Origin of the sequence: Saccharopolyspora soli, assembly GCF_022678645.1 — a bacterium.
GTDB lineage: Bacteria > Actinomycetota > Actinomycetes > Mycobacteriales > Pseudonocardiaceae > Saccharopolyspora > Saccharopolyspora soli.
This window is the reverse complement of record NZ_JALBWV010000028.1, coordinates 57,672-113,156: the sequence shown is the minus strand read 5'-3', so window position 1 is coordinate 113,156 and position 55,485 is coordinate 57,672. Positions and strand designations below refer to the sequence as shown.

At 66.0% G+C, this 55,485-nt stretch carries 53 protein-coding genes (1 of these 53 cut by a window edge); 36 read left to right on the top strand and 17 right to left on the bottom strand.

The window, feature by feature from the left end:
- Nucleotides 1-274 precede the first annotated feature (274 nt).
- Together MOQ72_RS22000 and MOQ72_RS21995 are read left to right on the top strand one after the other, a co-directional pair.
- Entirely contained in the window at nt 275-1,441 is a 1,167-nt protein-coding gene (locus MOQ72_RS22000) for a PucR family transcriptional regulator (RefSeq protein ID WP_504980782.1), read from the top strand.
- Nucleotides 1,442-1,735: 294 nt separating this feature from the next.
- Nucleotides 1,736-2,086: a hypothetical protein gene (locus MOQ72_RS21995; RefSeq protein WP_242186243.1), complete on the top strand. Its 351-nt coding sequence runs from the start codon at nt 1,736-1,738 to the stop codon at nt 2,084-2,086.
- Nucleotides 2,087-2,217: 131 nt separating this feature from the next.
- Here the strand turns inward: MOQ72_RS21995 and MOQ72_RS21990 are convergent, their stop codons facing one another.
- From MOQ72_RS21990 to MOQ72_RS21975, 4 genes are all read right to left on the bottom strand, one after another.
- Complete coding sequence (locus tag MOQ72_RS21990; RefSeq protein WP_242186241.1) at nt 2,218-2,919, bottom strand: nuclear transport factor 2 family protein; 702 nt, start codon at nt 2,917-2,919, stop codon at nt 2,218-2,220.
- A gap of 174 nt (nt 2,920-3,093) precedes the next feature.
- Nucleotides 3,094-4,137 carry a Glu/Leu/Phe/Val dehydrogenase family protein gene (locus MOQ72_RS21985; protein ID WP_242186237.1) on the bottom strand — a complete coding sequence of 348 codons (1,044 nt, stop codon included), beginning with the start codon at nt 4,135-4,137 and terminating at the stop codon, nt 3,094-3,096.
- A gap of 149 nt (nt 4,138-4,286) precedes the next feature.
- Nucleotides 4,287-5,966, bottom strand: coding sequence for an alpha-keto acid decarboxylase family protein (locus MOQ72_RS21980; RefSeq protein WP_242186234.1), 1,680 nt, complete (start codon nt 5,964-5,966; stop codon nt 4,287-4,289).
- Nucleotides 5,967-6,780: 814 nt separating this feature from the next.
- On the bottom strand, nt 6,781-7,101 hold the full coding sequence (locus MOQ72_RS21975) for a hypothetical protein (protein WP_242186232.1): 321 nt from the start codon (nt 7,099-7,101) through the stop codon (nt 6,781-6,783).
- Between the two features lie 166 nt (nt 7,102-7,267).
- Here MOQ72_RS21975 and MOQ72_RS21970 point away from each other — a divergent pair, with 166 nt between their 5' ends.
- The 4 genes from MOQ72_RS21970 (at nt 7,268) to MOQ72_RS21955 (ending at nt 12,672) form a co-directional block, all read left to right on the top strand.
- Nucleotides 7,268-9,433, top strand: a complete 2,166-nt coding sequence (locus MOQ72_RS21970; RefSeq protein WP_242186222.1) for an ATP-binding protein — start codon at nt 7,268-7,270, stop codon at nt 9,431-9,433.
- 116 nt (nt 9,434-9,549) lie between these two features.
- Entirely contained in the window at nt 9,550-10,422 is an 873-nt protein-coding gene (locus tag MOQ72_RS21965) for an effector-associated domain 2-containing protein (RefSeq protein WP_242186206.1), read from the top strand.
- 159 nt (nt 10,423-10,581) lie between these two features.
- Nucleotides 10,582-10,770, top strand: a complete 189-nt coding sequence (locus MOQ72_RS21960; RefSeq protein ID WP_242186200.1) for a hypothetical protein — start codon at nt 10,582-10,584, stop codon at nt 10,768-10,770.
- Between the two features lie 33 nt (nt 10,771-10,803).
- Nucleotides 10,804-12,672, top strand: coding sequence for an HEXXH motif domain-containing protein (locus MOQ72_RS21955; protein WP_242186198.1), 1,869 nt, complete (start codon nt 10,804-10,806; stop codon nt 12,670-12,672).
- Between the two features lie 14 nt (nt 12,673-12,686).
- On the opposite strand, the gene fxsT is transcribed toward MOQ72_RS21955, so the two are convergent.
- From fxsT to MOQ72_RS21925, 6 genes are all read right to left on the bottom strand, one after another.
- A complete protein-coding gene (gene fxsT, locus MOQ72_RS21950) occupies nt 12,687-17,090 on the bottom strand; it encodes an FxSxx-COOH system tetratricopeptide repeat protein (protein ID WP_242186196.1) in 4,404 nt (1,467 codons plus the stop codon).
- Complete coding sequence (locus MOQ72_RS21945; RefSeq protein ID WP_308197927.1) at nt 17,087-17,905, bottom strand: AAA family ATPase; 819 nt, start codon at nt 17,903-17,905, stop codon at nt 17,087-17,089. Before MOQ72_RS21945 ends, fxsT begins: the two co-directional genes overlap by 4 nt.
- A 237-nt stretch (nt 17,906-18,142) precedes the next feature.
- Entirely contained in the window at nt 18,143-19,606 is a 1,464-nt protein-coding gene (locus MOQ72_RS21940; RefSeq protein ID WP_277954454.1) for a VMAP-C domain-containing protein, read from the bottom strand.
- 1,001 nt (nt 19,607-20,607) lie between these two features.
- Nucleotides 20,608-21,036, bottom strand: a complete 429-nt coding sequence (locus tag MOQ72_RS21935) for a hypothetical protein (RefSeq protein WP_242186183.1) — start codon at nt 21,034-21,036, stop codon at nt 20,608-20,610.
- Nucleotides 21,023-21,673 carry a bifunctional DNA primase/polymerase gene (locus MOQ72_RS21930; RefSeq protein ID WP_242186180.1) on the bottom strand — a complete coding sequence of 217 codons (651 nt, stop codon included), beginning with the start codon at nt 21,671-21,673 and terminating at the stop codon, nt 21,023-21,025. Before MOQ72_RS21930 ends, MOQ72_RS21935 begins: the two co-directional genes overlap by 14 nt.
- A gap of 913 nt (nt 21,674-22,586) precedes the next feature.
- Nucleotides 22,587-23,009: a hypothetical protein gene (locus MOQ72_RS21925; RefSeq protein WP_242186169.1), complete on the bottom strand. Its 423-nt coding sequence runs from the start codon at nt 23,007-23,009 to the stop codon at nt 22,587-22,589.
- 965 nt (nt 23,010-23,974) lie between these two features.
- Here MOQ72_RS21925 and MOQ72_RS21920 point away from each other — a divergent pair.
- The 3 genes from MOQ72_RS21920 to MOQ72_RS21910 all read left to right on the top strand — a co-directional run bounded on the left by MOQ72_RS21920 (nt 23,975) and on the right by MOQ72_RS21910 (nt 25,757).
- Nucleotides 23,975-24,838, top strand: a complete 864-nt coding sequence (locus MOQ72_RS21920) for a helix-turn-helix domain-containing protein (RefSeq protein WP_242186167.1) — start codon at nt 23,975-23,977, stop codon at nt 24,836-24,838.
- 23 nt (nt 24,839-24,861) lie between these two features.
- A complete protein-coding gene (locus tag MOQ72_RS21915; RefSeq protein WP_242186164.1) occupies nt 24,862-25,077 on the top strand; it encodes a DUF397 domain-containing protein in 216 nt (71 codons plus the stop codon).
- 149 nt (nt 25,078-25,226) lie between these two features.
- The gene (locus tag MOQ72_RS21910) at nt 25,227-25,757 is read left to right on the top strand and encodes a hypothetical protein (RefSeq protein WP_242186155.1); all 531 of its coding nucleotides are present in this window, start codon (nt 25,227-25,229) and stop codon (nt 25,755-25,757) included.
- Between the two features lie 120 nt (nt 25,758-25,877).
- Here MOQ72_RS21910 and MOQ72_RS21905 read toward each other — a convergent pair whose 3' ends face one another.
- Genes MOQ72_RS21905 through MOQ72_RS21885 form a run of 5 tightly spaced genes read right to left on the bottom strand, consistent with a single transcriptional unit; the run spans nt 25,878 to nt 29,693 of the window.
- Nucleotides 25,878-27,062, bottom strand: a complete 1,185-nt coding sequence (locus MOQ72_RS21905) for an amidohydrolase family protein (RefSeq protein ID WP_242186150.1) — start codon at nt 27,060-27,062, stop codon at nt 25,878-25,880.
- Nucleotides 27,059-28,183 carry a DUF6545 domain-containing protein gene (locus tag MOQ72_RS21900; protein WP_242186148.1) on the bottom strand — a complete coding sequence of 375 codons (1,125 nt, stop codon included), beginning with the start codon at nt 28,181-28,183 and terminating at the stop codon, nt 27,059-27,061. The genes MOQ72_RS21905 and MOQ72_RS21900 overlap by 4 nt, the downstream gene beginning before the upstream one ends.
- Complete coding sequence (locus MOQ72_RS21895; protein ID WP_242186146.1) at nt 28,183-28,818, bottom strand: hypothetical protein; 636 nt, start codon at nt 28,816-28,818, stop codon at nt 28,183-28,185. The genes MOQ72_RS21900 and MOQ72_RS21895 overlap by 1 nt, the downstream gene beginning before the upstream one ends.
- Nucleotides 28,819-28,828: 10 nt before the next feature.
- On the bottom strand, nt 28,829-29,206 hold the full coding sequence (locus MOQ72_RS21890; RefSeq protein ID WP_242186144.1) for a hypothetical protein: 378 nt from the start codon (nt 29,204-29,206) through the stop codon (nt 28,829-28,831).
- 16 nt (nt 29,207-29,222) lie between these two features.
- Nucleotides 29,223-29,693, bottom strand: a complete 471-nt coding sequence (locus tag MOQ72_RS21885; RefSeq protein WP_242186142.1) for an XRE family transcriptional regulator — start codon at nt 29,691-29,693, stop codon at nt 29,223-29,225.
- A gap of 1,373 nt (nt 29,694-31,066) precedes the next feature.
- Here MOQ72_RS21885 and MOQ72_RS21880 point away from each other — a divergent pair.
- Nucleotides 31,067-31,894: a CpaE/TadZ family protein gene (locus tag MOQ72_RS21880; protein ID WP_242186140.1), complete on the top strand. Its 828-nt coding sequence runs from the start codon at nt 31,067-31,069 to the stop codon at nt 31,892-31,894.
- A complete protein-coding gene (locus tag MOQ72_RS21875; RefSeq protein ID WP_242186138.1) occupies nt 31,891-32,955 on the top strand; it encodes a diguanylate cyclase in 1,065 nt (354 codons plus the stop codon). Before MOQ72_RS21880 ends, MOQ72_RS21875 begins: the two co-directional genes overlap by 4 nt.
- A gap of 94 nt (nt 32,956-33,049) precedes the next feature.
- On the opposite strand, the gene MOQ72_RS21870 is transcribed toward MOQ72_RS21875, so the two are convergent.
- Nucleotides 33,050-33,718, bottom strand: coding sequence for a prepilin peptidase (locus tag MOQ72_RS21870; RefSeq protein WP_242186136.1), 669 nt, complete (start codon nt 33,716-33,718; stop codon nt 33,050-33,052).
- Between the two features lie 220 nt (nt 33,719-33,938).
- Here MOQ72_RS21870 and MOQ72_RS21865 point away from each other — a divergent pair, with 220 nt between their 5' ends.
- The 12 genes from MOQ72_RS21865 to MOQ72_RS21810 all read left to right on the top strand — a co-directional run bounded on the left by MOQ72_RS21865 (nt 33,939) and on the right by MOQ72_RS21810 (nt 44,623).
- A complete protein-coding gene (locus tag MOQ72_RS21865) occupies nt 33,939-34,538 on the top strand; it encodes a hypothetical protein (RefSeq protein ID WP_242186134.1) in 600 nt (199 codons plus the stop codon).
- A gap of 278 nt (nt 34,539-34,816) precedes the next feature.
- Nucleotides 34,817-35,554, top strand: coding sequence for a hypothetical protein (locus tag MOQ72_RS21860; RefSeq protein ID WP_242186132.1), 738 nt, complete (start codon nt 34,817-34,819; stop codon nt 35,552-35,554).
- Between the two features lie 229 nt (nt 35,555-35,783).
- Complete coding sequence (locus MOQ72_RS21855; protein ID WP_242186130.1) at nt 35,784-36,371, top strand: hypothetical protein; 588 nt, start codon at nt 35,784-35,786, stop codon at nt 36,369-36,371.
- A gap of 20 nt (nt 36,372-36,391) precedes the next feature.
- The gene (locus tag MOQ72_RS21850; RefSeq protein ID WP_242186128.1) at nt 36,392-37,150 is read left to right on the top strand and encodes a CpaE/TadZ family protein; all 759 of its coding nucleotides are present in this window, start codon (nt 36,392-36,394) and stop codon (nt 37,148-37,150) included.
- The gene (locus tag MOQ72_RS21845; protein WP_242186126.1) at nt 37,150-38,568 is read left to right on the top strand and encodes a TadA family conjugal transfer-associated ATPase; all 1,419 of its coding nucleotides are present in this window, start codon (nt 37,150-37,152) and stop codon (nt 38,566-38,568) included. Before MOQ72_RS21850 ends, MOQ72_RS21845 begins: the two co-directional genes overlap by 1 nt.
- Nucleotides 38,565-39,455 (top strand): type II secretion system F family protein, encoded by an 891-nt coding sequence (locus MOQ72_RS21840; protein WP_242186124.1) that lies wholly within the window; start codon nt 38,565-38,567, stop codon nt 39,453-39,455. Before MOQ72_RS21845 ends, MOQ72_RS21840 begins: the two co-directional genes overlap by 4 nt.
- Nucleotides 39,455-40,351: a type II secretion system F family protein gene (locus MOQ72_RS21835; protein ID WP_242186274.1), complete on the top strand. Its 897-nt coding sequence runs from the start codon at nt 39,455-39,457 to the stop codon at nt 40,349-40,351. The genes MOQ72_RS21840 and MOQ72_RS21835 overlap by 1 nt, the downstream gene beginning before the upstream one ends.
- 16 nt (nt 40,352-40,367) lie before the next feature.
- A complete protein-coding gene (locus MOQ72_RS21830; RefSeq protein ID WP_242186123.1) occupies nt 40,368-40,559 on the top strand; it encodes a hypothetical protein in 192 nt (63 codons plus the stop codon).
- A complete protein-coding gene (locus MOQ72_RS21825; RefSeq protein WP_242186121.1) occupies nt 40,559-40,993 on the top strand; it encodes a TadE/TadG family type IV pilus assembly protein in 435 nt (144 codons plus the stop codon). Before MOQ72_RS21830 ends, MOQ72_RS21825 begins: the two co-directional genes overlap by 1 nt.
- 41 nt (nt 40,994-41,034) lie before the next feature.
- Nucleotides 41,035-41,433, top strand: coding sequence for a TadE/TadG family type IV pilus assembly protein (locus tag MOQ72_RS21820; protein ID WP_242186120.1), 399 nt, complete (start codon nt 41,035-41,037; stop codon nt 41,431-41,433).
- Nucleotides 41,433-41,867 carry a pilus assembly protein TadG-related protein gene (locus MOQ72_RS21815; protein ID WP_242186119.1) on the top strand — a complete coding sequence of 145 codons (435 nt, stop codon included), beginning with the start codon at nt 41,433-41,435 and terminating at the stop codon, nt 41,865-41,867. The genes MOQ72_RS21820 and MOQ72_RS21815 overlap by 1 nt, the downstream gene beginning before the upstream one ends.
- Nucleotides 41,864-44,623 carry an AfsR/SARP family transcriptional regulator gene (locus MOQ72_RS21810; protein ID WP_242186117.1) on the top strand — a complete coding sequence of 920 codons (2,760 nt, stop codon included), beginning with the start codon at nt 41,864-41,866 and terminating at the stop codon, nt 44,621-44,623. Before MOQ72_RS21815 ends, MOQ72_RS21810 begins: the two co-directional genes overlap by 4 nt.
- 534 nt (nt 44,624-45,157) lie before the next feature.
- Here MOQ72_RS21810 and MOQ72_RS21805 read toward each other — a convergent pair.
- On the bottom strand, nt 45,158-46,012 hold the full coding sequence (locus MOQ72_RS21805) for a TIGR03564 family F420-dependent LLM class oxidoreductase (protein WP_242186115.1): 855 nt from the start codon (nt 46,010-46,012) through the stop codon (nt 45,158-45,160).
- Nucleotides 46,013-46,096: 84 nt separating this feature from the next.
- On the opposite strand from MOQ72_RS21805, the gene MOQ72_RS21800 reads away from it, so the two are divergent.
- The 13 genes from MOQ72_RS21800 to MOQ72_RS21740 form a co-directional block, all read left to right on the top strand.
- Nucleotides 46,097-46,624 carry a TetR/AcrR family transcriptional regulator gene (locus tag MOQ72_RS21800; RefSeq protein ID WP_242186113.1) on the top strand — a complete coding sequence of 176 codons (528 nt, stop codon included), beginning with the start codon at nt 46,097-46,099 and terminating at the stop codon, nt 46,622-46,624.
- 1,625 nt (nt 46,625-48,249) lie between these two features.
- A complete protein-coding gene (locus MOQ72_RS21795; protein ID WP_242186111.1) occupies nt 48,250-48,645 on the top strand; it encodes a hypothetical protein in 396 nt (131 codons plus the stop codon).
- A gap of 17 nt (nt 48,646-48,662) precedes the next feature.
- Entirely contained in the window at nt 48,663-48,950 is a 288-nt protein-coding gene (locus MOQ72_RS21790; RefSeq protein ID WP_242186109.1) for a hypothetical protein, read from the top strand.
- A 57-nt stretch (nt 48,951-49,007) separates the two neighbouring features.
- Nucleotides 49,008-49,781 carry a DUF7178 family protein gene (locus MOQ72_RS21785; RefSeq protein WP_242186107.1) on the top strand — a complete coding sequence of 258 codons (774 nt, stop codon included), beginning with the start codon at nt 49,008-49,010 and terminating at the stop codon, nt 49,779-49,781.
- Between the two features lie 371 nt (nt 49,782-50,152).
- A complete protein-coding gene (locus MOQ72_RS21780) occupies nt 50,153-50,461 on the top strand; it encodes a hypothetical protein (protein ID WP_242186104.1) in 309 nt (102 codons plus the stop codon).
- A gap of 188 nt (nt 50,462-50,649) precedes the next feature.
- Complete coding sequence (locus tag MOQ72_RS21775) at nt 50,650-51,210, top strand: hypothetical protein (RefSeq protein WP_242186102.1); 561 nt, start codon at nt 50,650-50,652, stop codon at nt 51,208-51,210.
- 60 nt (nt 51,211-51,270) lie between these two features.
- Entirely contained in the window at nt 51,271-52,146 is an 876-nt protein-coding gene (locus tag MOQ72_RS21770; protein WP_242186100.1) for a hypothetical protein, read from the top strand.
- A gap of 184 nt (nt 52,147-52,330) precedes the next feature.
- Nucleotides 52,331-52,864 carry a hypothetical protein gene (locus MOQ72_RS21765; RefSeq protein ID WP_242186098.1) on the top strand — a complete coding sequence of 178 codons (534 nt, stop codon included), beginning with the start codon at nt 52,331-52,333 and terminating at the stop codon, nt 52,862-52,864.
- Nucleotides 52,865-52,962: 98 nt separating this feature from the next.
- Nucleotides 52,963-53,553, top strand: a complete 591-nt coding sequence (locus tag MOQ72_RS21760) for a hypothetical protein (RefSeq protein ID WP_242186096.1) — start codon at nt 52,963-52,965, stop codon at nt 53,551-53,553.
- Between the two features lie 31 nt (nt 53,554-53,584).
- Nucleotides 53,585-54,142, top strand: coding sequence for a hypothetical protein (locus MOQ72_RS21755; protein ID WP_242186094.1), 558 nt, complete (start codon nt 53,585-53,587; stop codon nt 54,140-54,142).
- A 5-nt stretch (nt 54,143-54,147) separates the two neighbouring features.
- Nucleotides 54,148-54,963 carry a hypothetical protein gene (locus tag MOQ72_RS21750; RefSeq protein WP_242186092.1) on the top strand — a complete coding sequence of 272 codons (816 nt, stop codon included), beginning with the start codon at nt 54,148-54,150 and terminating at the stop codon, nt 54,961-54,963.
- Nucleotides 54,964-55,007: 44 nt separating this feature from the next.
- Nucleotides 55,008-55,376, top strand: a complete 369-nt coding sequence (locus MOQ72_RS21745; protein WP_242186090.1) for a hypothetical protein — start codon at nt 55,008-55,010, stop codon at nt 55,374-55,376.
- Nucleotides 55,377-55,419: 43 nt separating this feature from the next.
- A protein-coding gene (locus MOQ72_RS21740; RefSeq protein ID WP_242186087.1) for a hypothetical protein crosses the window boundary here: on the top strand, nt 55,420-55,485 show its 5' portion. 690 nt of this gene lie beyond the right edge of the window; 66 of the gene's 756 nt are visible here — the first part of the coding sequence; its start codon is at nt 55,420-55,422; the stop codon falls past the right edge of the window.

Genomic DNA, 55,485 nt, shown 5'->3' with positions numbered 1-55,485 from the left:
CGACGCCCCCATCCGGCGTCGCAAAGTCCTCACCGGACTGATCAACGAATACACCCGAGCCGCATGACACCAATCAACAAAATCGCAGGTCGACCACATACATCGAGTTTTGGCACCCTACAGGTGCCCACGTGTCCATACTGCCGCGCGCGAGCACCGGTCTCCAGCGGGAGAACAGAGGACGCCACTCGTATCCGTTTGTGGATTCCACAGAACGGCGCAGCTAGCCTCGTATCACGGGAACGTCGTGACCGTCGCGAAAGGGACGCAGCGCATGCAGTACTCATCAACAGCGCAAGAGCGAACCTCGGTGGCCGAACTCTGCCGGTCGGTGACCGAGGACCTGCCTGAGCTCGTCTCGGAAATCGTCGACCGCATCCGCCAGGAGGTCCCTGGCTACCACGTCGTCGAGCGCGCTGACCAGGAAAGCCGCGTCACCCGGCAGTTCGAGGGACTGCTGACCGGCCTCGTCACCCGACGCCCGCCGTCGCGCACCGAGAACAAGCACGCGCGCGATTTGGGCCGCCAGCGTGCCCGGGAGGGTCTTCCCCTGGAGTCGATGATCAGCGCGTACCACGTCGGCTATCGGGAGATGTGGAACGAGTTGCTCGTGCGAGCTGGCGCGCACGACCTCGGCCTGCGTGCGGAACTGGCCGGCCTGATCGGTACGGCCTGGACCTGGGTCCAGCAGGCGAGCAGCGCGGCGGCCGACGCATACGGTGAGACAGCGCGTGCCGAGGAGGCCGCGCAGTTGGGACTCGCCCACCGGTTCTTTGACGCGCTTGTGGCTGGTGGTTCGCCGACGGGCGACCAAGGGCGCTTCGCGCAGGCGCTCGGCTTCGATTCCCACGGGGTCTTTCAGGCCGTCTGCTCACCGACGGACGTGTGGTCCGACGAAGCCCTGACGTCCCTGCGGGACCGGCTCCGCAGACGGCGCGGGACGATGCGGTGTGTGCCCCGCGGAGCCGTAGTGATCGCCCTGATCCAGGCAATCCCCGCAGAGGCGCTCATCGGGGTCATGCACCAGCTCGTGCCGTGTGCGCCGCTGGGGGTCGGGCTGGCCAGGCCCGGCTTGCCCGGTGCCAGCGCCAGCATCGCCGACGCCCAGGAGGTGCTGACCGCGGCCGAAGATGGCGCAGTCAGCACCTTCGAGCACGACTGGCTGCTGGCCACGATCCGTCCGCAGGAGTCGCGGCTCGCAGCTCTGCTGGGGCAATGCGGAGAAACAGCAGCCGAGAATCCGGAAATCGCGGAGACGGTCCGCGGCTTCGCGGAAAACGACCTCTCACTGACGGCCACCGGCAGAGCCCTGCACGTGCACGCCAACACCGTGAAGTACAGGCTGGACCGGTGGGAACAACTGACCGGCTGGGACGTGCGGTCATGGGACGGCCTCTCCGCCAGCATGGTCGGTCTCGGCCTGTTCTCCCCAGGGAGGTAGTCACCGCACGAGCCGGTGAAGCCGGAACGACGCCGAACAGCTCGCGTTCCGGCAACGGGAAACGCGCGACCTGGCCCGCCGCCGCGATGTCCACAATGGAGGCTGTCCCCTCCTCCGCTGACATGGGGCGACCGCAGCGTTGTCAGACTTCGGTCGCGAGGATGACAGCGTTACGAGTATCCCGGCACTCGTGCTCCCGGAACGACGGGGCGGCGCAGATGAACAGCGTGCCGCCACCGCTGCGCGGTGGCCCGACTCCACACCGAACCACGGATGGGCAGAGTGGAAGCGAATATGGATCCGAAGACCGTCGTTCGGCAGTTCTGGGCGAGCTACAAGAAAGGTGACCTCGACACCACCTGTGACGTGCTGGTCCTCGATCCCGACGATCCGTTCGGACAGGGCTTCGCGCACGAAACGGTAGGCGTCGCTCTGCCCAGCACCACTGCTCTGGAAACCATTCCCGTCCATCTCCAGTGCAGATCCTCGAAGTCGGCCGGGGCCATCAGGTGCGCCGAGGACGCGACCTGGACGATGCGGCTGGAACCGGCCGAGGCGAGCGCCTGGTGCAGCCCCAGGGTGAGAGCCGCGTGGCCCAGGTGGTTGGTGGCGAGCTGGCTCTCCCAGCCCTCGGGGTTCGGGTGAGTTCGGAGAGGGCCATGATCCCGGCGTTGTCACCAGCACGTGCAGCGGGCCGCGCCAGGAGGAGGCGAACGAGGCGACGCTCGCCCGGTCCGCCAGGTCGAGCCGCGCGACGCGCACCGCGTCCTCCCGGCTCACAGCGCGGACCGAGTCCGCGGCCTCCTGAAATGTCTGGGGGTTGCGGACGGCGAGGGTGACCTCCGCGTCCGCCCGGACAAGGGGCGTGCGGTTACCAGGCCGATGCCGGACGCGCCTCCGGTCACGACGGCGCGCTGGCCGCTGAGGTCGACTCCCTCGATCACGTCGTCAGCGGTGGATTCCGCGGTGAAGGGAAGGACCAAGACATTGTTCACCATCGAGATCCTTCTGTCTGGATTGGACGGTTTCGCCACGAGCCTCAGGCGGTGTCGCGCAAGAAGTGGGGTTGAAAACGCGGGAGACGATCTACCAGCCTTCCGACGTGCGGCAGTAGCGGTCGGTGCAAACGCCCATGGCACAGGGAGAGTCGCTCGTCCGCTCCGGGCGCCGGGCAGGAACGCGGTGACGTACACGGTGCCGACCGCGGCATCGAGGCCATCACCGAGGAAACGGAAGTTGGACAGCACGTGCCGAACACCCGCAAGGGGCTTTTCGGTGTCCATCATCCGGCCCCAGGCGCGCAGTGCGTCGTGGCCGACGGCGGGTTCGCCGAAGGTGGCCAGCGCGCCGTCCTCGGTGAACAACTCGGGGATCGTTTCGGCGATGCCGTCGTCGACGCAGTAGTTGACTTCGAGAGCGAGACGTTCGAGCTGAACGTGGTCGCTGTCGTCGACAAGCGCGCTGCGGGTGGCGGTCATGATCTTCCTCTGTCTAAAACCAACTAAATGGTTCAAATCCAGCGCAACCCTCATCCGTAAATCAGCCGGATGGTTTATTTTCCCCCGCGGTTGCCTGTTACCGCTGGTGCGGTAACTACAGGATCGGTGCGCTCGGGTTGCGGCTTGGGCGGTCTGGGACCGGAGCCGCCCGAGCTACTCCGGATCCTCGCTCCCCCGCACCCGTCGCCGCGCGAGGTCGTCCGCGGCGGCGGACGGCGTTGTCCCGGTCTCCTGTGCTGTGGCGAAGATGTCCTGCAGCGTCTGTTCGATCGATTCGACTCGCGCGGTCGCCTTCGCGAGATCTTCGCCGAGCAGCTCACGCGCGATCGCGTGGATGACTCCGCCCGCGTTCACCACGTAGTCCGGCGCCCACAGGATGCTCCGTTCCTGCAGGAGCTCCGCGACCTCTCGCTCCGCGAGCTGGTTGTTGGCCGGACCGGCGATCGCGGCGCAACGCAACCGCGGCACCAGTTCCCGGTTGAGCACACCACCCAGCGCTGCCGGCACGAGAACATCCACTTCGGACACCAAGGCTTCGCGTGGTGGGAGGAACCGCGCGCCGAGCTCGTCAGCGAGCGACGCTTTCGCCGCGGCGATATCGCTGACGACGAGTTCGCCCCCTTGCTCGGCGATCATGCGCGCGACTCGCTCCCCGACGTGCCCGGCACCGACCACCGCGAACCGACGACCGGCCAGATCCGGGGAGCCGTTGAGGACGCGGCAGGTCGCGCGGAGCGACGCGAGGACTCCGAGCGCCGTGAACGGCGAGGGATCACCGCTGCCACCAGCCTCTTCCGGTCGGCAGAAGACGTGCTCGGTCCGCTCGCCGATCACGGCCATGTCCTCCGGCCCGGTTCCCGCGTCGGGGCCGGTCGCGTACCGGCCGTCCAGTGAAGCGATCACGTCACCCGCATCGAGGAGGGCGGCGCGGCGGCCAGCCGGGTCGAGGACTTGACCTTCGGGCACCGCGATGACCGTTTTCCCGCCGCCGACCGACAGCCCAGCGGCAGCGCACTTCCACGTCATTCCCTCCGAGAGCTTCAGCGCGTCTGAGAGTCCGTGCGTCCAGTCCGAATAGGACCAAAGCCGACAGCCTCCCGCGGCTGCGCCGAGTCGGGTGGAGTGCACCGCGACGATGATCGGCAACCCCGTCCGCTGTCCTCGCCGGAGCTGAACCTCCTCGTGCGCGAATGGCATGTGCTAGTCCTCCTCGGGTTCGTACTTCGTGATCGTGACCGGTGGATTGCGGCTACTGATGGTCTGTCCAGGATCCGAAAGCCGTTCCTCTGTCCCGCTATCGACCTCCCGCGAAACCACGGGCCGTTCGGCCGAAACTGGCCGCTGCGTCATGCCGGTCCACCGTTGCGAAGCCGGACCCCTTCCGCGAGCTGCCGGAGCAGGTCGGGGACGTCGTCGATGTCCGTGAACGCCTGGATGAAGACCAGTCGGTCGGGGTTTTCCTCGGCCAGTTCCAGTGCCGCGGCGAGTTCGGCCGGTGTGCGCGCTTCAAGCACGAGGGATTCCGGTGCGCCCAGTGCCGCCGGTACCGCCGACCAGTCCCACATGGCGATGTCGTTGTACTCGGCGCGCGGGCCGTGGATCGCCCGCTCCACTGTGTAGCCGTCGTTGTTGACCAGCAAGATCACCGGTGTGAGACCTTGCCGGGCGATGGTGCCCAGTTCCTGCACTGTCATTTGCGCCGAGCCGTCCCCGATGAGCAGGAGCCCCCGGCGCGCGGGATCCGCGAGTTGCGCGCCCAGCAGAGCGGGCAGGGTGTAGCCGACCGAGCCCCACAGCGGTTGAGCGAGGAACCGCACGCCGGTCGGCAACCGCCGGGTGCTCAGGCCGAAGAATGACGTGCCCTGTTCGGCGAGCACGGTGGTCGCTGTCGGCATCCACTCGGCGACGGCGTCCCAGAGGTGGTCCTGGGTGAGCGGACCGTCGCCGTGCGGGACGCGACCAGAGCGCAGGGGTATCGCATCGACAACAGCAGGGGCCGGGAGGTCTTCGACCAACCCGGTCAGCCCCGCCAGTGCCGCGGCAAGGGGCACACCCTCGAACCGCTTGCCGTCCACCATCGCAGAGTGCGGTTCGAGCTCGATACCGGTGTTCCGGTCGAAACCCTGGGTGAAGCCACCGCTGGTCGTATCAGCTAGCAGGACTCCGGCCCGAATCAGCAAGTCCGCCTCGTCCACGGCCGTCCTCGTGCGCTCGTCGCTGAACGCACCCGAGTACACGCCGAGGAACTGCGGGTTTCCCTCGCCGACCACCGTCTTGCCCATCGACAACGTGGCCCACGGAAACCTCCCGGCCTCCAGCAAGCGGATGAGTTCCGCGCGAGCGTGGAACCGGTCCACGAGGAAGTCCGCCAGAACCGTGACAGTCCGGGCCTCAGCCAGGCGTTCCCCCGCGACATCGAGGAATGCCGCGAAGCTGTCCTCGTCAACCCCTGCGGACAGCGCCAGCCGCTCGGTCGGTGGCTCGACGAGAGCTGAGGCCACATCCGAGGGCAGCCGCAGATAGCCTGGTCGACTCTCCCGGATTGCCGTCGTCAGGACCCGGTCGATCTCCGTGGCGGCAGTGGTCGGCCGCAGCACGGCCTGTGCACAGGTCACCGGCCCGTGGGCGCGGGCGAAGCGCTCGTAGTCACCGTCGCCTGCGGTGTGGTGCATCACCGCACCCGCACGCTCCGCAGCCTCGGCGGGCCCGACAGCGAGGTGCACCAACGGAACCCTTTCGGCGTAACTTCCCGCCACCCCGTTGATCGCGCTCAACTCACCGACACCGAAGGTGGTCAGCAGCGCTCCGAATCCCGCGGTGCGGGCGTATCCGTCCGCCGCGTACGCAGCGCCCAACTCGCCAGCAGTCCCCACCCAGTCGATGTCGGGATGGGCGAGAACGATGTCCAGGAGCGCGAGGTTGTAATCGCCGGGCACCCCGAACACGTGCCGCACACCGAGAAAGACCAAACGCTGCAACAAATATTCCGCGACGGTGGTGGAAGCGGACAACGGTGGGGTGCTCACGTGTCCAGACTGCCGCGCGCGAGCACCGGTCTCCAGCGGGAGAACAGAGAACTCCACTCGTATCCGTTTGTGGATTCCACAGAACGCGCGGCTAGCCTGATCGTGGCCGTCGTCATCCCCGCGACCCCGCGGCTACGCGAATCCGGCGCGATGCGGCGCCCGACCCGAAGACATCGCCGTGTTCGCCCGCATGATCGACGCCACCGGGGTCTGGGGCCAGCGAGCAAGCCACCGAGATCTTCCTTAACGGCATCCGGGCCTGATCGGGCGCCCGCAGCCAGGCGACACCGACGATCGCAACGACCCTGGCTGGCCAGTCGACGGATGCGTGTTCTGCGTGCGCTGCGGATCGCACCCGCGCACGGAGGTCGAGTTTGAATGGAGCCGCTTTCGGTGCAGGCGTCGCACGATGTAGCAGGACACGACGATTCGAGAACCAAATTCCGGCGCCCGAAAGGCGACAGGAAATCGGAAAACCCGAGCTGAGCTTTCCGGCCGGGCTGTGACTGCCACGACGCGATCAAGGCCATCGACAAAGTGGGCAAGGAAGAACAGCGGCTCTCCCCGCCGGGTCACCACCGGGTGCTGTTCGCCACGACGCCGTCTACTCTCCCGAGGACAATCTCGCCAGAAATGACGTTCCGACTCGTAGTGCGGGCCGCCATCCGGCAGCCGCTGCCACCGAACCCAACCTGGAGGACCTGATGGGCTGCCCCGGGGTCCGCCGGTGTGACGAGCGGAACTACGCGACGTCGAGTCTTCCACCACCAGGACTTAGTCGGGAGGCCGAGGCATCATCGGTGGAGGCTGCGGGTCAATGCGGCCGCCGGGCCCACACGCCCACCATGGCCATCCCGGGGAGCACCTGATCCGGCTGCCCGTACACGTCGTTCCACTCCTGCAGGACCTCGCGGGGCACCACGCTGTCCCCGGTCGGCCCCGCCATCTGCGCGAATGTCAGCCGCATCCACTCGAAGTGCGGAGAGTCACCGCTGATGATCGGGATCTCGCACGCCGCCCTGATGTCGACCAGGCCCCGCAGCCGCAGATCCGCCGGCAGGTACCGCCCCACCCGGACCTCGAACCCGGCCGCTGTGATCGCCTTGCTGTGCGCGGCCAGCACCCTCAGGTCCACCGGAACACCCGCCCCAGCATGGTCAAGATCACCCACCACCCCCAAGATCACGGACAATCCCGGACAGTCCCGGTAACGACAGGTGATGCGCGTTGGGCGGTATACCGCAGCCACGGGCGGTGATGTGATGGTCACGCATTCATGGTGCGGTGACCGGGGAAGACCAATGCTGGATGATGGCAAAGTTGATTTGATGCGATCTCGTTGCGTACTCAACGATCTGTCGGGTACAGCGGAGGTCGTGGTGCAGGCGGGTGCCATAGCTGGTGGTGTTCATGTTCACGCCGAGCGCCCGAGCCTTCCTGTGCCTCGCCAGTTGCCACTGGGAACGCGGGGCTTCACTGACCGTGTGGATCAGCTGGCGGTCCTTGATTCCCTCCTCTCGACCGGTTCTGACAGGGAGTTGGCGATAGCGGCGATCACTGGCACTGCAGGTGTCGGGAAGACCGCGTTGGCAGTGCATTGGGCGCATCGTGTGGGCGGGGAGTTCCCTGATGGCCAGCTTTATGTCGACCTGCGTGGCTACGGGCCGGAGCGACTGATCGACCCGAGTGAGGCGTTGGCTGGGTTCCTGCGCGCGCTCGGAGTTGGTGGGGTGGACATACCGGAGGAGGTATCGGAGCGTTCCGCGATGTACCGGTCGTTGCTCAGCGACAGGCGGGTCTTGGTCGTATTGGACAATGCGCGAACTGAAGACCAGGTGCGTCCGCTGTTGCCTGGTTCGTCGTCGTGTTTAGTGGTGGTAACTAGCCGTCGGATCTTGTCCGGGTTGGTTGTCCATCACGGTGCGGAAGTGGTGCCGGTCGACCTGTTGTCTGCGGCTGACGCGGTGAGCATGCTGCACAGATTGCTCGGTAGTCGTGTCGTGGAGGGGGAACCGGATGCTGCAGTCCAACTGGTCCATCAGTGTGCTCGGTTGCCGTTGGCGTTGCGAATCGCTGCCGAGTTGGCACGGTCGCGGCGGGGGCAACCGTTGGAGGTGCTGGCGAGCAAGATTGTCGATGAGCAGACTCGACTCGATGTGCTGGAAATTGGCGACGACCCACGCACTGCTGTGCGCACGGTTTTCTCCTGGTCTTACCGTCAACTTCCCGGTGAGGTTGCCCGCGCGTTCCGATTGCTGGCCGCACATCCATGCCGAGACCTGGATATCTACGCCGTAGGTGCGCTCATTGACGAGATGCCGCGCACTGCAACTCGAGTGATGGCGCACCTGGTGCGTGCTCACCTGGTCATTGAGTCGAGCGCCGGGCGGTTCGGGATGCACGACCTACTTCGTGCATACGCAACGGAACTGAGCGAGCGCGAAGACAGCGCCGCAGTCCGGACCGATGCGGTGACCCGCCTTTTCGATTACTACCTGCACACCGCGGAGCAAGCTGATCGAATCATCACGCCGTACCGATACCGCGTTCCGCTGGATGGCGTCGCTCGGCCAGCACCGGATCTCGCGGACTACGACAAAGCACTGACGTGGATGACCATCGAAATGCCTAATGCCGTAGCGATGTGCCGAAGAACGGACGGCGTACTGGACACCCGCTGTTGGCAACTCGCCTACACATTGCGCGGGTACTTCTTCGTAGCCAAGCAGTGGGACGCGTGGATCGAGACCCATGAACGCGCACTCGCCGCGGCGAGGAGGGTTGCGGATCGACGCGCCGAAGCCCTTACGTTGAACAACTTAGGGTTGGCCTTCCTGGAACGCGGTCGTTTGGACCTTGCGGCGCGGCACTATATGGCCGCGTGGCGCCTTTTCGAGAAAGTAGGCGACAAGCATGGCGTGTGCAACGCGCTGGCCAACTACGCGACTGTGCTCCATTACCGCGGTGACCTCGAAGAGGCATTGCAGGCCAACCAGCAGGCCCTGGGCTCGTATCAGCAGGTGGGTTCCCGGCGCAACGCCGCGATCACCTTGCGCAGCATCGCGCTGATCGAGATCGACCTGCGCCGTTTCACCGACGCAGTCCGGCACTTGGATGAAGCTCTGGTGATCTTCACCGAATTGGCGCTGCAGGTGGACGCGGCCATGGCGATGAATTGCCTCGGTGAGGCGCACTACAGCGCTGGGGATGCGGTGCAGGCCAGGCGCGCGCACCGAGGAGCGGCTCGGCTTGCGCAGGGTTGCGGCAGTCGTTACGAGAGAGCACGAGCGCATCACGGTCTTGGCCGCGTCGCGAAGCGGGTTGGTGACCACCGTGAGGCAGTCGAACAATGGCAGCGAGCACTGGCTCTCTACACCGAACTGGGCGCCCCTGCAGCACGACAGTTGCAAGCTGATCTGGCGAGGTTGATCTCGGCCCAGGAAGTTGCCACGGCAGCGCAAGGTTGATCTCCGATGGAATGCCCGGAACGGGCGCGTGACAACAGGCCGGGTTTCCAGTGAGATGGGGCCAGCATCGGCTGCGGCAAGAGCAGGAGCGCGGAGCACTGCAGCGGAGGAGCAGGATGTCCTCGAACGACAACCAGCACCCACGAGTCTTCGTTTCCTACACACACGATTCTGAGCACCACAAGAAGCAGGTCCTGGAATTCGGCACCTTCCTGCGCAACACGGGAATCGACGCCCGAATGGACCGTTGGGACACCGATCGACGACGTGACTGGTACTCATGGGCGATCCGGGAAATGACCGGTGCCGACTATGTGATCGTAGTGGCCTCGCCGAAGTACCGGTACCTCGGCGACGGCAACGCTGCGTCGCCGCAGCACCGCGGCATCCAGTCCGAGGCGGCGCTCTTGCGGGAACTGCTGCACAGCGATCGGGAAACATGGTTACCCAGGCTCCTGCCGGTTGTGCTTCCTGGACGTGGAGTGAACGAGATACCGTTGTTCCTCCAGCCTTACACGGCGGATCATTACTGGGTCACTGAGTTCAGCGAGTCCGGTGCCGACGACTTGTTACGCGCGATTACCGCACGGCCTGGTCATCCGCGGCCCCCGTTGCACTTGGCTACGGCGGTACTCCCAGCAGGCGGGGTTGTCGAGGCGGACCAGGCCGGGACCGTCGACGCCGGAGATCCAGAATCGCCTACCTCGGGACTTTTCGAGATGGTCGATGCGCTGCTCGCGGTGCCAAGTATGGCCGAGGACGACACACGGCGAATCCTGGTCGGCCAGTTGAGATCCGACATCGCTGGTGCGATCGCTCATCATTCGAAGGCTAGACTGCACGTCATCAACATCGTGAACACGTGCCGCAACTACGAAGGCGGTCTGGCGATGCTGTTGTCCGTGATTGAGGATGTGGAGGGTGACTCTGTTCCTGTGCGCCGGTTGAGGCAAACCATGGCCAATGTCCGGGGCCAGCTAGAACGCTGATAGTTGCACTTCCTGTTCGGTCACATGGTCGGACCACTGTACGCGCACCGGACACGCCGGTAACGACCACTCGGCCCATATCGCGAGGTCTTTGACTCAGGCATCATGGTCAGGGGGTGTGCGGACCAGCCGGTTTGAGGTGAGCGGGGGAGGCTGTTAATGACCTCGAAAGCGGACTTGACTTCAGAATTGCTGGATTTGACCACCATTTCGTTGCGCGAGCTGAGATGCGCGCGATCGCCCGCGTTGCTCGAAGCGGCACGTCGCGCCATGCGTGAGGTCACCACCGCAGACGTCGACGAGGTGCAGGGTCAGGCAGGGTCGGGCGGCAACAAGACTAGCGTGTAGCGGCGCCATGACCAACCGCAGAAGAGGCTGATCATGCGGCCGGAGGATAACGGATCACCCTGCGAAAGCACACTGCTGGAAACATATCGAGAACCGCGCCGGCACAGGCTTCCCCGGCTCGTCTTCGACGAGATCTGTTCCGGTGCAGTCCGGGCGAATTCGATCGTGTTGTTGATCGACGGCCAGTACAGCCGACGACTCCTCTTGCTGCGGTCGCTGATGGAGTTCGCCGCCACCACTGATCCTCGATTTGCGCACACCGAGCACGCCTGGCGACTCCTCTCCGAATGCGAGGAACGAGATCCGGAGGTCGTCAAGGAAATCCTGATGTACCCCACGGTAGGGGTCTGGGTGAGGCGCGCGCTGCGCAACGCTCTGCGCCAATCCACAGAGTCCGCGCACAACTCGGCGGAACTCGGTTACCTTCAACTAGTCGCGGCTGCAGCCGCCATCAGATCCCAGTTGCCGTGCCGCATCCGGGTACCTGTTTCCCATGGCAGGATCCTCCTGCCGACTCTCGGTCAGATCCGATTGACAACCAGCTTTCCACTGGCAGCGGCGGACCTGCACAACTCCCCGCACGGTATCGAGGTACATGCGATGAGCGAACGGTCGTCGGTGACATCCCCAGGGCCGACGAGGGATTCGAGCTTCTCGCCGATCAAGAACCACGTTGCCTCGGCACGAGGGATCGATCTTGCAGTCTGGATCGACGACATCGACCCGTACCGGGAATTCTCCGACCCACGACCACCGCGCGAACTCGACCAAATCTCCTTCACGGAATGGTGCAAGGCACTCGACGAAGCGTGGGAAATCCTCACCTTCCGGCACCCGGACAAGGCGCGGGAACTGTCAGCCTGTCTCACCACGGTCGCACCGATCGATTCCGCGAGCGGGTTAGTGGGCGCATCCTCGACTGCTGCCTTCGGTGGCGTCGCGCTACCGATCAAGCACGACGCGATCGAGCTCGCTGAGGTGCTGGTCCACGAAGTGCAGCATTCCAAGCTCAACGCCCTGTTCAACCTGGTCACCCTGGTCCGTGACAACGCCTCCGGGGCCTTCTATGCTCCATGGCGCGACGATCCGCGGCCGATCAGCGGGATGCTGCACGGCATCTACGCTTTCATGAGCGTGATCGAATTCTGGTGCATCCAGCGTAGATACCTGCGCGACGCGGAAGCGCGCCGGGCACATTTCTGGTTCGCCTACCGCCGCGACCAAGTGCGACGTGCGCTAACCGACCTGGAATCGACGAGGGAACTCACCGCGCTCGGGCATGAGCTCGTGCAAGCGGTCTCGCGCCGAGTGACGGCATGCGAGCAAGAGTCCGTTCCGGACGATCTGTCCGCCCTCGTCGCGGACCTGACCGCCGACCACTACGCTACTTGGCGGCTACGCCACATGCGCTCAGACGCGCCGACGGTCGAGGCGGTGGCAACGTCCTGGCTGGAGGGCCGCGAGGCTCCTGACGTGTCGGCTAGGCAGGCGTCGGTGCGCCCCAATCGGAGGCATCGAGGTTCCGACACACGTCTACACCTGCTCACGACCAAAGCGCTGGACGAGGATCGGTTCGCCAGCCTTGTGCGTCGCTCCGCTGAATTGTCTGGTAGCACCCCGAAATCGGACGTGGCCTACTGCACTGGTGACTATCGACTAGCGATGTCCGGCTATTTGAAGAGGGTGCTGGATCGGCCGGATGACGGCCACGCTTGGGTAGGGCTGGGTCTGTCGCTACGTGCACGTGGCGAGCACCTATCAGCGATCCCGCTGTTGCGAGCACCGGAGATTGTCATGGCGGCGCACCGCCAAATCAGGGCATTTGGCGGTGCTTCTCCGTCCGTGCTGCAGTTCGTGGAGTGGATGGGTACTGGCATGGCCGCACAAGGCGGCGTCCCGTGAGAAGGGTGGACGAGCTAGAGCTGCATGGTGTCTGTATCGACATCTACCCTGACGGGTTCGGTCGCAGCCACGGAAATGGGGTGGTCGTCGCCAAGGACGGCGCGCAAGCTCCGCAACGTCTTGGTGTGCAAGATAGCCGCATCATCGACGCGACCCAGCTGACTCAAGTCAAGCGAGAGATTGAGCGCGACAATCAGTGTCGTCGGATGTTCGGGTCCGAGCACGCGGGTTGAGCGTTCGTGCGTGTCCGCGTCGAGTTCGCGCGCCTTGGTCGACTCGCCCAGCGCCGCGAGATCACTGGCGAGATTGGTCGCCGTAGTCAAGGCGAACGGGTGATCGCGGGTGAATGTGGTGTGGAAGGCGGACAACACTCGTTCATTGAGTTCACGCGCACTGTCGGCGTGGCCTCGAAGCCGGTGCACGACCGCGACGTTCGTCGCCGCTATCAGCGTGAAGGGGTGTTCACTGCCGTGTGTCTGTGTCAAGTGCTCCATGCTGCGTTGACCGAGTTCAAGTGCCTTGGTCAGATTCCCCAGCATTCGGTGGCTGGTTGACAGGTTCAGCAGGACAGTCGCGGTATCTTCGTGTACTTCACCAACACGGCGCCGGGTCCGTTCGTACCACTCCTCCAAGAGGTCCCTGGCTGCTTCTGCTTCTCCCATCCGGAGTTTGGCCACCGCAAGGCTCCGACCCGCTCCGTAGGTGACGGCGCGGTCGTCACCAAACAGGGCCCGCTGCCTGGCCAATGCCTCTTCTTGGATCCGGCTCGCCTCGGCGTATTGCCCGCATTCCCGCAGGTCGATCGCAAAGGCGTTCAATGACGCTGCGGTCACCGCATGTTCGGCGCCCAGCACGACCGTCTTGCGCTGCCAGATGTCCTCGTCGAGCTCCTTCGCCTTGAAAAACTCGCCGAGAAGCCGCAGAGCCCCTGAGAGGTTGTGCGCATACCGCAAGGTATCCGGATCGTCCTCCCCAAAGATCTCTCGCGCCCTCTGGTAGACCTTCTGCCGCATGTCGCGTTCCTTGCCGAACTGACCCTGCGCCCGCAGATCAGTGGCGATCACATCGGACATCGTCAGCATCCGCTCACTGTCCTCGCTGACCGACTGTGCGAGCATCCGGTACGTCCGCTCATTCAGCTCGAACGCCTGCTGCAGATGCCCGGATCGACGAAGCGCGACGCCGTGCTGCCGAGCGGTCTCCAAAGTGTCCAAATGGGACTCCCCGAGTTTCTCCCGCAACGCTTGCCATCGTTGTCCGGAGAGCTCTCTCGCGCCATCGTAGTCACCGATATTCAAGAGGTACCGAAGCAAATTCGTGATCAGGCGCTGGACCCATTCGTCGTCGCAGCGGATGGCCAAGGAGGCGGTCACATGCGAGAGCAAGTCGTCGTAGCGGCCCCAATTCGCTGGTATCGCGGGATCGCCCGGATCACCTCCAGCCAGCAACAGGTGCACGACGTGGCGCATGCCTTCCTGCTCCGCTTCGTCCACCTGGTTCCGCAACACCGCCTGCACCAGGCGATGCAGTTGCAGGGTGTTGGACCTGTGATCGATCTTGGCGAGACTGTAGCGACTGATCTCCCGGATGGCGCGGTTGAACTTGATCGGATCGGCGAGGGCCTCACGCAAAGAGTCCGGAACGGGCACCGACCGCGCCCTGGTGAACACCTCCCGGTTGATGGCTGTCGGACCGAAGAACGAACAAACTCGCAGCAACTCCAGCGCGGCCGGATGTTCGGAACGTAGCCGGGAAAGCGCCACGTTCCAGGCCGCGGCGACCGGCAGATCGTAGTCGCCAGAAGCACCAGCCTCCAGGAGTTCGGTGCGGTTCTCGTCAAGTAGCTGAAGGTACTCCGTGACCGGCATGCCGGTTTGCGAACGCCAGGCCGCCGCCTGCTCGATCGCCAACGGCAGGTCCCCCAGCGCTTCGGCCAGCTTCTGGGCATCGGAAATCTCAATCGAACCATCTCGCCGCCGGAGGAGCTCTTCGCTCTCCTCACGGGTGAACAAGTCGACCTCGATCGTTCGAGCCACCCCGGACCACTGGGAGTTCCGAGACGTCACGATGACATGCCCAGGCCCAGTCGGAAGGAACGGTCGCACCACGTCAGGCCGGTCAGCATTATCGAACACCAGCAACCAGCGTCTAAAGGGCTCGCCCATGCGCAATGCCTCCAGCACACTCGGAACGGCCGTCTCCGCATTTTCCGTCGCCGCCACACCCAATTTCGCCGCCAATTCGACGAAGCTGGCCCGGATTTGTGCAGGATACTCTGCTGACACCCACCAGATCACATCGTATTCGCGGGCGTGGCGATAGATGTACTCCGTGACGGTCTGAGTCTTGCCCACCCCGCCCATCCCATGCAACGTCTCCGGCAGCACAGCGGCCGCAGCGCCCGGCTTGTCGAGTTGGGATCGCAATTGCTCGAGTAGGGTCTCCCGCCCGACGAAATCGGGATTCCGCAGCGGAATTTGCCCCCACACGCGTGGCTGTGCCCCCCGTTCACTACCGTCCACGGTATGGGAGAACCCCGGTGCAGTCACGTTCCCTCCTGCGGTCTGGAACTGCGGCTCTTGCATTTGCGGCAACGGTTCGGTCGTGGTCACGGCGTGGTCCTGTTCGGAAGCTTGATCGGTGGATGATCCGGAACTGTGGATCGTTTCGGAATCTAGAGGCACTTCAGTGGTCGTGCCATCAACACGCCTCGACGTTCCCTCAGACACCTCGATCAGGCGATGGAGCTCACGGTTGATCCGCTTCGCCCGAGCCGCGTGGCGGCCGGACAACGCACGGAAAAGCGCCTCTTGCACCCGCAGATATGGAAGATTTTCAGCAGTCGCCTCCGGATATTCCGCGCTCTCGGGATTGTCGACGGCCTCCCGGAAGTTACGCAATACGGCTACGTTCCGTCCGTAATCACCCATCAGGCGCGCAACGCGCACGGTGTCCGACCGACGCCCTCCCGCGAGCAATTCCTCGCGCACGCCGTCATGGAACTCAAAGGCCGGTGTAGTGGCGGCAGACGGGAACGCCGAGACCGGAAGGCGCCGGAGCAGTCCACCGAGGAGAACTTCAGCAAGAGCGGAAATGTCCGAATTAGGCAGCAATACACGCTGCACCTCGCGCATCGCCGGCAGAGTTAGCGGTGCGGCGGCCAGTAAGCCCGCCAGTTGGAACGCCTCTGCTGACGCGACCGTCCGGAAACGCAGAACTTGATCGCGGGCGGTTCCGTCGTCTTCCGGCAGGTCTGATGGTTCAGCGAATTCTGCCGAGACGCTGTCCAACGGATGAGTGATGACCGCCGTTGTTTCCACCCAAGCGTTCGCGGGTTGCGCGACCAGCTTCGCCCAGCCGGCGAACCATTCCGGAGTGAGCGCGAGTACCGGAACCACTGTTCCTCGACTCTGTCCCGCACCTCCGAACCATTGCGCTCCGGCGGCCCTGACACGCAGCTGCCGGTTCGGCGCCCCAGGAACCGGAGCCGACAGCTCGACGCGTCGGGGCGACAAGGCACTCCAATGCCACAACCTCTGCGCCAGTGTCTGCACCACAGCCAGTGGCATCGAATGCGCCCACCTCGCCAGCAGTTGACTTGCAGCCCCGCTGTGCCAGCCCGCGCCGATAGCGTCGGTCACGACGAGCACGAGACGACGTCCAGTAGGATCGACGAGCTCTCGCCAGTGTCGTAGTACGTCAGCGCGCCCCTCGGGCTTCAGCATGAGTTGATCGACGAGCGGGCGGGAGAAATCCATGAAGTAGGTGCGGACATCTCGGAACGCCCCGAGCGTTGAGAGTAATTCGCGGAGTTCGCCAACAACGCTGCGCCACACTTCCATGGATGGCCCGGTGTCAACGACCAATGCGACATCGAATCGGTGCCAGGGGGCCGGTTGCCACTGCGGCAGCCACAACCCGTCTTCCGCCGCACGCATCGCCGTGGCCTCCTCGTCGAGCAGCGTCCGCCATGGCGATGGCGAGGTCATGGTGAACGGTCGTAGTGCCTGTGCAAGGCGACGAGCGTTGGACAGGGCTGGGAGGGTTGGCGAGGCTAGTGCGGCGGTCGTCTCGTGCGCGTCCTGGTCGACGTTCATCGAATACACGTGTCTCTTCCCGCCGGTAACCCAGTTCTCTCCCGTCTGCGGGCTGGACTTCTCCGCGCTTTTCGAGGCTGTGTCGCCTGACGGTTCGGCGCCGGCATCTCCGGTACCCGCAGGACCCGCATCAACCGGAACGTCCTGCTCCTCCCGATCGGCTCGCTGACTGGTCCCTATGCACCGCGCGAGCCACAGCACATCGCGAACCTCCAGCAGGGTGAGGTCCTCCATGCCCAACCGGTCACGGTCAGCGTCGAGCCGTGTCTTGTCCGCCGACTCTGCACGGTCGGCCGCCGACCCCGCGGTGAAATCGTTCATCCCGACTCCGGAGACAAAGAATGCCAAATTGCCGTCAGCAGATCGGTCCACTCCTCGTCGGTCGTATAGGCACCCGACGTTGCTATCTCCGTAGCGAGGTGCACAGCGTTGAGCAATTGATCCGAGGCCAGGCCACCCACTTCCTCGCTGCGCTCCATGAATTCACCGATCAGTCGCGCGACATCCACCCGATCGGTATCTCCGAACTGTGCCGCCACCAAAGCACCGAGTTGGTCGACAGTCGGCGGCTCGATATGCAGTCGCAGACAGCGGCGCAGGAAGGCCGGAGGGAACTCCCGCTCACCGTTGCTCGTGATGATCACGATCGGAAAGGCATGGCAGCGCACTACACCGCCCACGATGACTGCGGACCCGCCCTTGTCGCTGGTCAGCACTTTGACCTCAGACTGACGCTTGGCCAGCCGCACCAGCTCAGGTATTTCGTACTCGCCGTCCTCGAAGACGTTCAGCAGATCATTAGGCAGGTCGAGATCGCTCTTGTCCAACTCGTCGATAAGCAGAACCCTAGGCAATCGGTAGGGCAAGAGTGCGGTACCCAGAGGCCCGAGGTGGATGAATTCCCCAATGTCCGGTAGTTCGTCGGCGCCACGATGCGTCCCGGCATCTTGCACCCGACCAATCGCATCGTAGTGATAGAGGCCAGCCTTCAACTCTGTCCGACTCGTGATCGGCCAACGCAACACCCGTCCGAGCCCCAACTCCCTGGCAATCAAGTACGCGAGGCTGGACTTCCCAATGCCCGGCCGCCCTGTGACCAGCAGCGGCCGTCTCAGGTAAAGGGCAGCGTTGACCATTTCGACTTCACGCGGATGTGGCCGCCGCGGTCGCTGATCTATGCGCCCAATCCGACGTGTCGTCTCAGCCTCGTCGTCATCTGGCCTGCTGGCAAACCCCACTCCATCAAACCTTCTCCACGGCGGCGGTGCAGGAAACGACTCCACCGGAGAGCCTGACGGACGTCCCGTACCTCGATAGATGCGCCAATCCTGAGCGTCTAGAGCAGCGAGCTCACCACTGGTCAACGTCATGGCTCACCCCTCCGGCGGCCCGACGTGCAGAGGGGAAACAATCCGCTCCGGATCGTCCCACAGAACGCTGAGACTCCTCCCGACATGATTCGAGCGAGGGCCCGCAGCGACAGCGTTCGCCCGAATCAACCTCGCCCGTTCTAACACGCTGTTCCCATCCGCTCCATGCAGCAACTCCTGTGCGGCAACGGCGAAATCATCGGCATCACAGTCCAGGCGATGCCACACGATTACCGGAACTCCCCATTTCAACCCGATCTCCGCTTCCCGTGCGCCGACGCTTCCTGGACTCGGTGGCTCACTCAGTACCATGGAGAGAAGACTCGGATCACGCGCGAGCAGCGGAACCAGGTCGTCAGGCTGTCCATTCTGGACGTTCCAACGATTAGCTTTCGTCGGGATCGCTCCACTGTTGTCCAACTGCGCACCGAGCTCTTTCCACCGGCTCAGCCACCAGCGATGCCATTTCCACGCCCTCATGCGGTCCAGTGACCGGACAGAGACTGGGAAGCGACACCCCAGCGGTTCTGGCACCGTCGTCTCCGTCTCCCACTGCCACTGGTCCACATCCAAGTTGAGAAGCTCACCAGTCAGCACGAACTCGAGCCGAAAATCGGGTTCGTAGCGTGCCCATTCGCTTTCCGTCTCCTCAATCAACGCCGCAACCGTACGCCGAACTTTTTCGACACCGCCGACAACGTCACGGCCGCGTTCGGGGTGCCAGCCGTCGGTGAGGTCCAACTGCTTCCAGTGAGACAGCCGATACCGTCCCCCCGACGGTCCCTCCAACTGCATCTGCATGATCAAGTACGCCAGCGCGCGAGACTCAGGCGTCAACTGGACCGAGCTCCTCCCGAACTCGCGTGCGGCATGCAGTTCCGACGCCAGCTCCATTCGGTCTGCCTGTCGGTCCGCCCATCGGCGCAATTCCACGGCGAGATCCGCGCGAACCCGATCGGCCAAGCGCTCCACAAACACCAGCGCCTTCGGCAACCCATCGGTGCCCGCGTTCAGCGTCTCCAACGCCCGAAAATAGACGTAGTTAGCCGCATCGAACGGGACAGGGGGAGCGGATGACCCGCCAACCGAACGGTAAATGTCCGCAATGTCCGGGATTACTACGCCAGCGAGAAGAGCGAAGAGTCGATCACGTTCTTCGTGAGGCCACATCTCCAGCGCCGTCATCTGATTGATGAGCTCACGAACGTCGTCCATCTGTCGGCAGCCCGGCTCAACAGAGTCGAGCACATGCAGCAGGCTGCCCAGCCCGTTCGGGCGTCGCTGGCAAACCTCCACGATGCTCCACAAATGCTGGAGCGTCTTAGGATCCTCGGCGACGGGAAGCGTGTCTCCGAGTACATCGGACAACATCTCGACCACGATATTTCGGTCGCCCAATTCTCGCAGGGCAGGAACACGCGTCAGAGCGCGTACCAATGGCAGCGAAGTGCCATGGACAGGGCCCATCGGGCTCGCCATAGTCACCCCCGGGGCTCGTCGCCGGGCACCACCGCGTGGTTCGCATCGTAGCGACCTAGGATTCCCCGGGATAGCACGTTCCCCCTATTGCCAACAGATAAATTGCACTGGCAAGCACTTCCGCGTGCTCGGGCCGCAAAACGGCAATGCAACGCCGGGCATCTTGTACCCCCGCCAGGAACCGACTGGGGGAGTTGCGCTGGACGGCTCTCGGGTCTTGCTTCAGCACGCGTCGAGTGGCTGAGGCCGGGTGATGGCTCGCTGCTCCAATATCGGGATGCCGACACCAGGAGTGTGTCGTGGATCACAATTTAGTTTGGCTGAGCGAATCGAAGCTAAGGGCGGCAGCGGCGTCGACCCTTGGCGGCGACATGGTTCATGATGTGCGGTGGTCTTGCCGACGACCTGGTGAACGAATCGCCCCGGAGCTTCGTGGTGCCACCAGCGGTGCGGGCGGCCGATCGCGTCGCGCGATGCGTGGACGCAATCCGCTAGTGCTGCACCACGTTCTCACGGGTGTGCGGCACCTGTAGAACCTGCCCGGTGTCGTCGTCTCGACCGTTGGCACCAAGCGGCACGGCCGCTTGGGTGTGTGACCTGAATGCTCCGCCCTGCCAATCCTCCGACACCGTTTTGATCGCCGGGTCCAACGGGCGCCATCATGCAGTCGATGACACTGTTCAATGTGGACCGCTAGATAACTGCTAACTGCCTGACCGTAAACGAACCGTGTCGACCACCTCACGGCGTACGAAACCCGCATTAAACGTCTTCGCGATCACGACCTCTCGGGCTTGATCCCCGAGGTGACGCGGCCCGGCCCCAGCCGTGCCTTTGGTGGGGTCGGGCGCGTCGTGTTGGCTGTGTTCGGTTCGGTGCGCACGGCGGCACATCGCGTGACTGGGAGGGGATGATTGTGCCGTGTGCACCTGTGCTGTCACATAACATTCCCCCTTTCCTTGTTCGGGATGTCTGGGCGCCGGAAGCGGTCAGAATCTCAGCTGCGGAAGGCGGATGCGGACGTGTTCGGTTTCGTGGTGCGTGATCCACAGCGCCGCACCGGGTTCCGGGTCGGGAAGGTCGCGGGGCGGTTGGTAGGGGCGGGTGGGGGCGTTGGGGTGGCCTGGGTCGGGAAGATTCCGCAACGCTTCCAGGGCATCCACGATGCCGCCCCAGTAGTGCCACACCACCCAGCGAGGCTGGTACACGGTCCCTACCGTGTTGTTCACGACTCGTGCGACCTCGGTGCGGACTTCTCCTCGGACGTGGGCGACGTCGATGTAGTCGTGGTCGGCCCAGCAGTGGAACAACACGATGACACGTGGGTCGCCGGGCGGGCCGATGACGTGGCGGGCGAAGTCGCGTTCCACGAACCACAGCAACAACTCCTCCGCAGCGAACGGATCAAGCCTGGGCATCCGCCCCCACCGCTTTCCACAGACCACGCAACGCCGCATCGGTGTCCCGATCCCGACAGGCCACGGTCAGCGCCGCTCCCAGTACAGACGCATTCACCGGGCACCACTCCACGGTTTCCGGTGCGACCCACCACACGACATCGCCGCCGAAGGTCCGCGACGGCGGCGCCGCCACCCACTCACCCCGCGCCAGCTCCACCACCTCGCCAGGCTGGTGGCCGGACACCGACAACTCGTGCGAGTCCACCAGGAAATGGGCTCGTACCAGATCTTCCCGGTAGAGCACCGGGCCCGGCTCGGACTGCCACACCTCGGTCCGCAACACGAGCTTGGCCAAGTTCGCCGCCACGGACACGAACCCGAACGATGGTCCCGAGCGCAGCAGCACGGTCGGCACCAAGCGATCGTCCGCCACCTGCCACCACCGGGCGGCCTGCTCGGGGTCGGTGGTGGCGAGGTTGCGGGCCACGATCGGCCGCACCCCGTCGGTGACTTTCACGGTTCCCGGCACCACGTACCGCCGACCGTTGAACGCCGAACCCGGCAACACCGACCACCCCTGCTCCGCATACCGCACCGCAGCTATTTCCGGTTCACTGGGCTCCCGTTTCGGCGGAATCTCATCAGAGCGTGACACTGAGTCAGTTTTAGTCATCAGTCCTCCCCAAAATTCAGTGTTTAAACCACAGCGGTCAACTCGCCCAACGCTCGCGAAGGGCATGTCTGCCCGACGCATGGAGCGCGTGCCTGCCTGTTCGCGGTGCGGGCATGGCTGGGATCCATCGGGCTTGCCGGGCGTCGGGGACCGGCGGCAAGCCCGATGGAAGTACGGGACCTGTCAATTCGACGCCAGTTTCACCAGGAACAGACGCCACCCCCAAGTCGAAACAAAAGACAGCCGGATCATCATTCGTAAAACTCGCGGGGGAACTCACGGAGTGAATTGGGTATATCCGTTGCGTTTTAGGATCATCCAGCATGTAGTCCAAATCCGGCCAGTCCGGCTCTTCCTCCGCGTCGTCAGTCCTGCGGACACGATCAATGACGGCAAACGCGGAGAACGCAGGAAGATAAGCGGAGTGCTGCCCGCGCGGGTCCCGAAACGACCACGCCAACCCGACAAAAACACCGCCGACGAGCGCCGCAGCAGCGATCACGAATACCCAGAACACCGGCACCACCGCAATCGCTCCCTGCGCGATCTTTTAGAACGCCATGACCACCACAACTCGTACGCCGCGTACAGAAGCTCGACGGTGATGATCAACACGAACACCAGCAGTCCAACGACCTCGCTTGCTTTCATGGCAAACACCCCGAAACGAAGACGCGGCCACGCCTAGGCTGGCCAGCCGCAGCGACCACGTCCATGAGTTCGGCCAGCCAAAGCCGCGCCTCCGCGCGTGCCTCAGACGTGGCGTCGTCTTTAAGGCCCTCCGCAATCACGATCTCGGCAACCCACGTCCGCAGCTCCGGTAGCAAGTCCCAGTCACGAAGAGCGGCAGTCATGCTCACCGAAACCGCACCTGATATGTGCCCGTCCGGGGCGGTCACAGCACACCGTCCACACGTCCAGTGCGCGGTAACGCGTTGCCATCACTTGCTGCTCGGCCCCCGCAGAAGTCAGCGTCCGTGCCTGAAGTCCATGGCTCCCTGGCCATCTGGAACCATAGAAGCAATGGGTGCCGAGGCTGCGGAGACTCGATCCACGCTTCGTTGTCGGTTCGGAGCAGGAGAGCTCTGCGGGGAACTGGGTGAACCTTTAGCCGGTCCAGTGTGGACGAGAGCACAGGCATTGCAGCGTTGGGTTGGGTAAGGAAGGTCCATGCGCGGCCGGCCAGTTCCTGTTCAACCTTCATGGCGACCGGCCAGCCGAACTGTTCCTCGTAGTGAGTCCGAGCGTCGGCAAGGTCGCGCAGCGACGGACGTTCCACCACTGAGTTGGTGGTGTGACTTGTCATCGTGATGGTCACGCTTGACCTCCAGTTCAGGCGACTGCGTTTGGGCAACACGGGAAGCGATCTCGTCAACCGGTGGCAGGTTGACCAGTCCGAACTCGACTCGCTGGCGTAGAAGCGGAACGCCTAATGGCTGTGGCGATGGAAATTCCGTGGACCTGGAATCAATCTCGAATCCACCATTCTCAGAACCGGCGAGTCGATCGAAGCTGAACAGGGCGTCGCGCAGTGCCGAACGAAGGCGCCCGACTTCCAACGGCGTCAACACCCAGGGGCCCGGCGAGGAGGAAGTAAGCCCGATCCCCTCAGTGGCCATATGGATGGTGAGGTGCGCTCGTCGCCCGCGCTGATCGTGACAACGCACTGTCCAGAGGTCAGGGTTGCGCTGCCAACCCAAGCGAGCCAGGAGATTCAGCAGCGGGTTGGTGCGCGCATGGTTGGCCATTGTCGGTTTACCTCGATCTCGGTATGTGGGCCGGCCCGCACGACCTCAGCGGCTGGACACCTTGGTCGTGCGGACCGGCGGGTGCGGGCAGGCGGGCTCATCGCGGGGGTACGCGATGCGGACACAGCCCACCTAGCGCTCGCCTCACACCGGGCTGGTCACGCGGCGGTCGAGAGCGCCGTCGATGCGACATCCGTTGCCGCACGTTCGCCGCGTGGGCCGGAACCTGGTCTGAGTGCCGTCGTGTGGGGTGCCCGGTGGGCAAGTCGAGGTCGGGGGGTTTCTGATCCTGCCCATTAGGCGGTCTGTGGGCGGCGCGGTACGGCACTCCGCCCGGCCCGGTAGGCGGTCGATCGAGCCTTGGCAACCGCGGTAGCATGGACTCAACATAGGATTCCTGTTCATTCGAATGACAGTGATGGAAACTGTAAATGTAGGAATCCTATATTCAAATACCCCGACTAGGTGATCTCGTGTGAGGGGTCGGTGATCGATACTGATCGGCGATCCGCCCGACCCTCGGAGGCAGCGTCAGATGGCAACGACCCCAACCGTGCGCCGGTTGCTCCTATCCAACGAGCTCAAGCGCCTGCGAGAAGAAGCGGGAGTGGAGACGGACCAGGCGGCGAAGCACCTCGGCTGCAGGGTCAGCAAGATCAGTCGAATCGAACTGGCCCAGAACAACATCCAGGCCGGTGACGTCAAGCTGCTCACCGAGCTCTACGGCGCGACGCCGGAGCACACCGAGATCCTGCTCAACCTCGCACGCGGGCAGAACCAACGTGGCCGGTGGGCCGGCTACCGCGCCGTCTACCCCGAATGGTTCCGGATGTTCGTGGATCTGGAACGCGACGCCGCGACCATGCGGTCGGCAGAAGTCGAGATCATTCCAGGGTTGCTCCAGACGGAGAGCTACATCCGCGCGCTACACGATGATGGGCAGCCAATCGGACCGGACGACGACGTCGAAAGCAGCGTCAAAGCTCGCAAGGAGCGGCAAGCGATCTTCACCAGGGACGATCCGCCCGAGGTGTCGTTCATCCTGTCCGAGTCCTGCCTGCGTCGCCTCGTCGGCGACACCGACGTGATGCGCGAGCAACTGCGCTACCTCGCGGACGTTGCACGCTTGCACAACGTGCAAATCCAAGTCCTGCCCTTCAACGCCAAGACCTACGCCGGAAGGATCGTCTACCGCTTCACCATGTTGAACATCCCGGCACCTGGCATCACCGCCCCGCTGGAGTTCGTCTACGTCGAGGCGCACGATGACGCTCGTTACCTCGACGACAAGGCCGCCGTGTCCTCCTACGCTAGCTTGTGGGGTCGGCTGCAGGCCGCCGCGCTGGGTCCGGTGGAGTCTCGCGACTTCATTTCGGAAGCGGCGGAGCAGCTGGGGTAGCAACATGGGAAAGGACAATCCCGATGGGAAACAAGGTGCCCGATCACTCGGGCGCACAGTGGTTCAAGAGCAGCTACAGCGCAGGTAACGCGCAGTGCGTCGAGGCGGCCTTTCTGCCCGGCCACAGGCTGGTGCGCGACAGCAAGCTGGGTGAGAGTAGCCCCGTGCTGGCCTTCAACATCCACGACTGGCAGGCGTTCACCTTAACGATCAAGTCCGGGAAGCTCGACTTGGGCTAGGACGCTCAACCGGCGAGGGGCGGGTCGCTTATGCGCAGGAGCGACCCACCTCTCGTCAGCAATCCCAACGGCACCCGAACTACGCATGGTCTGTGCTCTCCTCGGCGCGCCGCTGGTAGAAGAAGCGGCCGAGTGCGAAGCGCGGCGCGATGCCACCGGCACTGAAAATGGCCAAGACTGCCCTGGAGGCTGGGCAGTGGACCCTCATCGTCCAGCGTGATCGCCCTCGGCACTGGCGTCGGCTGACGCCCGAACATCAGCAATGGTCTAGAGGCCCGCCGTCCTTCACCCTGGCCGGACCAGTGCCCGATGCCCTCACCGGTGACGACTTCTGTGACGCCTTTCTGCGCTGCCTACCCGACTTCCTGTTCCGGTCCTTCGGGTCGAAGATCCACCCTCGACGGCAGTCCCTCGACCTCGGGTCGTTCTTCAACCAGGCGACCGAGGGAAGCTCCGAGCCTGCCGAAGCAGCGGTCGAGCAGCACGTCTACAGCCGCGCCGCACTGGAAGAGGCGTGCAGCACTTTGGCGGCCTTGCTGTTAGAAGTCGATTTACACATCGCCAGCTGGCATCCCTACAGGGCTGACGAGGAACTTGACACGCCGAGGAGCGGGAGTTTTGGAAGTGGCGTCATGAAGAGACCGAGGAGTTGTTCGAAGATTACGTCGAGTGTCCAGTAAGGACAGAGCAAGTGCGCTAGGTGAGGAGTCCAGCACGGCGGCGGCGCGGCTGAGCCCAGACCGACATACCTGCTGGACCAGCCGACGGCTGCGGGCCGATTTTCTCAGTCGGAGGTGACGCTACCGCCACTGGCCGTTCTGCATGACGGCTTGTACTCGGCGTAGTGCGCCGAGATCGTCGCGTGGGTCGCCGTCGACGATGAGTATGTCGGCGGCCAGGTCTGGGGTGAGTGTTCCTGTTGTGGTGGCGAGGCTGAGGGCGTGGGCGGCGCCGGTGGTGGCGTAGTCGAGGACGACTTCGCGGGGTACTCCTGCCCATTCGTAGGCTTCGAGTGCGGAGACGAGGTCGTTGCTTTGGGAATTGGCGGTTCCCGCGCGGCTTCCGGGGACCTGTGGGACTCCTGCTTCGTGGAGCCAGCTGAGTTTGCCGTAGAAGAGAGCATGTGCGCGGTCGGCGCCTATCTGGGCGACGATGCGTCGCCAGTTGAGGCTGGCGGTGGTGCAGACGGCGATGCCGCGCTCGGCCATCTCCCGGGCGCACTTGTCGTCGTAGTTGATTTCGTGGGGGCCGGTGGTGAAGGTGGCGTGTTCGATCATGTCGACGCCGGCGGCGACGGCGTCCAGGATGGCGTGTGCTGCGTGGGCGTGGGCGGTCACCGGTAGGCCCGCGTCGTGGGCTGCGGTGACGACGGTCTCGATCTCCTCGCGGTTGAACTGTGATTCGTAGGGGGCGGGGGCGTCGTGTGGGCTGAGGTGGCCTCCGGAGGCCATCAGGCTGATGAAGTCGACGCCGGCCTCGGCGCGCTCGCTGACTGCGTTTCTCAGGTCGCCGGTGTCGAGGGCGCCGCCGAAGAAGCTCGCGTCGCCGCCGGGGATGGTCAGCGGCGTACCGGCTGTCAGCAGCCGCGGTAGGCGGCGGGTTGTGGTGTCGGCGTCGCGGAGTCGGGCGACGAGGCCGCGGCTGTCGCCGACGTCGCGCAGGGTGGTGATCCCGGCTCGTTGGGCGGCGGCGGCGCGGGTGTGCATGTCCTCCAGCAGCAGCTCGTCGTCACGCTCGCCGAATCGGCGGATGATGTCTTGCTGATCGGCTCCGGCGTCGAGGACCAGGTGGACGTGGCTGTCGATGAGTCCGGGCAGGATCGTTGCGCCGGGGAACCGTCGAATCTCGGCATCGGCGTGCTGCAGTTCGTCGGCGGGCCCGACCGCGGTGATGGCGCCGTCGTGTACGAGGACACCTCCGTCAGCGATGGCCTGGCCAGCGGGGCCTGGCAGGACTTGGTCGGCGGTGAGAAGGGTGTCGGTCATCCTTGGTCTCCTTTCTGCGGGTCGGTGGGCACGTCGAGTTGGCGAGCCACGGCTCGGGAGAGTCGGACGAGTTGGCGTGCGTCGTCGGTCATCACGGTGGTGAGGGTTTCGGTGTCGTCTGGGCGCTGGTCAGCGACCATCGCCGGGTAGTACTCGCGGCTGAGGGCGGCGAGTTCGGTGGCGAGTTCGGTGTGTGGTGGTGCGCCTGCCAGGCGGGCGAGTCCGTCGGCGCATTCGGTCTGCCGACGGCGCGCCTGGAAACGCCGCATGTCCGCGGACCCGACGCCGCGCTGGGCTGGAAGGTTGAGCACTAGTTCGGGGTACAACGCTCGCACGGCGTTCCACAAGGGCGCCAGTTGCCGGTGCAGCCACCAGGCGCGCACCCACACCACGCCTGCTTGGATACGGCCGAGCAGGACGGGCAGCAGGATGCCTGCCACCAGGCCGATGGCGCCGAGCGTGTCGGAGGCCGCGACGTAATCGTGCGTGTCGGGCACGCGGTAACCGAGCAGGGAAACCACGGCCGCGGCGGAGTCGATGGCGGTGCTGAGCGCGAGGATCAGCGATCCCGCGGCGACGAGGACCAGCCCGATCTTGGTGATCAGCATGGTGTGGCGCAGCCAGCGGATCGCCCAGATCCCGGTCTCACCGAAGACCCAGGTCATGTACAGCCGGCCTGTCACGGCGAAAATTCCGGCGGGTGCGCTGATGTCGGGCGTGTTGTACATCTCCATCGGGTCGCCGATGGCATATGCCCATGCCGTGCAGGCGCAGAACACCGCCGTGGCCACCGCTGCGACGGCGAGGGGACGCCGCAGGCGGCGCCGGATGGCGGCCGGTTCGGTGTAGCCCTCGATGTAGAGGCGGAACAGGACCAGCCCGATGAGGCTGGCCACGATCAGGATGTTGGTGACCAGCACGATCAGCCGCGGATCAACGGTCTCCCACGGGCCGCCGGGATCGGCGCCGCGGCGGATGATGCTGGAGGCGAGGTTCGCCCCGACCACCAAGACCAGCGCCCACGTTCCGGCGGTCACCGAGCGTCGGTACCAGCGGTAGAGCAGCCACGCAGCGAGCAGGGCCACGATCAGCCCGACCCGCAGGAGTCCGCCTGGTTCCATCAGATGTCCCCCAGGGTGTGTCGCAGCCGAGCGTCCGTGGGCGAGACCGGGTAGACCGACTTGTCGGTCAGCCAGGACAGCATGATCGTGCCCATCGTTTCGGCCTCCCACTCGGCGATGTCGTCGTACAGCGACCTGGTTACCTGCTGCGGGCGAACCGACAGGGCCTCGCTGCTCGTCGAGGCTTCGGCGGAGGCGCGAAGCTCATCGAGCAGGCCGGTGCGGGCGTGCTGGAGTTCGTCGCTGACGGGTGTGGTTCCGGCTGGGCCGGTTCCGAGCACGAGGTGCAGCATCGATTCGGGCAGCATGTTCAGGTCCTCACGCACGTCGGTGACCGAGGGCTGGATCGTTTTCCTGGGGTGCCGGGCGAGGATGTGCGCGAGTTCGTGCAACACGATGACCAACTGGTGGCTGGCGGTGGTGTTGCGTTGGTACACCACGACGTCGCCGACCTCGTCGGTGCCGGTCGCGCCGAACGGTGCGTCCACCGGAAGATCCGCTGGGACCAAGGTGATCGGTCGCCCGTGTGCTCGGGCGACCGCGTCCACGAGCGTCCGCAGCGGGACAGGCGGATGGACATCCAACTGCGCGAGGATCTCGCGGCAGCGTTGGTGCATCGCGTCGTAGTCAGTCATGTCCCCCCAGTCACTGTGAGTTGACAGACGTTCCCAACAGTAACGTAGAGTACAAGGCGAGGTAGTTCTGAACAGATGCCGACATGGACCGGCAGGGCCCGACGAGCTGCAGATTCCGTTCCCGCAGTGCTGCGGCCAACACCAGGACTGCGTCCACGAGCGCGGTGGTCCGTGGGTCAGCGAAGTACTCCGTGGGCACCCGCAATGCCCGTGTCAACGCACGCTGTTCCGCCTCGGACGGGAACGCCGCACCGGCGGCGACCTCGTCCACCCACTCAGCCGTGGCACCGAGCAGGCCGAGGTGCCGCAAGCGCGCGGCGAGGTCCTCAACGTTGTCTGCGTGGTAGTGCAGCACGAAGGACAACGTCTCGGCGAACGTCCGTGGCATCCCGGCCGCCCTTCGATCACTGCTCGTCGGCGCCGCTGTTGTCCTCGGCGCGAGCCCCGGCATCGCGGGAGGGCATCGTGTCCACCATCTGCAACAGCCACTCCTGGGTCGCGGGATCCAGGGACGCCGCCCTGGTGGCGATCCCGTGCACCGTGGCGTTGCGCAGCAACGCCAGTTTGTGCAACTGCTCATGCGTCTGCTGGGTCTTCTCGTCCTCGGTCAACAAATAACCGGGATCCACATCGAAAAAACGAGCGATGGCGCGCAACTGCTGGGCGCCGGGGTTCGTTCGCTCCGCGCGTCGGAGATAGCGCAGGTAGTTCGCCGAGATTGTAGGCCCCTGGTCCTTGGTCTTCAGGAGGAAGTCCTCAACCTCGTTGTTGCTGTAGGGGCCACGGTCCGGCGGATGTACCGCCTCGAACAATTTATTGATCTTCTCGGCGAGCCGTTGCGCGGCGTGCCGCTCGTAGTCGTAGTCCTCACTCATCTCCACCCCCGCCACTGGTGTGCGTTTGATCAGCATGACCTGCGCATATCCGTGTTGACAACGGCCAAACGGACGAGCATCATTCACTAGTGTGCGGCAATCGTAACGTGAGGACGCACACCAGTTAACCCCAAAATCGTGCTGGTCTCGTGGACGCAGCGACTCTCGGGGAGTCGGTCGTAGCCCGCGAGGAGGGCATGTCAGACGGGGGCTGTGCGGCCGCCATCTGGCGTCGCGACCGGCGAAAACCGGTCGCTGGGCACATGGTCTGGGACCTGGCCCACCACACGGGGGAGCCCTTCGGGGCAGGCCAGAAAACAACGCAGAAGCCGATCCAGCGTCACACCGGAGGTGCCGATGAACCATCCCCGCACCGCATTACCGCACTGACCGGAGTGCACTGCGGCCCCGCCGCAACGACAAATCTCATATGGGCACGCTGGCGGAAGCGGCACCCCCTCTCCGTCTCGCTCCGCACACACGGATCCACGCCCGCGAACTGGGCATCCCACACCGAGTCGGCCTCCCTGAAGTTGCGCACCGAGCCCTCCGGGCACCGCGGTGAGGAACCCCATGTCCTTCAACGTCGGGCCTGGCCACCGCTCATCGCGCGCCGTCATCCGCCTTCAGGCCAGTGCACGCCGAAAACCGTAGAGCAACGCACTTGTGAAGAACGGACCCACCGACAAGGTCGGGGAAGGAGCCGCATCGTGACTGCGTCAAGGACAAACCCAGGGCAGCGCAACGGATTTCGCGATGCTGCCGTCGTACGTACCCAGGCGACCAACCGCGAGGGCGGACAGCGCCGTCATCAATGTCGGGAGAGGACTACGGCAGGACCGTTCGAGCGCGAGGAGTCGTCTGATCCACCGGCGGTGGACACCGCGCCGCCGCCGCTACTGGAGCCGGAGCGCACGGCTGCCACTGCCCCCCAGCGGCCGTGCGCTCCCTCCACCACCAGCAGCGAACCTGGACTCGACGACCAACTCACCACAGCCTTCGCCGAGACCTTCGGGACCACAGAAAGCGACGGACAACTCGCCTACGCGCTTGCATGCCCGTGCGCCGCCGCAGGGAGATCCCGTGCCCGGAATCGCAGCTGCCGTGATGTGAATGCGCGCTTTTCAGGTCGATGTCCCCGGTCGCGGCACTGCTCGTCGGCCTCGGCAACTCCGGCTCAATTCCCAGCGCTGAGGCGCGAGCCCCGGTGTACTTCGTCCCACCGCCTGGTCCTAGCCAGCCCACGACGATGTCAACACAGTCAGACCTGGAATACCGCGCTACGAGCCCCGACCCTGATCCGACCACATCGGACTGAAGCAACCGTTCGAACGATCTTCTCCTTCCTCGACACCACAACCCCGGAGACAACGATGCCCGTACTCACAATGCTTTCCGCGAAGGACTCGCCCGGCGTGACCACCACGATCGCCGCACTGGCCACGACCTGGCCAGGGCCCGTGTTGGTGGTCGATGCCGACCCTTCCGGTGGCGACCTCGTGCCAGGGTGGCTCGGCCCGTGGTCCGCAGGCGGCCAGATCCAGACCGATCGCGGTGTGGTCAGCTTCTGCCACGCCACCCGCCAGTTGGTTTCCGTGCCCGCAGAAGGATTCTTTGGTCACGTGCACACCGTTCCCCACACCAGGCATGTTCGTCTACTCGCCGGAGTCGCCGATCCGGCACAGGCCACTGCCGTCGGCGACGACGGGTGGCGGCGCATCGCCACCGCCGCACGGGACCTCTCCCGCGACAGCGGACCCGACGTGCTCATCGACGCGGGCCGATACACTCCCGGCACACCGTGGCCGCTGATCGCCGGATCCGATCTGGTGCTGTTGACCGTGCGCACCAGCCTCCGCCACATCCACGCCGCCCTCCCGATAGCGCGAACACTGCGCGACGCTGTGGCCCCAGACCGATTGGGCATCGCCGCGTGCGCCGCAACCGACCGTTCAGCTCACTTCGTCGCCGGGCTTCTGGGCATGCCGCTGGCGCTGGTACTTCCCGACGAGCCCGACGGCGCACGCGTACTCAGCGACGGCGCCCGACGACACCACGATCCCCGAACCTGCGACCTTCACCAAGCCGCCCGCCACGCCGCCGTTCGACTCCACACCTGGCCCGGCCCCCAGGAACGACCTCGCCTTCCGCACCACGGACCGATCGCGGCGATCCGCACCGTGGAAGGTGGTGTGCAATGAACCGCCCACTGGCTACCTCGGACATGGTCGACAAGCTCACCGGGCTCCCCGACCGATGGAGTTGGGACGCCCATGCCTGCCACCTGCTGGATCAGTCTCGCAGCATCGGCGAGCCAGTGGCGCTGCTGCTGGCCGACCTGGACCGCTTCAAAGCAGTCAACGACACCTGGGGACACCTCACCGGCGACGCTGTCCTCGCCGGCGTCGCCGACACGCTTCGCAGAATCCTCGCACCCGATCGGGCGCTCATGGGTCGCTACGGCGGCCATGGTGGCGACGAATTCCTTGTGCTGCTGTCCCGCACTGACATCGAGCGCGCGATCCAGATAGCGGAGGACATCCGGCGTCAGATCCGCGAGCTGGCCATCACCGCCACCGCGACCACCGGTAGCCAAGTCCTCCTTACCGGGATGTCCGTCTCCATTGGAGTGACCTCGGCTCCGCCTGACAAGGACGTTGGTCTCGCAGCGCTGGTCTTGGCCGCAGACGCCGCGCTGCAAACCGCCAAACGAAACGGCCGGGATCAAACCCGAACCCGCGCCAGCCGCCTCGGAACCCCACCACCAACCGCCCCACACGCACGCGTAGTGCACGACCCTGCCTCAGAGAATCCTCTGCGCGCGCTCAGCAGCGATGACTGCCTCCAGCATCTGCTGAACTTCTCCCACATGGTCGCCAGCGGACACTGGAACCCCGATGTCCTCCACGCGCTCTCCAGCGGCCCTCGCCGGTACACCGAACTACGCGAGGCCATCCGCACCTCCACCGCAGTCGACGGCTGGTCGGGCCGGACGAGGCACATCCACAGCAGCATCCTGCATCACACCTTGCAACGACTCGAACGCGACGGACTCGTTCACCGAACCGAAGAACTGGGCGTGTGGCCCCGCTCCGTCACCTACGAACTCACCGACGCGGGCCACGCGTTGCTGCGGGCGGCGATGGCTGGCGTGCTCTGGAGCCATCACCATCAAGACCTCATCGCACGGGCACAACAACGCGCGCTCGCCACGTCGACGGCGTCACTGTCCGACCAGAACTACGATCTGGCGCCGACCTAGCGCCGCCGCGACGGCATTACATTCGGCCCTCGGCGCCGTTTCGTGCGAAGACACACCCCGACCGTTGCACAGTGCGGCTGCTGACGGGGCGTCGTCATCCCGCGAGCAGGACAGCGACCGTGCCGAGGACCAGAGACGGTCCATGCGGCAGGCTCGGCAGGTTATGCCGTACACCGAATTTCGAAACGCGGAGGACAGCGAAGGCGAGCGCATTCGCCAGCCAGATCACGAGTAAACCGGCGAACACCGCGGACCAACTGTGCCAGCCGAGCACGGCACCTGCTGCCGCAGCGAGCTTCACGTCGCCGCCACCCAACTGCCCAGGCACACCGAGATACAACCCAAGGTAGACAAGCAGAAACGCCGCGGCGCCTGCCACAGCACCGAGCAGCAATTCGTCGGCGGACGTGATCAGGGTCGCGCTGAGCACGCCCACGGCGGTCATCAGATGAGTGGTGAGGACTAGCCAGTTCGGCAGCCTGCCCGTTCTGAAGTCGACCACCGCTGCCGCAACGCCACCGGTGACGAACCCGGCTGGAGCCAAAACTACCGGTCCGCAACCGAGTCGCCACGTCAGCAGTCCCAACACTCCTCCCGCGAGGAGAACCTGGGCGACGAAATGGCACCACTGCATCTCCGGCTCGCGCAGTCGAACCACGATCGCAAGCGCGCCACTGACGACAAGGCCGCCGCCTATCCAGAACGTGATCGAAAGAGCGCATGCCACAGCGGCAACACTCCGCCGCCGATAGAGCGGCGGCAACCAGCCACGCTCTAACCCGGCGTCCGTCAGCCCATCGGACCCCACTGAGGGCCGCTACGAATTCGGACTTTAACCCAAAGGTGTGAATCTTGTGCCTAACTGATCAATAGACCGATCTTTTTTGCCTTAGTCCAGTTGATGCGACCGAGGCACTCGGATGTAGACCTAGACCAATACCTCAATCCGCACCAGATACCGATCATCCGAAGCGGGAGCCCGTATGCGTAGCCATCTCGTGAATCCACTGGCCCGGCGCTGGACAGCTTTTGCGGGAGCGGTTATCGCGTCCGCGGCGGGAATCCTGGCCTGCACTTCGCAGGGAGCACCACCCGACTCCCAGGAAAGCCTGGAAACCGCAGCTGACCTACCGCCGTCCGCTCCGGCAGCACCGTCGTCCGCGGCCGCGGACGCGGCCAAAGACCACGCCACGGCGGCCTATATCGGCATGTGGCAGGCCATGGCCACAGCAGGGGAAACCTCCGACTGGCAATCCCCTCAACTGGCGCACTACGCAACCGACAACGCGCTGACCACCATTACTCGAAGCCTCTACACCGACCACTTCAACCGCGTCGTGACTCAGGGACAGCCCAAGAACAATCCGCAGGTCACCTCGGTCGAACCCGCAAACGCCCCGGAGACGGTGGTGCTGTCGGACTGCGGCGACTCCAGCGGCACCGTGAAGGTGTTCGCGGATTCACGCAGGCCCATCAACGACAAGCCGGGAGGCCGCCAGTCCATCGTCGCTGAGGTGAAGAAGCAGCCGGACGGCGCATGGCGGGTAACCAGGTTCGCAGTGCAGGGGGTTGGCACATGTTGAGACGCGCGGCGTTCGTGGTTGGCTCAGTGTCCACTTTGGTCCTCGCTGGTACCTGGACCGCCTCTGCGGACGGGATTTGGGGCAACACTACCTGTGGTGAGACGTCCTATGTCGGGTGCGATCTGGGGACCGGCCAAGGAGGTCACCCAGGACAGACTCCGCCACCGGGCAATCCTGGCTCGGGCGACAGCGGAGACTCGGACTCTGGCGGTTCGAGCTCTCCGCCGCCGCAGGGTGATCAGATCGTGGGTGGCGCTAACTTGGCGGATTGTCGCTACGTGCGTAGTGACTACCAGCCGCCCGTCGAAGGCGTGACGACGATCGCCTATCACCCGCCGAGCGATGGTGGGGCGATCACGGTCACCCCAGCGCTGTACAGGCGGTCCTCGTCGACGCCGACTGTCCGGTTCGCCCAGCAACAACCGCCGCCGGGGCAGTCCGGGGCGTGGTACATGTACCAGTGCTCGGGTGAAGGGTGGCGTGATGCCCTGTACCGGCCGCCGATTTGGATTCCGGACGGGCAGCAGCCGGCGCCGTCGCCGGAGCAGTTGGCTCAGCAGGCGTACAGCCAGTTGCGGCTGCCGTCGCCGCAGATTCACGCCTCGCCTGTGGAGACCCAGTTGGTGAATCTGCCGACGTGGTTGTGGCTGGACCCCGCGCAATGGGGTCCGCAGTCCGCGACCGCCTCGGTACCCGGGGTGTCGGTGACGGCGACGGCGGTTCCGAACTCGGTGACGTGGTCGATGGGTGACGGGTCGACGGTGACCTGCCCCGGCGCGGGAACGCCGTTCCCGTCCGGCGCTGACCCGCGGTCGGCGTCGCCGGACTGCGGCCACACCTACCACCAGACGTCGCAAGGCACGCCGGGTAACTCCTATCCGGTCGCGGCCGAGGTGAGTTGGACGGTGACCTGGTCGGGAGCGGGTCAGGGCGGAACCTTCCCGAACCTGACGACAACCTCGACCGCCACGTTCACGGTCGCGGAATCGCAGGCACTCAACAACGCTCCCAACTAGGAACCTGACTGTCCTCTATAGACAGGTCAAAGAGCTGATTTCGATCAACGGACACCCCTTTATTCTGCGCGGAAATGGGGTGCGGGTACCGCATTTCTTGGAGGCGCCGATGTCTACATCCACATCGACCACCGAACCCTCCCAGGGGCCGCCGGCCCCGTCCCATTCCTGGGTCGGGCGCAAGCCTGGTGAGCCATCGCGGATCGCACGGGGAACCGGGCGGCGGCGGGTGCCGTATTTGGTACTCGGGGTGCTCCTGGTCGTGATCTGCGTGGCGGGCGCGGTGATCACCGTGCTCCAGGTCGGAAATCAGGAACCGATGCTGAGCCTGGCGCGGCCGGTGAACGTCGGCGATGTGCTGACACCACAGGACCTGCGGCAGGTCCCGTTGTCCTCGGATTCGGGGGCGGATCTGGTGCCTGCCAGCCAGGCGGCGACGGTGCTGGGCCGTCCCGTCGCGTACTCGCTCCCGGCGGGAACCCTGCTTCCTCGCTCCGCACTCGGCCAGCCACAGGTGCCGCCGACGGGCCAGGCGATCGTGGCTGTCGCGGCGAAACCGGGCCAGTTTCCGCCCCAGCTGGCGCCGGGCACCACGGTGTCGGTGATCGTGGTTCCGGGTTCGGGCAGCAGTACGTCCTCGACTCAGAGCCCGGCCTCCGGTGGTCCGTGGTCGGCGGTGGTCTCCAGCGTCGGGGTGCCGGGTAGTGATCTGTCCACGGTGGTTTCGTTGCAGTTGCCGGTGACCAGTGCCCGGCAGGTGGCCGGGGTGCCGCCCGGACAGTTGTCGTTGGTCGCCGTTCCGGCTGGGGGTCAGTGATGCTGGTCGGGTTGTGTTCGGTGAAGGGCTCGCCGGGGGTCACGACCGCGGCTCTCGCGATGGCCGCGCGGTGGCCCGGCGGTGATCCGGTCGTGGTCGAGGCGGACCCGACGGGCGGTGATCTCACCGCCCGGTTCCGGCTTCCGGCCACGCCCGGGGTGGTGTCGCTGGCAGCGGCGGCGCGGCGGCAATCTTCGGCAGAGCTGCTGGCGGAGCACTCCCAGCGCCTTCCCGGAGGACTGCGGGTGGTCGTCGGCCCTGTGGCGGCCGAGCAAGCACGGGCCGCGTTGGGCGTGCTGACCACCCGTGGACTTCGGGCGCTGCGGGCCGCCGCCCGGTCCCCGGAATACGCGGTGTTGGTGGATGTCGGGCGTTTGGATGCGGCGTCCCCAGCGTTGCCGCTGGTGCGCGGGGCGGATGCGCTGGTGGTGATGACGCGGCCCCGAGCCGACGAGTTGTCCCACGTCGCGACCTTGTTGGAGTCGGTGTCGACGTGGACCCGCACCCCGGGCCTGGTTCTGATCGGCGACGGCTACAGCCGCGCCGAGGTGGAACGGGAACTGGGAGTCCCAGTGATGGCCACGCTTCCAGACGATCCGCAGGGTGCGGCGATCCTGTGTGGACAGCCGCGGGGGCGCCCCCCGGATCGGTCCGCGTTGGGGCGCACCGCTGCTCGTCTGGATCGCACTCTGCTCAGCCACGTTCAAGCGTCGCACACCGGCGCCGACGGCCTGGTTACTGCTGCGACATCGGCAACGGGGAACGGGGAGGTGCTGTGATGACGACCGACGCACACGGCTTTGTCGATGGGGCTGGGGAGCCTGGCTGGTCGTCGCAGCCGATCAGTTCGGAGGCCGGCGAGGGCGACGGGAGTCACCCGGGAGCGGCGGTGCTGCGGGCGCGGGTGCGTCAGGCGGTCTCGGAGGGTCTGGCCGAACGCATCCGCGCGGATGAGCAGGACGGCCGCCCCGCGATGGACTATCCAACCCGGCGCACCCTGGCTGAACGGCTCGCCGGGGACGCCGCCGACGCCTACGCCAACGAGGAGCTGACCCGCCCGAGCGGGGCCGGGTTGGTGCCCGACGAGGTCGAACGCCGCGTCGTGGCCTCGGTGCTGGATGAGGTTTTCGGCATGGGTGGCCTGCAGCCGCTGCTGGCCAACGAGGACATCGAGAACGTCAACGTCAACGGCTGCGATCGCGTCTTCGTGCGGTATGCCGACGGCAGGCGGGCGCAGATGCCGCCGGTGGCCGACTCCGACGAGGAACTGATCGACCTGGTGCGGTCGCTGGCGGCGCGCTCCGGCGTGGAGGAGCGCCGGTTCGACCGGGGCTCGCCCGGGGTGAACGTGGAGTTGCCGGACGGGTCGCGGATGTTCGCGGTCATGGCCGTCACCGGCCGCCCGTCGATTTCGATCCGGCGGCACCGGTTCCAACAGGTCACCCTCGCCCGCCTCCGCTCGCTGGGCACGATCGACGCCGGGTTGGAAGCGCTGCTGGCGGCGATGGTGCGCGCCCGGTTCAACGTGCTTGTGGTCGGCGGCACGGCGATCGGGAAGACGACGATGCTGCGGGGGTTGGCCTCGGCGATCCCGCCGGCCGAGCGGCTGATCACCATTGAGGACAACTTCGAACTCGGCCTCGACCGCGACCCGGCCCATCCCGATGTGATCGCGATGCAGGCCCGGGAGGCCAACGTCGAAGGCGCCGGTGCGATCTCGCAGGCCGAGCTGGTGCGGTGGGCGCTGCGCATGTCCCCGGACCGGGTCATCGTCGGCGAGGTCCGCGGCGCCGAGTTGGTGCCGATGGCCAACGCCATGTCCCAGGGCAACGACGGGTCGATGGCCACCTTGCATGCCTCCACCTCCCGCGGGGCGTTCACCAAGCTCGCCACCTACGCCGCCCAATCGCCGGAGAGGCTGGGGCTGGAGGCGACCAACCTGCTGATGGCCTCGGCGCTGCACTTCGTGGTGCACGTGGCCGAAGCCCGCGACGACAAGACCCGCGTCGTCTCGTCGATCCGGGAAGTCGTCGACGCCGACGAGAAGCAGATCATCTCCAACGAGGTCTATCGCCCCGACTCCACCGGCCGCGCGGTTCCCGGGGTGCCGTTGCGGACCGAGACCGTGGAGCGGCTGGCCGAGGCCGGGTTCGACGCGGGCGTGCTGGAGCGCACCGAAGGGTGGTGGCGGCCATGACCACCTCCGCCCTGCTGGCCGCGTTGTGCGGGCTCGGCGTGGCCCTCGGAGGGCTGTTGCTCGTGTTCGGCTTCCGTGGACAGGCTCCCGACTCGGCTGCCAAGCCTTCGCGATGGCGCGAACATTTTCGTCGGCTCCGTGACTGTGCCTCGGCGCGGCGAGCAGTGATCGGCCTCGCGGCCGGCCTGCTGGCTGCCCTCGTCACCGGCTGGGTGATCGGGGGCGTGCTGACGGCGGCGGCCGTGTGGGCGCTGCCGCAGGTGCTGGGGCGGGATTCCGAGCAGGACCGGCGGGTCGCCCGGATCGAGGCCATCGCCGCCTGGACTGAGATGCTGCGCGACACCCTGTCCGCGGCAGCCGGTTTGGAACAAGCAATGCAGGCCACAGTGGACACCGCTCCGGCCGCGATCCGCGACGACGTCCGCGAGCTGTCGATGCGCATCACCCGCGGCGACAAGCTCCCCGACGCCCTGGCGGGGCTGGCCGACGACCTCGCCGACCCCACCGCGGACCTCGTGATCTCCGCGCTGGTGCTGGCCTCGCAGCACCAGGCTCGCCAGCTCGCGGACCTGCTCGGGGAGCTGGCGATCGAGGCCCGCGAACAGGTGTCCATGAGGCTGCGGGTCGAAGCCGGCCGAGCACGCACCCGCACCAGCGTACGTGTGATCGTCGCGACCACGCTGGTCTTCGCCGCCGGCCTCGTCGCGCTCAATCGCGGCTACCTCGACCCGTACGACGGGGCATTCGGTCAGATCATGCTCTTGTTCGTGGGTGTCCTGTTTGGGCTGGCGTTTGGGTGGCTGGCTCGCGTCGCGCGGATGGCCGAGCCCGAGCGCTTCCTCACCCGGCCCACGGCCGCCAGCGCGAGGGCGGAGGTGCACTCGTGATCACCACGGTCATTCTCCTCGGAGCGGGATTCGGCGTCGGTCTGTGGGCGCTGGTCGTCTGGTTGCTCCCACCAGGCCCGTCGTTGGCCAGTGCGCTGGCCGCGAGCCGCACCATTCCATCGCGCAGGCCCACGATCACCGATACCGATGCCGGTGGGTGGGCTGCACGGTGCGGCCGCCCCGCAGTACGGCCGTTGGCCGCACTCGGCCTGCCCAACCCCCGTCAGCAGCGCGATCTCCTCGTGCTCGGACGGGCACCGGAAGCGTGGTTGGCGGACAAGGGTGTCTTGGCCGTCGCCGGTTTGCTGCTGCCAAGCCTAGTGCCACTGCTGCTGTGGGTCGTCGGCGTGGGGTTGCCGTGGCAGGTGCCCGCCGTCGTCAGTCTCGCGTGCGCGGTCGGCGGGTTCTTCTTGCCTGATCTGGATGTGCGGCAGCAGGCCGAACGCAGGCGCACGTCGTTTCGCCACGCACTCGGCGCCTACCTGAACTTGGTCCGGGTCTCGCTGGCCGGGGGCGCCGGAGTCGACGGTGCGCTCACCGACGCTGCCGAGATCGGCCACGGGTGGGCGTTCGCCCGGATTCGGCGTGCGCTGACCACAGCACGGATGACCCGTGCGACGCCGTGGGACACGTTGCGGCAGCTCGGCGAGGAACTGGACGTGCGCGAGCTTGTCGAGTTGTCCTCTTCGGTGTCGCTGGCCGGCACCGAAGGCGCGAAGGTGCGCGCCTCGTTGGCGGCGAAGGCCGCGGCGATGCGCACCCACGAACTCACCGAAGCCGAAGGGGAGGCTCAGGCCGCCACGGAGCGGATGTCGTTGCCGGTGATCTGCCTGTTCGCCGGGTTCTTGCTGTTCATCGCTTATCCAGCCGTCGCCACGGTGCTGGGAAGCCTGTAAGAAGGAGAAGCCACTCATGCTGAGCTACATTCCTCTTGTCTTTGCCACGGTGCGGGCCCGTATCGCCGAAATCCGCGCCGATGAGCGTGGCTACTCCACCGAAACCGTCCTTGTCACCGCACTGCTGGTCGCCGCGGCCCTCGCAGTCATGGCCATCATCATCGCGGCCGTCACTCGCAAGGCGGGCGAGATCGGGGGCAGCATGTGATGACCACACGTCTTGCCCGCCGACTCCGCGCGCAGGTACGGCGATGCTGCCAGGACGAGCGGGGCTCGGTGACGGCCGAGCTGGTACTGGCGGTCCCGGCGTTGTTGCTGCTGATCCTGCTGATCGCGCAGTTCGCGATCTGGGCGCACGCCACCCACATCGCCCAGGCCGCCGCCTCCCAGGCGCTATCAGCGGCACGTGTCCAGGGGGCCAGCAGCGCAGCGGGCCACGCCGAAGCCGCGGCGGTGCTGGCCCAACTCGGCGCCGGGCCACTGAAGAATCCACACGCCACGGTGAATCGAGGACCTGAACAGTCCACTGTGGAGATCACAGGAGAGGCTGCCCCGGTGGTGCCGTTCCTGACTTTGCCGGTGCGAGGTCGCGCGGTGGGTCCCAGCGAACGGTTCGTCGTCCCGGGGAGGGGTAACGGATGACGCCCCTACTGCGCCGACTGCGTTGCGACGAACGAGGTTCAGTGGCCACCGAACTGACCCTCCTGGCACCGGTGTTGATCGTCCTGCTGCTGTTCGTGGTCTTCTGCGGGCGCCTGGCCGACTCACGCCTGCGCGTCGACGACGCCGCACACCAAGCCGTCCGCGCGGCAACCTTGGCCCGCAGCCACAGCCAGGCCAGCAGTGACGCGCACGCCACCGCGCACGCCGCACTTGCCCAAGCCGGCGTGCGCTGCCAGAACCTCGGCGTGTCCGCACACCTCGCTGGCCTACAGCCCGGCAGCACCGTGACCGTGACCCTGACCTGCGACATCGAACTCTCGGATCTGGCGATGCTCGGAATTCCGGGGAGTACCACGGCAGAATCCACCGCGTCCTCGGTCGTGGACCAGTGGCGCGGCACCGACCCAGCAGGCACGTGATGTTCGGGCGGTGGCAGGCGTTCGCACGCGACGAGCACGGCCGGGTGACGGCGTTCGTCGTGCTGATCACCACGGCCTGTCTGCTGTTCGCCGGCCTCGTTCTCGACGGCGGGCTCGCCTTGGCCGCGAAGACCAAGGCGATCGGCCACGCCCAAGAAGCTGCCCGTGCCGGAGCCCAAGAGCTGGATCTCGCCGCCTACCGCGCCAGCGGCGATGCTCGGCTGCACCCGAGCGCGGCACAGGCCGCCGCACGACGCTACCTCTCCGCTGTGGGCGCGACGGGCACCGTCACCGCCGATGCCACCACCGTCCGCGTGCACATCGATGCCCAGCAACGCACCCACATCCTGGGTCTGATCGGGCTGGGCGAGATCGCCGTGTCCGCCGACGGCCAAGCCCACCCCGACCAGGGAACGTTCGGAGGTGCAGGATGAGGCTGCTCGTCCGCATCAGCGCTCGCATGCTGCGGTTCGTCGGCGCGCTGGCCGCGCTGGCGGCACTGGCCGCGTTGCTGGTCGGGGTGCCGTGGGGGCTGGTGACGTTCATCGGCTGGCCTTTGCCGGATCATCTGCCGACCGGCGATGAGATCGAAGCCGCCCTGCTCAACCCGTTGTCGGTCACCCTGCTGCTGGACCTGTTGGCCTGCATCGCCTGGCCGGTCTGGCTCACCTTCGCCCTCGACGTGGCCCGCTGCGTTCCCGACGCGGTGCGCGGAGTCCGCCCGCCCGCGATCGGCCCGGTCCACGCCCTCGCCGGACTGCTCGTCGCCGCCGCGGTACTCGGACTGCTGCCACCCCGGATCCCGGTCGCCGCCGCGGGACCCGTGCCCGCGGCGCAACCAGCCGCCTCCGTCACGGTCGAGCAGCCCGCCCCCGTGCCTGCCGTCGCCCAGTACTCCAGAACGAACCAGGCCCAGCAGACCTACACGGGCGAACCTGGCACCGCGATCGTGCAGCCCCCGCGCGCCGGGGTCTACGACAGCCTGTGGCGCATCGCCGAACGCGAACTCGGCGACGGCCACCGCTGGCCTGAACTCTTCGCCCTCAACCAGGGGCGCCCGCAACCCGACGGCGACACACTCACCGATCCGCACCTCGTCCGCCCCGGATGGATCCTGCACCTGCCCGAAGCAGCCGAGAACCACGCCCCGCCACCACCGCCGCCGGAACCCGTGCCGACACCGGCACCCTCAGCAGACCCTTCTCCGTCCGTGCCAGCGCCTGAACCGCCAGAGGCCGTCCCGAACCGGCACCACGCCCCGGCGGCGGACGCCGTCGCTTCGACCTCGGGCACCGCCATCACGCTCACCAGCGGCGGCCTCGTCGCCGCCACGCTCGCCGCCGCGGTGACCCTGGCAATGCTCATCCGGCGGCGCCGGCGGATGCGGACCTACCAGCCCGGCAGCGGAGACCGCACCCCACCACCCGCACCCGCACCCGCGGTCCACGCGCTCCGACTGGCCTACGACGAAACACACCTAGACAACGCCGAACCCGACGACACCGACCCGATCACGCTTCCCCCAGCCGAGACCGACCTGCCCGAGACAGCGGCCGACGAGTCCGAGCATGATGCCGCCGTGCAGGTCGGCATCCGTGACGACCGCGCCCACGCTCTCGACCTCGCCGCACTCCACGGGCTCGGGCTCACCGGGGCGGGCGCGGAAGCCACCGCCCGCGCTCTGCTGGTGCACCTGCTGGCCACCACGAAGGCCACTGTGCTCATCCCCAGCGACGACGCCCGCACCTTGCTCGGAGACGAACCTCCCACCTCGCCCCGGCTGCGCGTCACGACCGGCCTGGACGAGGCCATCACCGTTCTCGCCGACCACCAGCCCCCCGACAGCACCTACCACCGGGACACCGAGCGGGACATCGTTCTCGTAGCCACCATCGACCGCCCCCACGAGCGCCTGCAAGCCGTCCTCGACACCGGGACCGCCTCCGGGACGGCGGGCATCCTGCTCGGTCACTGGCCCGCGGGAGCCACCGTCCGCGTCCGCGCCGACGGGATAGTCACCGCCGCCAGCCCCACCGTGGGCGACCTCCGCGGCGCTCGGCTATTCCACCTCGACGCCTCCGACACCCGCGACCTCCTCGAACTCCTCGCCGACACCACGAGCGGGCCGCCGCAAGACACCGTCGATCCCGCCGAGGACTCCGAGCAGGTCCCTCCCGACGACAACGACGAACACGACCTTGCTGTCGACCCTCCCGCCAGCGATCACACCCACCCGCACGAGCACGACGTCGAGGCCGAGCAGGACAGCGAAGCCACTGCCGTCGACAAAGCCCCGGACGCAGCCGCCTCGGACACGCCCTCAGCCACCGGGGAACGCGACGACCTCGTTCGCGACAGCGCTGACCGGCCCCCGGTCACCGAACTGGTGACTCCCGCCGACAGCGACCACGAACCTCCCGACCGTCCCTTGAACCTGGCGGTGTTCGGTCCGCTGACGCTCACCTGGCACACGCCCTACGGCACCGACCGGGACCTCACCTCGACGCTGGCGCCCAAGCACAAGGCGCTGATCGTATTCCTGGCACTGCACCCCCACGGGACATCCCGGGAAGCCGTGCGCGAAGCGCTCTGGCCCGAAGCTCGGGGACGCCGCCCCTACAACGCCTTCTACGCCGGCCTGTCCCAGATCCGCAAAGCCCTCGCCGACGCCACCGACGACCAGGCCACCGACCTCATCTCCCAGCACGAGGAACACGTCGCCCTCAACCCTGACCTGGTCGCAGTCGACTACTGGCAGCTCAACCAGGCCGAGCACGACCAGCACCTGGCGAACACCGACGACGACCGTTTCGCCGCCTGGTCCCGCAGCGCCGCGGTCTATCGCGGGGAAATCGCCGAGGGCATGTCGGCCCTGTGGCTCGACGGCCCCCGAGAAGCCGCCCACCGCACCGTCGTCGACGCCCTCGCCGGCATGGCCGCCACCTACCGAGCCCGAGACCCACAGCGACAGCTCCAACTGCTCGAACACGCCCGGCTGTTGAACCCGGAAAACGAGGACATCTACCGCGACATCATCCGCGTACAAGCCAAACTCGGACACATCGACGCCATCAGCCGCACCATCAACCTGCTCACCACCACGCTGGCCGACATCGGCGAACGCCCCGACCCCAGCACCCTCACCCTCGCCCGCGCCCTCCAAGCACGCCACCACCGCACCGCCAGCTAACGCACGGCTGACAGCCCGTTCCTGCGTGATCTTTTGACGATCAGACACGTCATGCCTTCAGGTACGCCCAGAGTCAAAACGGCAGCGCGTTCCCCAAGGCATCGATGATCTTGTGCGACCTGGGGTTCTCGGTTGTCTCAACGTGACACCGCCAAGATCAATCTCATGCTCGTGGCATTTTTCAGGCCGGTTGAGCACATCACCGCCGACCAGTGCGCGGACGGGCCCCACCCGCGGCGCTGCGCTATTCCACCGGCGTGACGGGTCGGATGATCCAGTACGAGCAGACGCCGTTCGCTGAGTACCAGGACGGCGAGCCGACCGAACTCCAGCAGGCGCCTGTTCCACACGGCCCCGCCACCGACTTGTCGTTCATCACCGCCGCCTGGCAGAGCGGGCATCTGGTGCGCGGTTGGGACTTCGACTCCGTGAGCCTCGCGACGACCCCGCTGGCGAGCTGCCCGGAGACGAACGCCACGGGACGGGTCCTGGTGCCAGATGACCGTGACCGACGCGGGGCCTGTGCGGTAGCCCTTACAGGGAGCCGGCCAGTTCCCCGGCCAGTTTCAGTGTCCTGGCCTTCTCGGTGTCGTCGCCGACGAGGCTGACCAGCACGTCGGTCGCGCCCGCGTCGGCGTACGCGCGGACCGCGGCGGCGACGGTGTCCTCGTCCCCGGCGACGATCGTCTCCACGACGTTGCTCTGCCCCTGGCGATCGAGGAGCGTCCGGTAACTGGCGAAGTCCGACGCGAAGCCGACCACGCGGGCGACCTCGTCGCGCACGGCGCCCGGCCTGGAGGTCACGCTCAGCATCACCGCCGCCACGACCCGCGGCTCCTTCGCCACGGCATCGATCCTGGGCCGGATGTGGTCGGCGATTGTTGCCGAGGTTGCCCACACCGTGACCGTGCCGTCGGCCAGTTCGCCCGCGATGCGGAGCATCACCGGGCCGAGCGCGGAGAGCAGCACCGGCGGGGGCTGCGCGCCCGGCACCTGGACGTGGCCGGTTCCCGAGAGTTCGGCGCGCAGCGCGCTCAGGTACTCGCGCGTGTGGTGCGCGGGCCGGTCGTAGGACAGGCCGTACACGTCCTCGATGAACTGCTTGTGGCTCGGCCCGACGCCGAGGGTGAACCGGTTGCCGGTGGCGGCCGCCACCGTGAGCGCCTGCCCGGCCAGTGAGATCGGATGGCGCGGGTAGGTCTGCACGATGGCAGTTCCCAGCTCGATCCCCGGCACGGCCGCCCCGGCGAGCGCTGCCACGGTGAGCGGGTCCCACGCCAGGACCTGGCTGAAGAACACGCTGGCCAGGCCGTGTTCGGCCGCCGCGCGCACCTGTCCGATCTGGGACTGGAGATCACTCTGGTCTCCGACGTACAGGCCGATCCGCATTGCCCCTCCAAGGTGAATTCGGAATTCCGGTTCCTCGACGGTAGCATAAACTGAATCGGAGGTTCCGGTTAGTGGGAGGTACGGGTGCGGGCGGACGCGCGGCGCAATCGGTCGGCGATCACGAGTGCCGCCCTGCGACTGGCCGGCGAGCGGGGCGAGGCCGTGTCGATGGAGGACATCGCACGCGAGGCGGGGGTTGGCGTCGGCACGCTGTACCGGCACTTCCCGGACCGGCGCGCCCTGTTAGAAGACATCGCGGTCGACGCGCTGCGGGAACTGCTGGAGGCCACACGCGCGGAAGTCGGCCAGACGCCGGCATGGGAGGCGCTGCTGCGGATCGTGGACCACTGCGTGGCCTTGCCGCTGCCGCTGACCAAATCCCTGCTCACCGGCGAACCGGAACACCCCGAACTGCCCGAGTTGGAGGCCGAGGTCAACGCGCTGATCGCCGAAATCGCGGCACACGCGCAGCGCGAGGGCGACCTGCGCGCCGACGTACCACCGACAGAGGTCGTGCGGGTGCTCAACGTGGCGGTCTGCCGCTGCGGCGCCCGCGCCGACGACCACCTGACCCGCGTGCTGCTCGACGGCCTGCGCGCGCCGAAGAACTAGGTTCGGTCACCAGCGTCAGATAGCTGGCGGAGCCGCCACGGACCCGCCAGCACTACCGAGAATCCACCAAAATGGCCTGGTCTCAACCACGCTTCACAAATGAAGCCGAGATGAAAGCGCTGCTGAGAAAATGAAGCCAGCCGCGAGACCCTACATGCGCCTGCTCATCTACCTACTCATGCGCCTACTCATGCGCTCACTCATCTACCCGATAAGCAGGAAGCCCCCTCGTGCCACGTTGTCTCAGGTCAGCGCGTCGCTGGCCCTTCCTGAACCTGCCCAGCCTCGGTACCCCACGGGAACCTGTTGACGACTGGGAGGAATAGGAGCGAGTGCAATAAGAAATGGTGTGGCCAGCAGCATAGGTTGGATGAATTCCGTTTTTTAGCGTGCCAGCGCTTCGTCTGTGAAAATTCTGACCGTCCATTTCGTTTCACTGATTCACGATTAGTCATTTCGGCCACCTGGCTCGATCCGTGCTCGGCAGATACGAGCGCCAGCAGCTCGGCGCAATTAGTTGACGATTTCAAACACATTAACACCTTCGCAAGGTCGACAAATTGGATGCATTCGATTAGGCACCGTCGGCCAACGATGCATGTTTCCCGTCAATAAGCCGAACGAGGGTCATTGACGATCCGCACTTCTCTTGCGCCTACACGAGGCAAACCAAGCAAGACAAGCATCTTCTACGCCCGCGGCGCCTGCCTTCGGTTGCGAATGACGCGCGTGCGCCCACGCACGTCATTCGCCGAATGCCCCTCACTGCCACTGAAACACGCTGTCTGCGCCTTGCACCCGAAGAGAAAGACCAGGGGAAAGCAGGTCCCAGCATCGAACAGAGGGGCACCGAGTCCGCCTTTCGCAGAAATATAACGACGAAATAACGCTCATCTATCACCACTTGCAAAGTGTCCTGTTTAGGTGTGTAATAGACACATCAACAGGACATACCGAAAAGGAAGCGATGAGGACCGGGGCACGGCGTCCCTGCGAGTCGCCTTCCACGGAGGAACGGCCTGCTGAGGTCTCGAAAGTCCCGTAAAGCGCGGGCAGCGGCTTGGGCCGTGCGGACAGCAGCAAAACCGTGCAGAGCAGCGTGAAGAACGACGCGCAGCCAAACGCGCATTTCTAATCTGGAATGTGTAGTAACTGTGCTTGCAGCTTCGCGACGTAAAGCTCTTGCTATAGAGCGGAGTAGCGCGCATAAATGGCATGCCTGCCACTGGTGTGTCCCCAAGATAAGTCAATGGTGGTCTAGCACCGACAAACGTCGCAATGTGTAGGCGTTCGGGGTTGTTTGAGGCGGTTGCCGACATTGGGTTTCTCTGGCTTGAGAGCGTCGCTCTCGCCTGCCCGTAGCACGCCAAACCCTTACGGACATGGTTCCTTGCGTTGCGCGCTAGACATAACGGCTTATCCCAACAGTGTTAAGAGATTCAGGGAATGTGCCATCGAAACGCGCAACCCTCACCGGCGAGTAGTGCCGCATTGCACGGATACAAGATGTGTCCCCTTTGCGGAGATCTCACAACGGAGAGGGTTGCGCGTTTCGGTGCCAGTTCACAACTGGCCTGAATCACTGCCCAGTCAACCACTTTTCGCACACGAAATGGAGTACCGCCATGACTATGACCCTGATCGATTGGTCCGCTCGGATTAGCGCCATGGCGGACGCTCTATCAGTGCCGGACGGCGGATTTTCCGTCAACCCGAACGACGGTTCCGATGTCGGCACGGGCTATGCGGTTGCCGTACACCCGGAACACGAACGCGTTGTTGACGGTTCCGTGACCAGTAACGATCTTCACGAATACATCGCGCAAGCGAAAGACGCTCTCTCGCTGCCCGGTCGCGTTCTCGGCGGGTGGCGCGACCCTGCGACCGGCCGTGTCTACCTTGACGTTTCCGTCGTGACCGCGGACCTGTCCGAGGCAATGACCCTCGCGCGGGAAACCGCGCAGCTCGCCATTTTCGATTTTTCCGCCATGGAATCAATTCCAGTCACGGTCGCGGCGTGAGTCAAGGAGTGAAATCGATGAGTGCAGTCATCGTCATGATGAGCGACGGGCAAGCGCGGCGTTTCGCTTCCGATTGGCACGGCGGTATGTCGTCGGCTCTGTATTGCCTCGCGTCATCGGGTGCGGTTGACCTTGACCGCGTGCGGGATGAAATAGCTCGTGAACTGTGGCAATTGGACGTCGGAGAAGTGCGACGCGAATTGCTCGCCCTGGACAAATACGTACGAACGGCCGGGACGCGTCCCGCGCAATCGGGATGGTCCCGCTTGTGGGACGACTCGCCGGTGACCGTGAAGCACACCTAAGAGGACTGAATTGTCATGCCTGCCCCCAGCGATCACCCATGGTTCCGGGCACACCCTGTGAGCCATGACAACATCGTGTGGCACTGGGAACAGGCCACACCCGACGAAATCGCGCAAGGAGTGCGCTGGTATGCCGACGCGCACCACGTGGCAACCGCAATCGCGAACGGTGATGCCCATCTCGGCGCCGGAATGCTCGCGATTTACTCACCTCAGCAAGGATGGATCGGCAACGTTCACAACGCCGCTCGCGTACTGCGCGAGGGCAAGGGAATCGGCGGGCCCGGTTCCGGAATGTTCGCCACGACCGGGCAGAAACGCGCTGCTGACCGGTTGCTCGCCGGTGAGCGGTATGAGGACATCCTCAACGGTCCCAAGATCCGCGACTTTGCCCACCTGATCGAGTTCTGCGGAGATCAAGATCCGGATGACCCGCGCGTGGTGATCGATCGGCACGCGCTGTCGGTGGCGCACGGTCGCGGGCTCACCTCCGAGGAGTACGACTCCGCGCCGGTCGACGGATTTCGCCGCAAGGATGGATCGATTTCCCGTCGGCAGTACGACCACGTGGTGAACCTGTACCGCCGTGCCGCGGAGCTGATCTCCGCACGCGCGGGGGAGCGGGTCTCGGCGCACCAGGTTCAGGCCATGACCTGGTTGGTCCGTCAACGGCTCAACCAGGAATCCGAGCAACGGCGCGGTCCCAACCGGCTGGACCGGGGACGTAACCGGGCCCGCGCGAATTCCGAACGCGCGTGGAACGACTTCAGAACCGTCTACCTGCCCGATCTGGCCACGTGCCCCGGTACGGGCTACCAGTCGGCCGCCTAGCCACGCTGAGTGAGGTCTCACGATGACTGACACGCAACGCGATTCGATTCGAATGACCGTGATTCGGATCGGTGATCTTATCTTCCTGGACAGTTTCTCCGGACTCGTACCCGCCAAGGTGACCGGGTACACCCCGTGCGGCGAAATCGCCGTGTTGGTCACTGCTACTCGGGGTGCCTATCGACGTGGCGAACACACCACGTTCAAGCCGAGCGGTTGTGTCCCGCGTGCACACGTGCGCGTGGTTTGTGGGCACTTCCGCATCTTCGGCGCGTGGACCTTTGACGGACTTCGCGAGGAATTCCCACCGCGCTGGGCCTGAAACCCGCGCACATTCGCCACATCCACCGGCCAACGCCAAGGGAGACCACATGTCCACCGACACGGACAACGTCGTAGAGCTCCACTTTCAGTACGCCCAGAACGGCTACGTCATGACCGACGACACCTACGGCGAACAAGACGCCGATAGCGCAGTCGCGTTCACGCGTGACGGATGCGCGTTCGTCGCCTGCGAACGCGCACCGCGCGGACGCTGGCGGATCGAATCCACCGACGGCGCGACTGGTCCGGTGCCCTTGTCCGCCTACCGCTACCGATTTTCTGACCTGGCGGACGCTGCGGAGTACGTCGCCAAGAGATGCGGCGCCACGGTCGCCCGCGTCGATTCCTGGGTCTAGCAACAACAGTCCGTCTTGCCCGGACATGTCACCGACGGTGAGCCGCGTGTCTCGGCGCCCGTTCATGGCGGGCGCCGCGCGGCTTTCATCGCGCGCAATGGTTGCAACAGTTCTCTGTCCGTTGTGGATTGTTCGAGTCATCCGCGCGCACGTCATCACCGTTTCTCGAATGAGCAAAGGAGTTCACCATGTTCGTGTACGGCGTGTCCCTCACCGATATTCACCACGTCGTACGCGACGTGTCGAGCGCGCTCTATGACGGAAACATCACCGTGCGTACGGGCGAGGATCGCAGCAACCGCGCCGGCCCCCGCGCGAGGTTCACCCTCCGCGCCACCGACACAGCGGGTTGCGGCGCCAAGGGAAGCGCCTCCGCGTTCGGCAAGGGCACCGGCCCGAACGGCAGGCGTCGCACGATTTCCGCGTGCTGGCATGCCCACTACGACGTGCTCGCCGAATTGTTCTCCCGATTCCCGGCCGCCCGTGTGGTCACCGCGATCGCCACCTACACCGCGCCCACGTTCCGCGAGGGCGCACTGGCCACCGCGTGCCTGAACGTCGGAAGCCAGTTGTACCCGGTGACCGCGCCGGACTGCTGCGCATGCGACCACACCGACTACGTCGACACCTTCGACCCCGCCGGCTACGTCGACGACTTTGACTGGATGCCGTCCGGCGACGCGATGCGCCCGAACACGAACGTCGACTACTTCCTTGATCAGCTCGACCGCGTGCTCGCCGAACAGTGACCCCCTTTCCCAGCACCTCCGCACATTCACGCCATCCACCCGACGAAAGCGAGCACCACGATGACCACCGACCACTCGACCACGCTGGACGCGCTGCGCGCGGAGCTCGAACGGGAACGCGCACGGGCCGATTCCCTGGAGACGGTGAACCGCGTGCAGGCCGCGAGCCTCACCAGCCTGGCCAGGCTCGCGGAGGAACTCCGCTGCCAGGTTGCCGACCTGCACGACGACGCGCTGAGCTCGCACCCGATGCCGGTGCAGGGCTTGCGCAACGTTACCGGTCGCATGAACGGCTTGGCGGACACCTTGAGCCGCGCGGCACGCGGCTACTCCGGCGCCAGGACCACTGACATGATCTACCCGACCATTGACGATGATCTCCGCGCACACGGGTGGACGCCCCGACCGGACCGGGGCCTGGACGGCGTGTTGCCGCCGATCCCGACCACCGAGTTGTCCGAGCAGCGGGGCTATGCGCGCGGCTGGCACCGGGGCCCGCAGTGGGTCACGTTGTGGTTCACCGGGCCGTGTGCACTGGCCTACGCGGACAGCAGCGACCACGGCCGGCTCACCGACGTCGACGCCGTGCGCGCCGTGATCACCTCCCGCCGGCCGTTGTCCGCGGACGCACTGTCCGAATGGGTCGCGGCCCAGCAGAAGGCCCACGCCGTGCCGTTCGATGCCGCGTACGTCCGAGTGTTCGTGCACCTGCGGTCGTCCTGGGGTGGGGGCCTGGTCGTCGATGATCGGTGCGACGAACGCGGCGCCCCCGCGCCCGACGGGCCCGGTAAGCGCTCCGTGTGGGCCTGCCCGGCTGACCCCGATTTCCGGCTCTACGTCTGGGGAATCGGCAACGAACCGGCCCACGTCCGCTACTGGGCCGGGCCTGTGGTCGACATGGCCCACCTGGTCCAGATCACCGGCCACTGCCGCTGACCTCAGCCCCTTCGCACCCGCCGGCCGACCCGTCCATCGACAGTCGGCCGGCCCCGGTTACCGCCGCGGCTCACCACCAGGTCGGCCGGCTCGGCTCGGGCTGGCCGTCGACCAGCAACCCACCGGAGAACCCCATGACCACCCTCGACCTCGCGCACACCGTCGCCGAGCACCTCGGCACGGGGTGGCGCGCCTACACCGGCAGGCCGCCGACGGCTCGGAAGCCCATCTCGCCGGACCGAACGATCAGGTCCTCGACCTGTTCGACGGCACCACCACCGGCCGCAAGACCGACCAGAGCCGATTGATCATCACCGGTCACCTCGGCTTCCTGCGCAACCACGTCCCGCAGGACCACGACCGGGACCACAAGATCACCGTAGACCAGCGCAAACCGTCCGACGTCATCGCCCACGAGATCTGGCGCCGGCTGCTGCCGAACTATGAGGCCGCGCTGCAAGCGGCCTGGGACGACAAGCACGCCAGCGACGGCATCGCCGCCGCCCGCCAGCAACTCGCCGCGACCGCCGCGGCACACCTGGGCGTACAGCACCAAGACCAGGACACCGACTTCCACTTCGGCACGGTCGACGCAGGAGTCCACGGACGCGTCTGTGTGCGGCCCGGCGCGTCCGACTCAGTGTTCACCGTCCGCGTCCCGCACGACCGGGTGGCCGAGTTCGCCCGGCTACTGGCCACGTTCGGACGCCTTCCTTGATCACCTCCGGCCGTTCGGACCACTCCTCCGGTGGCCGAACGGCCGGCCTGTGCCTTGCCGATTCCGCTCACCTCCGGCCCGAAGGGACCGATACCGCCATGACCACCACCTCCTCCACCGCCCCTGTCGCGGACGTTCTCGACTGCGGCCACCCGCCCACCCCGGACCCCAGCGGGATCGGCACCGGCCGCGCGATCGACCCGACCACCGGCGCCACGAGCTGCTACCCGTGCTCGAACGAACGCGAACGCGAGGCCATGCCCCGCGCGAACACCTTCGTCGCCTACGTGTCCTCGGCCGGCGACGCGCTGACCACCTGGCCCGGCGGGCACCTGGCCACGATCGACCCCGCCGACGCTCACCAGGTCGGCCGGCGCACCTACACCCCGTCCGGCGGGATGTGGACCCGCTACGTCTGGCACGCCACCGACGTCGACGGAGGCCGCTGGACCGGAGCCAACGGCGGCCCTGGCCTCGTCATCCGCGTCCACCGGCTGCGGGTGTGTACCTGGCAAACCGGGTTCGGCAACGGCCGGCCCCCGCGCTACTGCCACCGCCGCGCCACCCACGCTGGCCAGGGTGGCGCCTTCGACCTCTACTGCCGCACCCACGCCCGCCAGGTCTTCGACCTCTACGGCTGGACCACCTCCGCCCTGCCACCCCGCACGCTCGCCCAGATCCGCGCGTGAAACCGCGTCATCACAAGGAAAGCAGTCCCTCGTGTTCGTGAAGTTCTACGACCGCCTCGACCTGTCACGGGCGCGCCTGGACGACGTGCTCACCGTGCCCGCGAACCGCGCCAAGGCGCACGACGTGGCACGGGACCGCCACCTGCCGCGCCAGTCGCTCACCCGCGCGACCAACCGCATGGGCTTCTGGGTCTACGTCTTCCAACTCGGCGCCGCTGTCCAGCTCGGCACGGTCACCCTGGCCGGCGCCCAGCCCGGACCCGAGCACGTGGTCACGCTGCCGGTCCACCAGCTCGACCACTACACCACCCCCGGTATGCCGTTGACCGAGATGGCCGGCCTGCTGGCCGCGGTCGCCGAGGACTACCCGCCCACCGCCCTGACCGCGCTGCTGGCCGACAGCCTCACCAAGGTCCTCGACCTGTGGGCCGACGCCCGCCGCAACGGCCGGCCCACGATCGACCTCCGCGACCTCGACCGCGCGGTCACCAGCGAATTCGCCCCCGCCGTCCGCGCTTGGCGCAGCGGCGACGCCTTCCCACGCCCCCGCCTGGCCGACACGACCTGGCCCGAACCTCTTCCGAGGTGAACACCATGCCCATCGACAACCCCACGACCGCAACCCCGTCCGAGATTGACGAAGAGCTCGCCCGGCTCGGTATTGAGCATGCCAAGGCCACCGACACCGTCAACGGGCTCACTGCCCGCGTCCAGCGTCTGGTGAACGACGGCATGGACGAGTACGCGACCGAGTTGCGGCCCCGGATCGAGCAGGCCCGCCAGACCATCACCGAGTGCGAGGCCGCCGCGCGTCCCCTCGATGCGGAGTTCGAGCGTCGGGGCGGCTGGACCCGCGCCTGGCTGGTCCTCAACACCGGTGGCCACGTGCACCGCACCACCGCCTGCCGCACCTGCTTCCCGTCCACCCGGTTCGCCTGGCTCACCCAGCTCTCTGGGCACGACGAGACCGAGATCGTCGAGCAGGCCGGCAAGGCCGCGTGCACCGAGTGCTACCCCAGCTCGCCGGTCGACGTCCGCAACCGGCCCAGCCAGATCAAGACACCCGAGCAACTCGCGCGGGAAGCGGAGAAGGGCGAACGCGCGAAGGCCAAAGCCGCGAAGGCGATCACCGCACCGGACGGAACCCCCTTGCGCACCAAGCAGTACGGGCAGATCCAGACCGAGTTCACTGCGCGGCGCTCCTACATCGACGCGTTGTCCTACGCCCGGCTCCTTACCAAGCGCAACGTGGCATTTCACCGCGACACCATCGCCGAGTACCACGAGGATGCGCAGCTCATCCTGGCCGCGCTTGCCGCCAAACACAGCCGGACCGTGGACGACCTGCGCGCCGAACTGGCGCCCAAGGTCGAAGCCAAGTGGAACCGCGAACACCGCAACTGGGGCTAATCGCTCCCCGTCAGGCAACCGGTTCTTACGAAAGGGCTCAACCGATGCTTCTGGTCGAAACGCTGGAAGACCTGGTTTACAACTACCTCGAAGATCCCGCCCGACCCGGCTCGGCCGTCGGCAAGGTCAACGCGCAAGACCTCGTCAGCCACGTCGTACAGCACCTCGCCGAGCGCGGGGTCGACGTGGGTTTTCAGGACGGCTCACGCCTGACCTTATCGGGCAGCGCGCCCCGGCGGCACCGCCTTCCCTTGGTACTCCAGGAAAACGACGATGGACACGTCCGCATCTACTGCGACGGCCGCGACTGCGTCTGGTCCTGGCCGCTCTACCAGCACGCGAGCGCGCAGACCAATGGCGACACGATCACCAACGCCGTCGATCACGCCATCCGGCGACATTTCCACTCCTGACCACTCCGTCAAACCAGCTACGTACATCGGCGCGATGCCCTCCATGGGCGGGCAATGCATCCCGACGTACCCGATCTACGAATGGGGGTGGAGTCGACAGGACTGCCTC

Excerpts from the sequence above, each read along its gene's own strand:
- MOQ72_RS21910 (WP_242186155.1), top strand. The coding sequence starts at position 25,227 with ATGCCACCGGCACTGAAAATGGCCAAGACTGCCCTGGAGGCTGGGCAG.
- MOQ72_RS21790 (WP_242186109.1), top strand. The coding sequence starts at position 48,663 with ATGAGTGCAGTCATCGTCATGATGAGCGACGGGCAAGCGCGGCGTTTC.
- MOQ72_RS21960 (WP_242186200.1), top strand. The coding sequence starts at position 10,582 with ATGACCTCGAAAGCGGACTTGACTTCAGAATTGCTGGATTTGACCACC.
- MOQ72_RS21945 (WP_308197927.1), bottom strand. The coding sequence starts at position 17,905 with ATGGTCAACGCTGCCCTTTACCTGAGACGGCCGCTGCTGGTCACAGGG.
- MOQ72_RS21770 (WP_242186100.1), top strand. The coding sequence starts at position 51,271 with ATGACCACCGACCACTCGACCACGCTGGACGCGCTGCGCGCGGAGCTC.
- MOQ72_RS21995 (WP_242186243.1), top strand. The coding sequence starts at position 1,736 with ATGGATCCGAAGACCGTCGTTCGGCAGTTCTGGGCGAGCTACAAGAAA.
- MOQ72_RS21840 (WP_242186124.1), top strand. The coding sequence starts at position 38,565 with ATGACCACCTCCGCCCTGCTGGCCGCGTTGTGCGGGCTCGGCGTGGCC.
- MOQ72_RS21935 (WP_242186183.1), bottom strand. The coding sequence starts at position 21,036 with ATGCCCAGGCTTGATCCGTTCGCTGCGGAGGAGTTGTTGCTGTGGTTC.
- MOQ72_RS21990 (WP_242186241.1), bottom strand. The coding sequence starts at position 2,919 with ATGACCGCCACCCGCAGCGCGCTTGTCGACGACAGCGACCACGTTCAG.
- MOQ72_RS21830 (WP_242186123.1), top strand. The coding sequence starts at position 40,368 with ATGCTGAGCTACATTCCTCTTGTCTTTGCCACGGTGCGGGCCCGTATC.
- MOQ72_RS21815 (WP_242186119.1), top strand. The coding sequence starts at position 41,433 with ATGTTCGGGCGGTGGCAGGCGTTCGCACGCGACGAGCACGGCCGGGTG.
- MOQ72_RS21805 (WP_242186115.1), bottom strand. The coding sequence starts at position 46,012 with ATGCGGATCGGCCTGTACGTCGGAGACCAGAGTGATCTCCAGTCCCAG.
- MOQ72_RS21985 (WP_242186237.1), bottom strand. The coding sequence starts at position 4,137 with ATGCCATTCGCGCACGAGGAGGTTCAGCTCCGGCGAGGACAGCGGACG.
- MOQ72_RS21775 (WP_242186102.1), top strand. The coding sequence starts at position 50,650 with ATGTTCGTGTACGGCGTGTCCCTCACCGATATTCACCACGTCGTACGC.
- MOQ72_RS21780 (WP_242186104.1), top strand. The coding sequence starts at position 50,153 with ATGTCCACCGACACGGACAACGTCGTAGAGCTCCACTTTCAGTACGCC.
- MOQ72_RS21940 (WP_277954454.1), bottom strand. The coding sequence starts at position 19,606 with ATGGGCCCTGTCCATGGCACTTCGCTGCCATTGGTACGCGCTCTGACG.
- MOQ72_RS21900 (WP_242186148.1), bottom strand. The coding sequence starts at position 28,183 with ATGGAACCAGGCGGACTCCTGCGGGTCGGGCTGATCGTGGCCCTGCTC.
- MOQ72_RS21905 (WP_242186150.1), bottom strand. The coding sequence starts at position 27,062 with ATGACCGACACCCTTCTCACCGCCGACCAAGTCCTGCCAGGCCCCGCT.
- MOQ72_RS21795 (WP_242186111.1), top strand. The coding sequence starts at position 48,250 with ATGACTATGACCCTGATCGATTGGTCCGCTCGGATTAGCGCCATGGCG.
- MOQ72_RS21745 (WP_242186090.1), top strand. The coding sequence starts at position 55,008 with ATGCTTCTGGTCGAAACGCTGGAAGACCTGGTTTACAACTACCTCGAA.
- MOQ72_RS21915 (WP_242186164.1), top strand. The coding sequence starts at position 24,862 with ATGGGAAACAAGGTGCCCGATCACTCGGGCGCACAGTGGTTCAAGAGC.
- MOQ72_RS21865 (WP_242186134.1), top strand. The coding sequence starts at position 33,939 with ATGCGTAGCCATCTCGTGAATCCACTGGCCCGGCGCTGGACAGCTTTT.
- MOQ72_RS21750 (WP_242186092.1), top strand. The coding sequence starts at position 54,148 with ATGCCCATCGACAACCCCACGACCGCAACCCCGTCCGAGATTGACGAA.
- MOQ72_RS21875 (WP_242186138.1), top strand. The coding sequence starts at position 31,891 with ATGAACCGCCCACTGGCTACCTCGGACATGGTCGACAAGCTCACCGGG.
- MOQ72_RS21920 (WP_242186167.1), top strand. The coding sequence starts at position 23,975 with ATGGCAACGACCCCAACCGTGCGCCGGTTGCTCCTATCCAACGAGCTC.
- MOQ72_RS21760 (WP_242186096.1), top strand. The coding sequence starts at position 52,963 with ATGACCACCACCTCCTCCACCGCCCCTGTCGCGGACGTTCTCGACTGC.
- MOQ72_RS21955 (WP_242186198.1), top strand. The coding sequence starts at position 10,804 with ATGCGGCCGGAGGATAACGGATCACCCTGCGAAAGCACACTGCTGGAA.
- MOQ72_RS21895 (WP_242186146.1), bottom strand. The coding sequence starts at position 28,818 with ATGACTGACTACGACGCGATGCACCAACGCTGCCGCGAGATCCTCGCG.
- MOQ72_RS21970 (WP_242186222.1), top strand. The coding sequence starts at position 7,268 with ATGCTGGATGATGGCAAAGTTGATTTGATGCGATCTCGTTGCGTACTC.
- MOQ72_RS21845 (WP_242186126.1), top strand. The coding sequence starts at position 37,150 with ATGACGACCGACGCACACGGCTTTGTCGATGGGGCTGGGGAGCCTGGC.
- MOQ72_RS21825 (WP_242186121.1), top strand. The coding sequence starts at position 40,559 with ATGACCACACGTCTTGCCCGCCGACTCCGCGCGCAGGTACGGCGATGC.
- MOQ72_RS21965 (WP_242186206.1), top strand. The coding sequence starts at position 9,550 with ATGTCCTCGAACGACAACCAGCACCCACGAGTCTTCGTTTCCTACACA.
- fxsT (WP_242186196.1), bottom strand. The coding sequence starts at position 17,090 with ATGAACGATTTCACCGCGGGGTCGGCGGCCGACCGTGCAGAGTCGGCG.
- MOQ72_RS21885 (WP_242186142.1), bottom strand. The coding sequence starts at position 29,693 with ATGAGTGAGGACTACGACTACGAGCGGCACGCCGCGCAACGGCTCGCC.
- MOQ72_RS21810 (WP_242186117.1), top strand. The coding sequence starts at position 41,864 with ATGAGGCTGCTCGTCCGCATCAGCGCTCGCATGCTGCGGTTCGTCGGC.
- MOQ72_RS21880 (WP_242186140.1), top strand. The coding sequence starts at position 31,067 with ATGCCCGTACTCACAATGCTTTCCGCGAAGGACTCGCCCGGCGTGACC.
- MOQ72_RS21890 (WP_242186144.1), bottom strand. The coding sequence starts at position 29,206 with ATGCCACGGACGTTCGCCGAGACGTTGTCCTTCGTGCTGCACTACCAC.
- MOQ72_RS22000 (WP_504980782.1), top strand. The coding sequence starts at position 275 with ATGCAGTACTCATCAACAGCGCAAGAGCGAACCTCGGTGGCCGAACTC.